A 56731-nucleotide genomic window follows, 5' to 3' on the forward strand; every position below is an offset into this window, starting at 1 on the left:
TAACGCCCTCCGCGTAACCCGCACCGGCGGCATCAACGAGTGGAAGGGCATCGCCTCGTCCAATGCCGCCCGGAACGCCGTCTACGCGGCCCTATTGGCCAGTGACGGGATGGAGGGGCCCAAGAACCTCTTTGAAGGGCAGAAGGGCTGGAAGCAGACTATCAGCGGTGAGTTCGAGGTCGACCTCGATCCAGGCTGCACGCGCGTTCACGACGTCATGACGAAGCGATACGTCGCTGAAACGTACGCCCAGTCTGCCGTTGAAGGCGTTATCGAACTGGCGGAGCAAGAGAATCTCGATGGGAGTGACGTGGAACTCATTGATTTAGAAACGTTCGCCGGCGCGAAGCTCATAATCGGTGGCGGCGAGGGTGATCGCCACACCGTCGAGACGAAGGCCCAGGCCGATCACTCACTCCCGTATATGCTGGCAGCAGCACTCCTCGACCGGGAGATGGGGAACGCCCAGTACGAGCCAGAACGTATTACTCGAGATGATGTCCAGTACCTTCTCCGGCACGTCACCGTCGAGGAGGACGAGGCATTTACCGAGCGGTTTGAATCCGGGGAGATGCCCGCTCGCGTAACCGTCGAACTTGAGGATGGCACTACTCACGTGGTCGAGAAGGACGCCTTCCAAGGCCATCCAACGAAGTCGATGAGCTGGGATCAGGTCGAAACGAAATTCCACGATACGGCCGGCACTCGACTCGACGAGGATCGCCGAGACAAGATCATTGCAACAATTAAAGACTTAGAGTCGACAACCGTCTCCAATCTCGTCACCCTGCTGGCATAGGGTGCGTGGCATTACTCACTAATATAGCATGATTAGTTTTCCTTGGTCTACGGCAGATCCCGCCCCTCAAGCATAGATCGAACTGGTTGCTGCCCCACTCACTAAGGACTCAGAGACCGAAGCCACAATCGAATTATGGTAGACCGTACGTTCGAGTTCCTACACCACAACGAGCGCGAGGAGAAGCCCAGAGAGAAGGGAATCACGGAGATCCGTGGGCCATATTATGACCCAATGGGCCCGCGCGAGCTGCGCGACCTCTTAGAGACGATGGGGCAGTACGTCGACATCTACAAGTTCAGCGGTGGATCGTTCGCGCTGATGCCCGAGGAGGCGGTGACGGAGCTGATCGACGTTTGCCACGAGTTCGACGTCAAGGTGTCCACGGGCGGTTACGTCGAGAACGTCCTGATCCGGGACAACGACAAGGTCGAGCGGTACTTCGAGGAGGCCGAACGGCTCGGCTTCGACATCGTCGAGCTCTCTAGTGGTTTCCTGGCTATCGGGACCGACGATATGGTGCGGATGACGGAGATCGTCGCGGAGGACTACGAGATCGACCCGAAGCCCGAGATCAACGTCCAGTTCGGCGCTGGCGGCGCGACGGACCCGGATGTCCTCGAGGAACAGGGCCAGCAGGACCCCGAGCAGGCCATCGAGGAGGGCAAGCGCCACCTCGAAGCGGGCGCTGACCTCCTAATGGTTGAAGCGGAAGGCATCACCGAGGAGGTTAACGAGTGGCGGACTGACGTGGCCTACCAGATCGCCAACGGGCTCGGCATCGAAAACCTCGTCTTCGAGGCGCCCGGTCCGGAGATGTTTGAGTGGTACATCAAGAACTTCGGCCCAGAGATTAACCTGTTCGTCGATAACTCCCAGATTGTTGAATTGGAATGTATGCGCTCTGGCCTTTGGGGCAAGGCGACGACGTGGGGCCGGACTGTCACCTGGAAGGGTGATGAAGAGTAACTAGACTAAGAATCGTATTACCGGTTCTTAGGGAACTTTCCCGCTGGGAAATGTATGAGATAACGTAACTAATTCCGTTGAGGCCCAGATACGATGAGTGATACACCTATGACAGAGACTGTGGAAGCACTGTTCTCCCAATGAGGAGACTACCATTGATGAACAACCAACTAATCACAGACCAAGGTGATTCAGGGATAGTCTCTCAGATAAGACCATTCCAGAAGCAAGACATCCCCCGATTCTACCCAATGGGTGGATAGGGATGGAACCAATACTTCTCATAGTCGGTATAATCCTGCTTGCCAGTGTTATCGTTGATCTCCTCTGGACGACACTCTGGGTTGAGGGAGGCGCCGGCCCGCTGACCTCCCTGTTGATGGCAAGGACATGGCAAGTGTTACGACGGGTTGGGGAGCGAAATTCACGAGTTCTCACTCTCTCGGGACCGATAATCCTCACTCTTGGCCTAGCGACGTGGATTACACTGCTCTGGGGTGGATGGGCGTTCATCTTTGCGAGTGGTGAGAGCTCAATTATCGATACCGTGAACCGAACCCCTGTTTCCTGGTCAGATTGGATCTATTTCTCTGGATACACAATCTTCACATTAGGAAACGGGGATTTCGCCCCACAGGAGGGTGTCTGGCAGATTATGACGACTCTCGCGACGGCGAGCGGGATGCTTTTTATCACACTCAGTGTTACGTATATTCTCAATGTTCTGAGTGCAGTCACGCAGAAACGATCTTTCGCCAATGGCGTAAGCGGACTTGGTGAACACAGTACCGAGATTCTACTTACGAGCTGGAACGGCGAGGAGTTTGAGGGACTCGAATTACCTCTTAATACTTTTACTTCCCAACTGAACACACTTACGTCGAATCACAAGGCGTACCCGATACTCCATTACTTCCACAGCAGACAAACCGGCCAATCACCGATTGTGAGTGTTGCCATCCTCGACGAGGCATTGTCAATGCTCCAGTTTGGGCTTTCCAAGCGGTCTCATCCAAGCGACACAATTCTCAAAAACGCCCGATCGAGTGTCGAGAGCTATCTAGAAACGCTCCGAGAAGCATACATCGAGCCTGCTGATCGTTCCCCACCGTCACCAAACCTTGATACACTCCGAGAAAAAGACCTTCCGACTGTCTCTGACGAGGAGTTTACTGCAGCACTTGCAGATACAGATAAGCGGCGACGAACCCTGCTCCGTCTCGTAGAATCTGACGAACGTGAATGGCCCTCCCAGGGAAATAAGTGATGGAGTGCTGTCGGTTTTGTATATTGACATAGCATAAAGAGGTAGTCTACCCAATGAGATCCGAATTGCCCACACACCCAACTCCCTGCAGGTTAAACTAGTACCTAAGAAGCCAATCTATGGACGACCACGATCACTCAAAGGACTCTGAGAAGTCGTCGGATCAACCACCTGCTGGCGGTAACCACCACGACCATAATCCTGAAAGTGATGCCGGCTCGGATGAGGAGGTCTCTCGGACCGAGCAGTCACTGCTTGAGGAGGAAGCCGAGGACGCAGATGAGGCCGAACAGGAACTACATGAACGTACCGAGCACCAAGTGGATCACGGAGATGAGGGACACGACCACGGCGACCACGGTGGAATGCACGAAGGGCACGAGCAGATGTTCCGTCGGCGCTTCTTCGTCTCGACACTCCTGTCGATTCCAGTCCTCTTGTACAGCGAAATGCTGCAAGAGTGGCTCGGGTTCTCTGTCCCAACGTTCCCAGGTAGCGAATGGATCAACCCCGTCTTCGCGGTCATCGTCTTCGCGTACGGTGGGATGCCGTTCCTCCAGATGGCGGTACCGGAGCTGAAAGATCGGTCGCCGGGGATGATGACGCTCATCTCGATGGCGATCACCGTCGCGTTCGTCTACAGCCTCGCGAGCGTGGTCTTCCCGACGCAGTCGGCGTTCTTCTGGGAACTCGTCACCCTGATCGACATTATGCTGCTGGGGCACTGGATCGAGATGCGGTCGGTGCGACGGGCCTCGAGTGCGGTCGACGAACTGGCGAAGCTGATGCCGGACACCGCCGAGCGGATTACCGACGGCGGCGACACTGAGGAGGTCCCGGTGAGTGAACTCTCCGAGGGCGACCTCGTACTCATCCGGCCGGGTGCGAGTGTCCCTGCTGACGGCGTCGTCGAAGAGGGAGACTCCGACGTCAACGAGTCCATGATCACGGGCGAATCGAAACCGGTCTCGAAAGACCCCGGCGACGAGGTCATCGGTGGGACGATCAACGGCGACGGCAGCCTCCGCGTGCGCGTCGGTGCGACGGGCGAGGAGACGACGCTCGCGGGAATCATGCGCCTCGTCGAGGAAGCCCAGCAGAGCAAATCCAAGACACAGGTACTGGCCGACAGAGCGGCAGGCTGGCTGTTCTACGTCGCCCTCGCGGCGGCAGTCGTGACAGCAATCGCGTGGACGCTCGCGGTCTCATTCGACGCAACGGTCATCGAGCGCGTCGTCACAGTGCTCGTCATCGCCTGCCCGCACGCACTCGGGCTCGCCATCCCCCTAGTGGTCGCAATCAACACGTCATTGGCGGCTCGCAACGGGATGCTGGTCCGGGACCGTATCGCGATGGAGGAGGCGCGGAACCTGGACGCCATCATCTTCGACAAGACGGGGACGCTCACCGAAGGCGAACACGGCGTCGTCGACATGGCGACCGTCGAGGGCGTGGAAGAAGACGACGCTCTCGCGCTGGCAGCAGCCGTCGAAAGCGACTCCGAACACATGATCGCGCGAGCCATACGCGAGGCCGCCGACGAGCAGGACCTCACCGCACCTGACGCGACCGACTTCGAGGCGATCAAAGGCCGAGGCGTCCGTGCGAACGTCGACGGAAATGAGGTGTACGTCGGCGGGCCAAACCTGTTAACCCAACTCGATAGCGAGATACCCGACCATCTCCGCCGCTTCGCTGACGAGGCGGGACAGAACGCTCAGACGGTGGTATACCTTGTTCGTGAAGGCGAGCTGATTGCCGCGTTCGCGATGGCTGACGTAATCCGTGAGGAGAGTTTCCGTGTCGTCGATACCCTCCACGATCTGGGCATCGAGGTGGCGATGTTGACTGGGGACTCCCAGGATGTCGCCAAAGCTGTCGCCGACGAACTGGGCATCGACACGGTGTTCGCGGAGGTCCTCCCCGAAGACAAGGACAAGAAAGTCCAGGAACTCCAGGACCAGGGGAAGCTCGTGGGGATGGTCGGCGACGGTGTGAACGACGCGCCGGCACTGACGCGGGCCGATGTCGGCATCGCGATCGGGAGCGGCACCGACGTCGCCGTCCAGTCGGCCGACGTCATCCTCGTTCAGAACAACCCGATGGACGTCGTTCGGCTCGTGAAACTCAGTAAGGCGAGCTACCGGAAGATGCAAGAGAACATCGTCTGGGCGGCCGGCTACAACGTGTTCGCGATTCCGCTCGCAGCAGGCGTCTTGGCACCGATCGGGATTCTGCTCTCCCCCGCTGTGGGTGCGCTCCTGATGTCGTTGAGTACGGTCATCGTCGCCATCAACGCTCAGCTGCTCCGCCGCGTGGACCTGTCCATCCCCGAGCTTCCAAGCGGGACACCAGCGACTGACGCACAACCTGCAGACTGAACCGCTCCCGATCGCTTCGGAGCTTCTTTCAATTGAGTTCGGTTGATGGACAGCAAATGGCGACACTGCGTAATTTCGGTGGGTATCGCTATGCGGTCACCGATTCCACAGTTTTCCCGAGGGGTACGTAGTTTGGTATACACAGACGCTTTCTCTGATGGGCTATATTGTTGCGCCAGCACTAGGTTTATACCGTTAGACGGACTTCTTTCCAATATGAGCCTCGAAGAGACGGTTGACTACCTCGCCGAGGAACTCGACCTCGAGCGAAGTGAACACGTCCGTGAGGTTGGTCAGTCGGTCGCCGAGCTTCGCGACTGATCAAAACATTTCTCTGAAGTCTCGTTCGACCAGTCCGTTCTCCAGATACGTGATGAACTCTTGTTTCGTTGGTCCTTGACGGTCAAGTAGATCGTCCCGTCCTGCTCGTTCGAGAACTGCCTGCGCGAAGTCCGTACAGTGAGATTCGTGCTGCCCAGCATACTCTGTGAGGGCTTCTCGCCAGTGCATATCCAGCTCGAACTCGGCTAATCGGATTTGGATCCCATCTTTCCGTTCGACGAGGTCGACGTCCAGCTCTTCGAGTTGCTTGAAACGGAGGTTGTTTCGGCGGACAGTAATGAGCCGCTTGGAATCGACGATGTAGGGATCGACCCACTCTCGCCAGGTATCGTCGTCGACGTGTGTTCGTGGCATCTCAAAATCCGGGTCCACACTCTCAATACAGAACTGCAGCATCGCGATGCCAGTTCGATGATTCGCATTCGGGAGGGAATGTCGGAGAATCAAATTCGACATCACCTCTCCAGCGACGGTCGGAAGTGGTGCTCCCCAGGAGACGTGATCGAGTGCCTGCTGGATCTTTTGCGGTTCGAACTCCTTGTAGAGCCGGAACTCATCCTCATCTCGAACATCGACCGCGGCTTCGAGCAACTCTACTAATCGGAATGCGACAACCTGCCCAGCACGGGGGAGGTCACGAATACGATCGCTCAGCCATTCCTGATCAAAGTCGATATCTTGCGCTGATTCGATCTCTGAATCGCCTTCATAGAGCACATAGACCGGAGCTTCGAAGGGGTACCCGATGAGCTTTGTCGACTCGTCGGATTGCTCTTGCTGAGACCGGATCTCTGCTACCGATGCCGAGCTATATTTGAGTGAGAAATTCTCGGCCTGTGGGTGATGATAGAAGACGAGCCGAGCCATCTCAATGCGTATTCGTGGGAAGTGGGTAAAGCAGTCCCGCTTTGATATTGAGTTCTACTCGCCTGGTTCTACGACGTAGTGGGTGCGTTCACGTCCTCTAAATACTGGCTTTCCCACTCACGTCGCGCCTCGATCTCCCGCACTCCGCGTTGTGTGACCGTGTACACGTTCGTCCGTTTGTCGAGTTCACCTTTCTCCAGGAGGCCTTTGCCGACGAGGTCGTCGAGGTTTGGATAGAGCCGCCCATGATTGATCTCTTGTTCGTAGTAGTCGTCGAGTTCGGCCTTTACTGCGAGCCCGTGTGGTTCCTCGAGCCCGGCGATAACGTACAAGACGTCCCGCTGGAACCCGGTTAGATCGTGCATCCGTCTGCTCCCTATTTTTGAGGGATGGCATATGTTCTCTCTGGTACTCAGAAGCAGAGCTTCGGATCGAGGATATCTACCAGTACACTCGTCTCCAAACAGCGCTTAATACCCATGCCTCTGTATCACCGGTAATGGCGCTTCGGCCGAGGTCGCCGTTGAGGTTCCATGGCTGTGCTCGGTCAGCTGTCAGCCGGTGGTAATCAATTGTGTCTTCATCTCAATCCTCATCTTCCACGTGCGCGCTTTGTGGTAGGGCTGTCCCTGACGATAGAGTCGTGGGTGAGAACGACACCGTCTTCTGCTGTGATGGATGTCGAAACGTCCATCGAGTACTCGGTGGCGATGGAGTCCACAGTCGGATGGACCCGACAGACGACCCCATGCGCGAGTCCGGTGCTGGGGCGGGCGAACGCGATGCGGATACCCCTCGATTAGGGTCTGAGGAACGAGCTTTCTTTCAGGTCGACGGGATGCACTGTGCGACGTGTGAAGCATTTCTTGAATCAGTCGCCGAGGACTGCGAGGGTGTTGTAGACGTGGCAGCAAGCTACGTCACCGAGACGGTTCGTATCACATACGACCCTGATCGCGTCTCGAAGGAAACTCTCTGTGATACCCTGAGTACACTCGGCTATTCGGCAACCCTCCGTGCTGGAGGGAGCGATGACACACCGACTATAATCGGACAGTCGCGCCGGTCGGACGAGCCGAATGAACGAGGGATTGACGAGGTGCTGGGATTCCGTTACGCTGCTGGCGTCATTTTCGGGACGTTCATGCTCCTCCCATATGCGGTCCTCCTCTATCCGGCGCAGCTCTCGTCGTTCTTTGGTGAGGGGACGCTCGATATGTACGCGAGTACGTCCGGGATCGGCGGTGGAGATGGCCTGTTGATCCTCCCGCTCTTTCTCGTTCTGACGGGTGTCGTCCTCGTGTTTACCGGCCTGCCGCTGTTACAGGGTGCGTATGTCAGTCTGAAGATGCGACAGCCGAATACGGACTTTCTCGTCGCGATCACCGTGGTGAGCGCCTACGTGTACAGCACGATTGCCTTTCTCCTCGGTCGACTCGACGTTTTCTACGACCTCACGATCGTGGTTGCCGCGAGTGTGGTGGCCGCCATCTTCTACGAATCACTGAGCAAGCAGCGAGCGATGGATCGCCTGACGAATCTCACTATCTCCCACGTCACCGAAGCCAGGCGGTATGGCGCCGATGGGACGACGATGGTCGACGTACACAGTCTGGAACCCGGGGAACGGGTTCTCGTCCGTGAGGGCGAACGCATCCCAGTCGATGGTGTTCTCGCTGAGAGTGAGTGCACGGTCGATGAAGCGATCGTGACGGGCGAGTCGCTCCCGGTATCGAAACAAGCTGGGGACGAGGTCGTCGGCGGGGCGGTCGTCACAAATGGGGCTGCTGTCCTCACGGTGAGCGATGGGACAACCAGTAGTATCGATCGCCTCGTCACCTCTGTCTGGAATCTCCAGAGTGGGGATCACGGTGTCCAGCGGCAGGCCGATAAGCTCGCGTCAGTCATCATCCCGGTCGTCGTCGGTGGGGCGGTACTCGCTGGATTGGGGTCGCTTCTGGTGGGGACTGGTATTCCCGTCGCCGTCCTGACGGCGCTGGTAGTTCTCTTAGTGGGATGTCCGTGGGCACTTGGCCTGGCAACCCCGCTCTCGGTGGCAACCAGTATCGAACAAGCGGTAGAGCGGGGCATCGTCATCTTCGACGAGACAGTCTTCGAGCGCCTTCGGAACGTCGACGTCGTCGTCTTCGACAAAACAGGGACTCTCACGACCGGCCAGATGGATGTCCTCGAGGTGGATGCACCGTCGGATCTCCTTGAAACCGTCGCGGCCCTCGAACAGCGAGCATCCCACCCAGCGGCCGACGCAATCGTGAATACGTTTGCACAAAGGAATCAGGAGGGCGATCGCTCAAGAGCCGATGGGGGGGTTGCCGATGGCAGTGACCACGAGTACGCAGCGGACATCACCGAATTCACGAGCCACGCGACCGGCGTCGAAGGAGTCGTCGAGGACACGCGCGTTCTCGTCGGGAATCTCGATCTCTTCGCGGAACTTGGGTGGTCGGTGAGCGAGCAGATCGAGACGCGTGCCGCAGAGGCACGAACGGCCGGTCACCTTCCGGTCGTCGTCGGTCGTGACGGTCATGCAGAGGGCGTCGTCGTCGTGGGGGACGAACCACGGGCAGGTTGGGATGACACACTCACGCAGCTGAATGACCGTGATATCGAGATCGTTGTTCTGACCGGTGATGACGAGGCTGCTACTGACTTTCTCGACAGTCATCCTGCCGTCGATCACGTGTTTGCGGGGGTCCCGCCGGCAGGCAAGACCGCGACGATCCGGCGGTTACAGTCCCGGGGACAGGTTACAATGGTTGGTGATGGAACGAACGATGCACCGGCTCTTGCGACCGCAGACCTGGGAATCTCGCTCGGTGGTGGAACGGCACTCGCGTCCGATGCCGCGGATATTTCTATCGTCGATGATGACCTCGCGGCGGTGGAGACGACGTTCGATCTCGCAGATGCAGCTCGTCGGCGTGTCAAACAGAACAACGGGCTAGCGCTGCTCTATAATGGGGTCACGATGCCACTCGCAGCGACGGGGTTGCTGAATCCGGTGTTCGCGATGGGTGCGGTCGTGGCGACCGGCGGTCTCCTCGCAGCGAATTCGTTTCGAGACCTGCTTCACGAGTAGCGGCACCAACCCAGCGAAGCGGCAGATACCTGCTGTAACCGGGTGAAGACGATTCCTATCGCTTCATTCGAGCAATTCAAAGGCACCGAGCCCCGCGTACCCGACCGCAAAGCCCGCAACGATGATGCCTCCGGAGAGGACTTGGTAGAACGGCGTCGACGGGAGGAAGCCGGTTGCGAAGGTGCCGACAACGATCAGTACCGCTGCCAGTTCCAAAAACACGTACTGACGACGTTTTCCCCTCATATATTGAGGCATTTGTCCCCCTAGGTACCGTGAGATCACAGTAGATACCTTACCTCAGTCCGCCGGGATGATGGCAGCCGATTGATCGGGCTGTCGGGCTGCTTGGACCGAGTAGATTAGGCTCCCCGTGAAGAGGACGAAGCTTCCAACGATGAATACTGCACTGAGCGGCGAGGCCGAATCGACGAACACCCAGTAGAGAGGGGCGGCAATCGATGGCCCGGCAGCAAGTACCGCGATCTTCGCGACGAGTGGCCCACAGCATCCACAGGTACACGTCCCGACGATTGCAGCGCTTCCGGCGGTCCCTTCGGTCATGCCGGCTCGTTCCTCGACGCGCCAGTGACGGGCGATGAGAGCGGCGTTTAACCCGATGAGTGCGCTTAGCATCCCGACGACGATGACCTGGCCGGGTGACAGGGCTAGGAAGAACGGGATATGTATGAACGGGAGATGCGGAATCGCGATTTCGAGCGTCGGCCACGATACTAGCTGATAGATTGCGGGTAGAACGACGACCGTCACCTCTTCGGGGAAGCCCTCCTCGGGGAAAAACGAGAGGTATCCTGTTATAGAGACGAAAAAGAGTGCTAACACGACACCGACGCCGATGCCGAAGCGACGCGCAACCGGATCACGCATGACTGCGCGAATGACACTCCCTGCGTCCTTCCAGACAACGTAGCCGACTAGAATTGGTGTTCCGAGGACGATTGCGTACCCAAGTGGGTGTGTATCACTTGCCAGTCCAGGAATGAGGTAGGGGTACGAGATCCACAATCCCATGAGGATGCCGAGGAACGTGTATCGTGGGCGGGATGGCCAGCGGAGCCACCCAACGATGAAGCTCGCGACCATGATGCCCAAGCCACTCAGTAGGGCCAACGGCTGATACCACGACCGGGGGAACGGCATCGAACTCGCAGTATATGTCGGATCTGGGGAGAGCCCTTCGAAGAGAATTGCTCCGAGTGCCGTGATGGAGATCCCGACAAATACGCCGTAAAGGGCGGTTGTTGAGGTGATGCGATCGGTCCGTTTGAGAAGGATGAAGCCGCCGAGAATAACGGCACCAACGAAAGCAAGAAGTACACCGTGTCCTTGCGAGAGTCCACCGCTTCCGGTTGTACCGTGGGCGGACGCGACGGGAACCTGAGTGAGCGTAACAATTGCGGCAAGAAGTACAGAGAGTGGCCGAACAGACCCGATTCGAGTGGTCTGTCCACGGGAGGGATCTCCACGTGGGTGACGCTCTTCCGGTGACATTATTCTGTCTTGGACAGAGAGGCACTTCTACCTGACTGATTTACCTCTGATATCCTGGGCTTGACTGTCGTTAGATCCTGCTGGCTGTGGAAATATCCCCCTCCGAAAGTACGATCGGCACGGTGAATTCACTCGCCGTCCAGAAATACGAGGAACTGTATATGCTTGAAGAACCAGACCGGAAGAACGGCTCCAACCCCTGCAGCGAGTAGGAGACTATTCGATGCTGTCCACACGATCTGTCCAAGTACGGTGCCAATAATCAAGACGCCGTTGTATGCAATCGCATTCACCGCTAAATCGCCTCTTGACTCAGCCCGGGGCCATTTGATGAGACTGGGCCTGATTGCTGACGTCCGGCCGGATACTACTGCGATGAGAAGTCCGAGTAGGCCGGATACAAACCAGCCGAGTACAGCCGGTGGCCAGTTGTATACAACCGTTGCGGTGGCAAGAACAATCAGACACGGACTGGTGATTGTACCGATCTCTACGGAGGCATAGCGGGTCAAAATGTGTTCCTCAGTCCCTTGTTGTGCGGTAGCCATCTGTGAGGGTTATGGGTAGGGCAGTGGATCAGATCGGGGATGCTCCGTCGAGGATTTGAACCTCGGTCCTCGACGTGAGATGCCGAGATGGTTGGCCGAGCTACACCAACGGAGCAGCTTCAACTTGGAGCTTCAGTACTTCAGGTCTGGTCGGTGTCCTATTCAGTGGGAATCCGCCGTTTCCCCTTATGTTGGGGTCTTTGATAATGTGGTATGGAGCGTCGACAGGTTCTCAAGACAGCCGGAATTCTCGCAACAGGTGGCGTAACTGGTCTCGCTGGATGCAGTAGTTCGGGGAACGGAGACGGTGGCGGTGAGCCGACCACGACTGAAACGCAGGAGACAGCTGGTGGGTCTGGAGACTCGAATACTGTTATGATGGTCACTGACGGGAGCGAGTATTATTTCGATCCCATTGGTCTGTTCATCGAATCCGGGGAAACTGTGACATTCGAAATCCAGAGCGGCAGTCACTCGGCAACCGCCTACAAAGAGGGAACGAGCTCAGCATCAGTTACCCGGATTCCCGAAAGCGCAGAAACGTTCAATAGCGAAACGCTGAGTGAACAGGGCGCAACGTTCGAGCACACGTTCGAGACCACGGGGACGTACGATTACTTCTGTATCCCGCACAAGACTCTGGGGATGGTCGGTCGGATCGTCGTTGGCGAACCCGGCGGTCCCGCGGAGGGGAGTATGCCGCCGGACGGAGACGTCCCCGAAAGCCAGACCATCGTTGATCAAGGCAGCGTCTCGTACAGCTCGTTCTCCGGGTAGGCGGCCGCGTATACTGCGAGCTGTGCGCTCCGGAATCGCTTGTACACCATATGGCCGACATTGACTGTGCTTCGGACCGACAGTATGGAGACATACGCTGTCGATGACACTCGCACAAGGCCCGTGGCCGACATACACGGATGCTGCCCTCGATAGTGTTCTACGAGAACGACGTGAGGTTGAGCGCGAATGTCAAGCCTTCCAACGGTTTCGCCAGCGTATCCAGACCGTCGACACACAGACTCCTCGGTTCGAACGGTCCGTTGTTGGAGTGGATCAGAACCTTACATCCGAAGAGAAGTCGGTCCGTAATACCATCGAGCCGTGGTATCATGATACTGTGATGGCGGTCGACCACTACGGCGACGTGTACGGTGATTCGTTCGAGGCGAGCCTCAGTGCCGAATTCGGGGCCGATGTGTTGCTCCTGATCTCAGAAGCGACTACGTTCTCACCGCTCATCAAACAACGGCTCCTCGAGGCCGCACAGCAGTGTATTGACAACCGCCGAGTCTTTCTGGAGAGCCTCCAGGATGAATTCACTACCCTCAAAGACGTGCAATCTACAGTTCAAGAGATTCGAGAGGCGATAGCAGAACTTGATTCTACGAAATTACAGGGGAACTCAGATATTGAACTAACCGACCGATACGAGACGCTTCATACGTTGAATGATGAATGTAAGAGTTGGATCCAGCAACGGCAGGAGGAAATCCACGCTCATCGAATCGATCGGTCGGCAGACGTGGATGCCTACACTGACCTCTGTTCATATCTCTATGAGGGTCTGGAGGTTGATTATCCGGTATTGGCGACGTTTGTCGATATCTTGGAGATCATCTCCCAATATGAGTAGTCCTCTCTTTTACCTCCTACTCTGTCTTGACGTCGTCCTATGGCTGAACAGTAGTTGCTGATTTGGCTGCGATTAGTGCTGGCAAACTCAGCGATGGAATCGAGGAACTCCGTGCACCGGGTGCACGGCTTTCAGAATCGGCGTGAGTGGGCGTCGAACATGTTAGATAATCGACTCCGGCAATGACTGTGAAAGGGTGGGCTTCCGCTCGCACCGTGTCAATACCGGCTTCCAGCAAATCTACTTTGTTAACGGTTTTGTCTATCCGGTCACAACTGTACATATGGAATTCGACTTTGTGCGCTCGGTGGCCCCCCTTGTCGTAATTGTCGCCGTCGCGGCGATTGCGCTCACGACCGTGATGACCTCCTCGACGGTCTTTATGATGGTTCTGCCCTCGATGATTATCTTCTCGGTCATCGCGTTCTTCCTGGGAATGAAACATGGCGAGTTCCGCGCCAGTGCATAATAGGCCGACCCAGTAGCCGGAATCCGCTGTGTTGCGGTCCATGCTAGCCCCCAGCTGTGTTGATTCAGATTATTTCGATGACCGGTTCGCAGTCCTAGCGACGGCTGTTTTAGCGGGGTGATGTCGAACCAACAGGAGTCCACCTGGGTTGGGTAACCCCTATCGTTCAGTTAGATCCTGTCCTGGTCGTGGTGTAGAGGGTCTCTACGTGGAGTAGCCAGCGTACTCCATAAGTTGGTTGAAAATGTCAGTATCCATGACGGACCGATAGACCACGCCGGTGAGCATCCCGCCGGGATAGAACGTGCCGTTCATCACGTGGTTGACCTTGTGGCAGTGCATCAGGTAGATGCCGGGGTCTGCATCGGCAGTAAATTCGATCGTGTGTCGTTCAGCGGGGGCGACGTTCGTGACGTCCATGTCGTGGCGGGCAGCCTCTGGAATCGTCCCGCCGTCCTTTTCGACACGCTGGAAGCGGTGGTTATGGATATGCATCGGGTGCGACATGTATCCACCGTTGACGAGGTGGATGCGAACTGAGTCGCCCTCGTCGACGATGATCGGTGAGCCTTCTTCGGGGTGCAGCGTTCGGGGTGCGCTCTTCCCGTTGACGGTGAACACGTCCGGATTGCGACTGGCCGAATTGTATGTGAAGTCCGCCTCACCGGCCCACTTCCGCGGAACCCGCGAATCCCAGTCCTTGATCGTCATGAAGTATTCGCGGTCCGCCGGTTCGTAGCCTTCGGGATCAACTCGGTAGATCCCGTACATGCCCATGTCGATATGCCGGTGGGTCTGGAAGTGGCAATGGTAGAAATGCGTTCCAGGGACGTTAGCGGGAATCTCGTAGGTGTGTGTCTCCCCTGGCGGGACCTGAATCCCGGTCGTCGTCGGGACGCCGTCGTTCTCCCACGTCTTGCGAATTCCGTGGAAGTGAATCGTGTGGGGACGTCGGCCATCGGTGTTGTCGAGTGTCACCTCCATCGCGTTACCCTCGGTCGTTCTGAGAATTGGGCCTGGGACGCTGGGGTCGTTGTCGTCGGCCTGGAACGCCCAGACGCGTGGGAATTCGACGGGCCCACCCATTGTATCGAGCGGGTGGACGGCGTGGCGGGCCTGTTGAGTCCGCATCGTCACTCCACCACCCTGCTCGTCGACGTTGACGACTGTTGGAGGGCTGGTGTAGGGGAGATTAGGCGAGTCAGTTTGTGTCTGCGTGGCCGTATCGCTCGTTGCTGCTGGCTCGTTAGCTCCGCCCGCCGAACAGCCTGCTAACGAAGCGATACCCGTCGCGCCAGTTGCCGCGAGAAACTCACGCCGGGACAGTCCGGTTCCGGGTGCGCCGAAACGTGTGGTCATGATACACTCGGCATTTTGGTTGGCCTAAACATAGGGCGACTGCGGTGTCCCAATTCACGGGACAGTGCGTGGATATGTTCGGCAAAAGGCGAATGGAGATGGCGGCTTTTTATTTATACTTGTTCGCCGTTAGGAGTCTGAAATTGAGACGACAAAGTGGTCAGATTTTTAGAGTCCGCCCGTCGCCGTCAGATAGGCCCCTGCAAACTGCACCGCGTTATACGTCCCGTGAATCACAGCCGGCACTGTGAGGTTGTCCGTATACTCGTACGCTGCTCCCAGTACTAAGGCCAGGACGAATGCGATACCGATGTACACCAGTTTGCCTTCCCCTGACAACGAGAAGAGATGGATCGATGCGAACAGAGCGCTTGCGAGGATGATTGCACGAGCCGGATGGAGACTTTCACGGAGGGTGCCCTGTACGAGGCCCCGGAACAACAGCTCTTCTCCCGGGCCGACTAACAGGAATTGAAGGGGGATCAGAAGAAGGAATACACTCGGATTTTGTCGCCCGACCTCGACGATCTGATTCTGAGCCGAGTTCAGACCGAGGGCTGTGATTACTGAGGACGCCACAAAGAGCAACCCCAGGATCGCTATACTCCCGCCAACAATCACTGCTCCATCACGCTTGTCAGGTGAACGAACTGGAACGAATCCCAATCCGAGATCACGGCCTTTGAGATAAAGGATGGCGATGCCCCCAAACGTCACTCCTTGGAGGAAGAACGTGCTCACAACCAGTCTGAGGGCTGGGCGCGACGCGAGGTCGACTCCGAACAACCCGACTACCGTCGCGACGGCAAGGATTACGATAGCCCCCGCGACGTATGATCCATACGTGAGACCAATCGCCGAGGCGACAGACCGGAAACGAGATATCGACGACATTAATCAGATGTGAGCGTAGGGCTCCACCCTACAAGCTGGCTTCGATAGGTCGATTCCGGCGCTATTCATTCCAAGACATCCCGCGGTAGTGATTTTGTTCATAGCTGACGTTCAGGTTCGACGAGGTTGGATCCAGCGAGGACTGTAATTATCACGAGCACGAACGCGATGAGTGAGAGATTCGGAATTGTAAGTCCGAGCACCGGAGCCTGCCACTGGACAACTGCACAGGGGCCAGCAAAGGTGCATGAGGCCGTCGTTGCTTGGAGTACGGAGTGATATCCCGCGATTGAAGCTCCCACCACGGATAGTGGCACGACTGTTCGCCAGATTGTGTTGTGGCTCTCGAGGGCGGCAACGCCGAGAACGACGACAAGCGGATACATGAGGATACGTTGGTACCAGCAGAGGGTACACGGAACGAGACCGAGGCCGAGACTGAACCAGAGGCTTCCCAGGGTTGCAATCGCCGCGACGCCTGCCCCGCCTGCAAGCCAGAATCGTCCGTCGGACATCCATGACTCAGTTTGATCCAGCTGCATCTTCGATCAGCTGTCTTACTCGCTCTTCGTTTCCGAGTGGATTGACCGTCATGCCATCGATGAGGAGCGTGGGTGTGGCATCGACACCGACATCGCTCGCAGCCCTGTCAGTCGCCCGCAGCGCGTCGTCATACTGATTTTCTTGGATGGCCGTGCGGACCGACGCTGTCTCGGAGACGCCTGCGGCCTGAGCAAACTCGACCAATCTCTCGGCGGTCGCCCACTGGTCGCTCTCGGGTGGTTGATTCCCGAACACGTATTCGTGAAACGCCCAGTATGAGGCTGGGTCGGTGTTCCAGACGGCTAATCCGGCCTGACCGGCTGCCGGTGCATCGGGGCCCAAAAATGGGTCGCCACCGATATATGCCAGATTGCGGAACTCGAGCGCAATTGTTCCTGGTTCCACGTAGTCCGTCACGAGTTGTGAAAGCATCTCCGTACTGAACTGGGCGCAGTACGGACACTTCCAGCTCCCGAAGTATGTGACCATGACATCGGCATCAGCAGACCCCATCGTCGCATAGCGGAAGTCTCCAGGCGAGTCGGGAATCGGGGCAGTGGTAACGGCACCCGTATCACCTCCAGCAGTCGCGCCGTCATCCGGCTCAGTGCTCGTATTGTTAGAGAGAGCGGTGGCGCCGATCACGAGACCGGCAGTGGCGGCACCACCACCGCCGAGGAGAAGCTGTCGGCGGGTTAGTCCTCCGACAGCAGCTCCAACACCTCCCTCGGAGAGCCGCTCTGAGAACGTGAGTGAATCAACGGCTGTCTCAGCCCGTTTGTAATCCACACCTGAGAGGTCGTCGGGGTGCGCGACGAGCCAGTGTCTGTAGAGCTGCTCGTCAGTCTCGTCACCGAGTTGTTCGCCACAATAATGGCAGGCGCTGTGAACGTTCCATGTGTGGTCACGCGCTGCTCCAGCTGTTTCGAATTGATCTGTACAGATCGGGCAGGTATGGGCAGTCATTCGTGATCACTACTCCAAGTGTAGATTTCATAGGCTCCGTGTTCTGCTCTCATAGTGAGCTGAATCGTCGGTATCTGTGGCATTGTGTTATACGCAAGGGGTCATCAGCGGCGGAGATATGCGACGAGGCAGGTCGTCAGGAGACAGAGGAGAATGAGAATTGCCACGCCCAGATGCGTCGTCACGATGGTCGGTTGGAGATCTTCCGTGACGGTCAATCCTCCGAGGATAACCTGTAACGGAAGGAGGACGAGAGCGGCCGTGGCCGACCATTTGACAATCGGGGTATTACGGTGTGTCACCCACGCTCCAAGGGTCGTGCCGACGATCAGAACCCCGGCCGTCATCGCCAGTCCACGGTGAGCCCACTCAGCGAAGATTTGGAGTGCAGAGTATGGCGAGTTAGCAATGATCTCGGGTTGAAGGAAGGGGACCCACGTCCCGTAGCAGGTCGGCCAATCGGGACAGGAAAGTCCAGCACCGATTGCACTGGTGTAGGCTCCAAGAAGCATCACAATATACGTCACTAGTAGCGTCAAACTGGCGATATGCCTGTACTCGACCGGAATCCTTGAAATCGCGGTTCGTATATCGTGCCTGCGGAGTCGGGCTTGAGACATAATATTGGGTAGGGACGTTGACTTGCGGTGTGACGAGTTGATGTCTTGGAGACAAAGTGTTAAGCCGGATTCCCAGCGAGTGGGACACCGCCTGCTATTCATTGAGGAGCCGTCTCATGATACTGTTAAGAAGACACACGGTTTGTAGGGAAAACCCCTATATGCCAATAGTATGATGGCTCAAGAACATACCCAGGAACGGTCAATAGATGAACGCGACCGCGAGGTGAAGTCTGCCAACGACAACATCTGTCCCGAGTGTCAGGGTCATATTACACGGACTAGCGACAGCGGTGAGGCGACCTGCGAAAGCTGTGGGTTGGTTTTTGAAGATAATCCAATCGACCACGGTCCTGAGTGGCGTGCGTTCACTTCAGAGGAACGCGATGAAAAGAGTCGGGTCGGGGCTCCGACGACGCAGCTGATGCACGATAAGGGTCTGAGTACGACTATCGGCTGGCAGGACAAGGATGCCTACGGACAGGCTGTCTCTGGTCGCAAACGTGCTCAATTACAGCGCCTCCGGACGTGGGACGAGCGGTTCCGTACGAAGGATGCTCACGAGCGGAATCTCAAGCAAGCGCTCGGGGAGATCAGCCGCATGGCGTCCGCTCTGGGACTTCCTGAATCGGTTCGGGAAACTGCAGGCGTCCTGTACCGGCGTGCTGTGGAGCAGAACCTGCTCCCCGGTCGCTCGATCGAGGGTATGTCGACGGCGTCGTTGTATGCGGCTGCTCGACAGCACGGAATGCCACGGCCGCTGACGGAGTTCGCCGATGTCAGCCGTGTCGAGAAAATCCGGATCCAGCGAGCGTACCGATATCTGTCCCGAGAACTTGGGCTGGAGATCGAGCCGGAGGATCCCATGCAATATATTCCACAATTCGCGTCATCGCTCGACGTGAGCGACGAAGCAGAACGGCGCTCTCGAGAACTGCTTGAGGTAGCTACAGATAATGCCGTCCACAGTGGAAAGAGTCCAGCCGGGTTGGCGGCTGCCGCTCTGTATGCTGCGACCCACCTCACGAACGAACAGCTCACACAGGAGACGGTGAGTGAGGTCGCCCACGTCAGTCGAGTCACGATCCGAAATCGATACCAAGAGCTTCTCGAGGTGTACGCGCAGTATGACTGACCGGATAGCCCCTGCCGGGCGAAATCCAGCTACTGAGTGGGTCATGATACGATATTTACCATGAGCGAGTTCTCAATACAGACCGAGGTCGAGATATTGGAGCTGCTCGTTGATGAGTCACCGTGCCATGTGATGGAGATCACTAACGCCGTCGATGGACACCCGATCACCATTGACCAAACGTGTGCTCACCTCCATAGTGAGGGCTGTATTGTTCCACTGGGGAGGGGTCTCTACGAGATCACAGACGCAGGCGAACAACGACTCGAAATTCAGCACGATTCATAATTGTGTCACCATGTCTCCCCTCTTTCGATGGATCGACCGTCATGACTCTGGAACCACGATCCCGACTGAGTTCGTGGGACCAATGGGATGCCTCTCCAGCAATCGGACACCATATCCCGAGGACCACGTATTATCGAATAATGGGAGATGATTCAGTGTCGTCCGAGGACACTCCGGAGGTACAGGATGTCCTTGATGCGCTGGATGATCCCGCGTGTCGGGCTATTCTCCAGGAAACTATCGAACCAATGACTGCGAACGAACTCCTCGACGCATGTGACATCCCCAAGTCGACGCTGTATCGAAAATTAGAACTCCTCAGTTCCGCTTCCCTCGTTCGAGAACAGGAGACGATCAACCCCGGAGGTGGACGGGTTACCTACTACGAGCGGTCGTTCGAGGACGTCACGATCTCTATGGACGACACAGGTACGTTTTCGGTGAGCGTCGATCGGCCGCCGAAATCTACAGACGAACGGCTTGCAGATATCTGGTCGATGATGGGGGACGAAGTATGAACGGCGTCATCACGGCGATTGCAGTCGTCAAGTTCGTAATCCTGCTTCTCGGTGGCGGGATTACCTATATTGCATTTAAAGCCTATCGACGTACGGGTGCGGATTCGCTACGTGTCCTTGGTGTCGGGTTCGGTATCATCACACTCGGGGCAATTCTAACTGGCGTGGCCAACCAGTTCTTTTCTGTCGGATTGGCCCTCGGCGTGCTCATCAACAGCCTGTTCGTCGCCCTTGGCCTCGCGGTCATCATGTACTCGCTGTATATCCAGAAATGAACCCCGTTCCGAATGTTGCCGTTCCTGATCTCCGTCGGGGTAGCTACCTAATCCTTTTCGGCGTTGTTCTGTTCGTTCTCACGCTTGTTAGCAGTGCAATGCTCGCCCCTGCGATTGGGACGGCTTCGGAGACAGACCAGACGTCCCGAACCTTGGTCGGGTCTCAGGGGGGTGGCCCAGGCTGGCACGAATACGGCAGCGTCTATCTTCTCAACGGGACGAACACTACCTGGCGTGAATCGAGTGCTGATAGCTATTTTGACGTCACACAAACGGAGAACGGAACAGTGTTAGCCGGGTTCATGGACAGCGGGTACGCTTCGTGCGGACCGTACGAGTCTCCCTGTACCCGAACGGGATTCCGAGTCATTGACCCCGGGAAAGACCTGCAGGTGGTTTCGGAGTATAGCTTCCCGGTGCGAACGAACAAGAACAGCGAAGTCCACGATGTCGAACGACTCGAATCGGGAGAATACTTGGTCACCGATATGGAGTACGAGCGTATCTTTACTGTCAAGAACGGCGAAGTCACGTGGCAGTGGAATGCGAGTTCGTTCTACGACGCCCCACAAGATCCGACGACGACCGACTGGCTGCACATCAACGACGTGGACGTCATCGGCTCTGGGCGCTATCTCGTCTCAGTACGGAATGCCAACCAGCTACTCGTTATCGAGCGCGGCGAGGGCGTCGTTGAGGTTATCAATGAGGATACGACCGATTCGAACGATGCCAATTGCCGGAAATCCGGCCAGTTGAACGACTATGACAATGATGGCGATATTCGATGCGGTGACCCCGACGTGCTCAACCACCAGCACAACCCCCAGTGGCTCGGGGATGGTGCCGTCCTCGTTGCCGACAGCGAGAACGACCGAGTCGTGGAACTGCATCGAACGGAGGGCGGTAAATGGGAGCCAGCGTGGGCTCTTGATCGGGCAGCGGGTGTCGAGCTCGATTGGCCCCGGGATGCGGATCGCCTCCCGAACGGAAACACGCTTATCACCGACACGCTCAACCGGCGACTCGTAGAGGTCGACGAATCCGGGACTGTCGTCTGGAGCGTTCGAACAGAGCGTATCCCATACGAAGCCGACCGACTGCCCTACGGTGAGTCTGTCGGAGCCCCGAAGTACACGACTAACGGAAGCAGCGTCGACAGCCCTGACGCCGGCGTGCCGGTTCTCTCACTACTGCTGGTCGGGCTTCGGGCAGTCGTTCCGTCAACGCCATTCTGGTTCCGGGAACCACAACTTGGACTGACGCTTGTCTCTACACTCCTCATTGTCGTCGGCGGAGTTGATCGTATTCGTAACTAAATTTCCTCTCGAAGCCAGTCGAGAGCTCGCTCGCGTTTCTTGATGTCGAAATATCGCATTTCGTTGGGGGCGACTGGCCAGATCGGTCGGATTGCATACCACCAGTCGAACAGGAGTTTTGCCCATCGTGTATCGCCGACTGCGGCGTACCGGTCGATATCGAACTCAGGGCCGTACCGGAGATCGGGAACCACCCCGTGGAGGTGTGTGAGAAACGCCCTGAACGTCCAGTTCGGAACTTCCTCGTACACGTGGATGTACCCGTGCTTATCGCTCTTTTCGACGAGGAGTGAGTACAGCTCTTGATAGCCTGTTCGCGTGCCCTTCCCGACGCGAATCGCAATGAGGTTCTCGTTCGTCTCGTCCAACACCTCGAACATTTGATCGGGTGCTGTGTGGGACATCGTTAGTGGGAGTGATTCGTCGTACCGACAGGGTCAGTATCGGGATCGGTACGCCCGACGAGCTCCACGGTTGCGTGGTCGATTCCTCGATTCGTGAGATAGTCGTGAACCCGTGACTGGATTCTCCGTTGCTCCTCGAGTGTGGTCGACGTATCTGTCAGTCGGACGGTTGCGACGGTGAGTTGACTACAGACTTGCCAGACGTGGAGATCCTCAATCTGGTCGACGCCATCGAGTGTCGTCAATTCATCCCGGAGTTCTTCGGACGACACCGGGCTCCGTTCCAACAGGATCGAGGTGCTTTCCCGGAGGACGTTCCCGGCCGACGCGAGCACCAGCAGCCCAATGAGTACGGCCGCCACAGGGTCTGCGATGGGGAGATCGAACACTGCGACGGCGGCGGTCGAGACGATTACCGCAACAGAGCCACCGGCGTCACCGAGCAGGTGGTAGAACGCCCCGCGCTCGTTGAGACTCATCTCACCACCCTGCAACACGTACACGGAGCCGATGTTTACCAGCAGGCCACCCGTAGCGATGATCAGCGTCAACTCGGGATTGATCGCCACTGGCTCAAGGAACCGCTGGTAGGACTCCCAGACGATGTATCCGACCATTGGAAGGAGCAAGACGCCGTTCAGGAAGGCCGCAACCGGCTCCAGTCGGTGGAGACCGTACGACCACGCCTCGCCACCCTCGAACCGTTCGGCGGTGTAGCTCGCGCCGAACGCCATCGCGTACGCCAGCATATCGAACAGCATGTGGAGTGCGTCGCTGATAAGCGCGACCGACCCGAACAGGAGTCCACCAGCCAGTTCGATGACGAATCCAAAGAAATTGACGACCGCGACGAGCGCAAGCCGACGCGTACTGCCACTTGATTTAGACGGGAGGTTGTGCTCTGCGGTCTCCTCATCAGTATGCTCGTGAAGGGTCATAAGTTCACATTAGAGGGGGTTCTATTTCGAATCTGAGGATTCCGGTTGTTCCTGGGTAGATTCCTGGGCCCCGTCTTCACTCGTCACCATCGAATCCTGCGCCGTTGATTCAGTGCTATCCGAAGAGGTAATCTCCTCATCGGCTCCCTCCGGTTCTGGTTTGGACCGCTCCGATTCTTCGGAGAGTGATGTATCTTGGGCGGAGGAGCCCGCGAAATCGAGCGGACGAAGCCAGATGAACCAAACCACAAATACGGTTGTGCCATAGCCGACGATCCACACGAGGTCAGCAACTGCAGAGAGGTTCGCCTGTTCGAAGGTGTATACCAACAAACCGGGCCCGATGAGCCCAATGAGCACAACGAGGACGGCAAACTGCGGAGACGAGAGTCCGAACGGGTATCGTTGCTGATCTGCCTCCGTATGGGATGTTGCGTTTCCCTCATTCTCTGCACCCATCTTACCCCTCCGAAGCGCTGGTTTCGGTGTCTGTCTCCGGCGTGATTCGAGAGAGTCGCATCGCGTTCCCGGTGACGGCCGTCGTCATTCCGGCATCGCCAGCGAGGACGGCGAGCCAGATCGGGACGTATCCGAACGGGACTGCGACTGCCAGCCCGGCTTTGACAGCGAGACTCGACCAGATGTTCTGTCGGATGACCCCGTTCGCATCGTGTGCGAGTTCGTAGAGGTACGGGAGCTTTGCGAGGTCATCACCCATCAAGGCGATGTCGGCGGTCTCCAATGCGGTATCAGTCCCGGCAGCCCCCATCGCCACGCCGACTGTGGCGGTGGCGAGCGCCGGTGCGTCGTTGATGCCGTCACCGACCATCGCAACGCCGTCGTACTCCTCGACGAGCTCCTCGATCGCCGTCACCTTGTCCTCGGGGAGTAATTCGGCCTGGTACTCGTCGACGCCGACCTGTTCGGCGATCGCGCGGGCAGTCCGCTCATTGTCACCCGTCAGCATCACCGTTCGGGAGACGCCGAGTTGCTTGAGTCGCGTCACTGTTCGCTTCGCTTCGGGTCGGATCTCGTCGGCGACTGCGATGACGCCTTCGAGTTCGTCTTCGGTTCCAACGAGGACAACGGTCTTCCCTTCTGCTTGGAGTTCGGGAACGGTCTCGTCGAGAAGGTCGAGGCAGTTGTTCCGGTCGCATATCTGCCGAGCTGTCTGGGTGACGACACCGCCGTCAGTGGTCGCGTGGACGTGTGATAGGTCGAATCCCAGCTCCTCGAACAGCCCCGGCTTGCCAGCGAAGTGGGGCGTCCCGTCGAGGTCGGCCCGGACGCCCTTGCCGGTGATGCTCTCGAAATCATCGATCTCGCGCTCGGCGACTCCCATGCTGCCGGCCTCAGCGACGATCGCCTCGCCGATGGGATGTTCGCTCCGTTGTTCGAGCCCGCGGGCACACCGGAGGACGTCTTCCTCCGAATTTTCGTTTAATGGAACGACGTCAGTGACGGTGAGCTCACCTTTCGTGAGCGTCCCCGTTTTGTCGAAGGCGACGACGTCGACGGCCCCCATCGCTTCGAGGTGGTTGCCGCCCTTGATCAGGACGCCGTTCTTCGCGGCGCTCGTAATTCCCGACACGACGGACACGGGTGTCGAGATGACGAACGCACACGGGCAGGCCAGTACCAGTAACGTCAACCCGTAGACGACGGCCGTGGGCCAGGTCGTGCCGAGAACGTACGGGCTTCCCACCGTCGTCAAAATGGCGAAGGCAACGACGACTGGCGTGTAGTACGTTGAGAAGCGTTCGACGAATTGCTCGCGCTCGGTCTTGTTCGACTGGGCATCCTCGACCATCTCCACGATTCGCGAGAGCGTGTTATCACCGGCTTCAGAGGTAACCTCTACCTCAAGATAGCCCTCTTCGTTGATCGTGCCGGCGTATACCTCATCTCCCATCGTCTTGTCGACGGGTACGCTTTCGCCTGTGATGGGTGCCTGATTGACGGCGCTTTCACCGTCGACGACGGTTCCGTCCATCGGGATCTTCTCCCCCGGTTTGACGACGACCACGTCGCCGACAGCGACCTCGTCGACAGGAACTGTCTCCGTGGTATCGTCCCGTTTGACGGTTGCCTCATCCGGTGAGAGGTCCATCAACTCCCGGAGCGAGTTCCGAGCGCGATCCATCGAGTACCGCTCCAGCAGCTCGGCGATACTGAACAGGAACGCGAGGGTGGCCGCCTCGAAGTAGAGCGCCTCACCGAAGGCGAGGCTCGCAACGAGTGCTCCGAGGATAGCCACCGACATCAGGAAGTCGATATCGAGGTTCAGATTCCGAGCGGAGTAGTAGCCGTTGCGGAAGATCTCCTGACCACCGGACGCGACGGCAACGAGGAACAGTACGTCGGCGACGAGCAGCTCCGTTCCGAGAAGGCTTGCAAGCTGTACATTCTGCCCGGTCAGGAAGAACTCGAAGAGCAAGCCGAGAGCGACGAATCCACCGCTGATCCACGTCTTGAGTGCTCGTGGACTCGTCCAGATGCTCTCGCGTTCCTCAGTCGGGTCCTGCCGTCCTGATTCGTCGCTCGACGTGTCTGTAACCTTGTACCCGGCACGTTCGATAGCGCCGATGATATCGGCTTCTCCAGTCCTCGAAGAATCGTACGTGACGACGACGGTTCCGGTCGTCGGCTGGGTTTCGAATGTTGTAATTCCCTCGACCCTCTCGAGAGCGTTCTCGATTTTGCCAGCACACGACGGGCAATCCATTTCCGGAACCGTGAATTTCGAGGACACTTCGCCGGTGTCCTCCACGGTGTACCCGGCCTTTTCGACCCGATTAGCAATCGCGGTGGCACTCGTTTGTTCGCCGTCGTATGAAACGGTCAGCGTCCCTTTCGTCACTTGCGGGTCGACGCTGCGGATTCCGTCCAGTTTTTCGACGCTGTTCTCTACCTTTCCTGCACAGGATGGACAATCCATCTCCGGGACCGCGAATTGTGCAACGTCCCCTTGGTCTATGGGTGGAGAAACGTCGTCGACGCCCTGTTCTGTGTGTTGGGCGTGTTCGTGATCACTGTGGTCGTGGTCATGCGTGTGACTATGCTCGTGGGACCCTTCTTCGTGTTCGTGGGCGCGATCCGGTGGCTCACCACTCCTGTTGTGGGAATCGTCGTCGGGGGAGGTCATCACTCTCCCCTAGCCACTACACATTTATTAAATCGACTGCTATAAAACACCCATTTTCTGCCAATACCTAATAAATACTTTGCCCTATATTATTAACTCGGCCGTTGTCTCATCTCAAATGCAGACCTAAGTATGGTTTGCTCGATACTCACCGTGTTTGACCTCGAGGAAGAGCGTAAAGACTCCAAACACGACGAGGCCGACGCTCACCATCATGACTGTACTTTTGCTCGTCGGACTCATCATCGTCCCACCAATTATGAGGGTGAGCAGGACCCCGAACGCGATTACCGTTTTCGTGTTATCGAATTCCATCGATAGTTTGTTACTGAAACTCAATCAGATGTTGTTTCCGACGTCTCTGCTGTCGATACCGTTGCGCGGGTCTTCCTTCGAACGAAGCCTACCCAGACAAGTGCACCAACGAGACACAGGATACCAGCGATCGCAATCGATTGACCGCGGATTGTCGTCCCGGTCTGGTTCTGTGTGATCAGCAAGATACCGATGCCGAAGAGGACGAATCCTTGAACACCTGCTGCTTTCGCTGGTTCAGTAATATACTCCGCCTCTGTGAGAATGCCAGCAACAGATCCGACGAACAACAACAGTCCCGCAACAGAGACAGGACGAAGGCCGAGAACGACACCGACCTCCGAGAGAGCAAATCCAATAGCGACAAAGAGTGGCCATGGACTCGCTCCCGTGAAGGTTGAATCCGTGTCTTCGGAATCGCTCATTATCTCGAGTTGAGCTTCACGATATAATAAATCGGCTGTTATTGATACCCCTATAGTTAATAGAAAATGGCTGTAATTCAGCCGTTAGTTAATATTGGTGCGGTATAACCTCACAGTCTGAAGCTGGTAATACTGCTTAGTCCCGATTCTCCGCGCTATCCCATCTTACGGTCAAATGGTTTTATAGAGACGCTCTGCCTACTCTTTTTTATGTGCATCTACTGCGACGCCTACGAAGAAGAGCGAGAAACGGAGAGTCAGTCTCCAGTCGAAGACAACCACTCTGAACAAAAGACTACTTCCACGCTGTCAAAGGGAGCGTTTGGACAACTTCGTTCTTCGCTAGCAGATCTGTTGTAACCGACCATTCTGGCCATTGATGACGCCACGTAGGTCGATACGCGAGCGGAGAAGTTCGAACGTCGAACCAGAACGGTTTCAACGCTGACTGGCCTACGGCCGAATAACAGCTTTCGAGAGTATGTCATACGAAGGCACTACGGTTCCACGGCGTGACTCACCTGCAGGGGAGTGTGATTACTGTGGGCATCCGTTCCCGACGACCGACCGCCTCGTCCTCCACAAAGGCTTAGAACATCCCCAAGAGCTGGATGACGACGAGGAGGACGCATTCCTCTCTGCCCGAGCAGACGAAGAAGACGAGTTGCGTACACTCCGTCTGAAAGCGCTTGGAGCCCTCGTGCTCCTGTACTTCGGTCTTCTATTCATGTATGCTATCTTTGCCTGACTCAGATACGAACACCGGGGCAAGCGAAGAGGTACACATAGAGTCAGGTCCAGGGTCGAGGCTTCGTCATTGGGTCGTCTCGAACACGAAGCTCAGACTCTTCGTACAGTTTGTACTCTGGGTCTCGATACTGACGCTGTTTACCGAAACAGTCGCTGCCGGTAACGGGATGACGCTCTCGAAGCAGCCTCGGGATACCCTTGCCGTTCCCCGATGGCTGTATCTTGCCACTGGCGGCGCCACGATCGGCGCCTCTGCCCTACTTGCGAGCTTCGTTACTGATCGAGCCTTTATCCGCTATCTCCACAACTGGTCACTCCCCGGTCCGACGGTCGACGACTGGTGGACACCGATTCGATGGATCGGACGTAGTTTTGGGATTGTCGTCCTTGGACTGGCAGTGTATCTCGGACTGACCGGACCGCAGCTCCCGACAGCAAGCTTCACCATTCTCGTCACATTTGTCGTCGTTCGAGCGGGCTTGCCGATGCTTACGTATCTTGGAGGGAACGTTTGGCCAGCACTGAACCCCTGGCGAGGGATCGTCTCGCTTCTCCCAGCTGGACACAGAACGTATCCAAGAGAATTAGCCCGATGGCCAGCTGTCGGTGGCCTATTACTCCTTGTGTGGATTGAGGTGATTTTCCCTGTCAGCACGATTCCGTCAATTCTTTCGCTTGCGATCCTCGGCTACAGTGCCGTCACAATCGCAGGCGCAGTACTCTTCGGTCCTGACGCGTGGTTCGAGAACGCAGATCCGTTATCCGTCCTGTTCCGATTTTTCGGGGCTGTCGCCCCTGTAAAACGGCGGGACGGGAAGCTCACTGTAAAACTGCCCGGTAGCGACCTGACTGACTCAGACTTAATCACGGACACCTCCGATGTTGCGTTCGTCATTGCGCTGATTTGGGAGCTCACGTACAGCGGCTTCATCACGACGCAGACGGGCGCAGCAACTACCGAGGCACTCGTCAGCCTCTCCAATATTGGAGTGGGAGCCGTACAGATTCGTGCGATCCTCATCTACACACTCCTTTTCGTCAGTGGCTACGTCGTTTTCTTCGCCGCGTATTGGTATGCGGGCGTACTCTCTCGGCGACGGACCGGGACATACATCACAGCGAAACGTATCGCCTTTCGGTTTGCACCCTCGCTATTGGCCATCGCAGCGGGATATCACCTCGCCCACTACACCGGACTGGCTGTATCCCTCAGTCCGGCTCTAGGCATGGCAATTCTCTCTCCACTGTCGCCCCCAGCGAATCCCCTGACATTGTCTCCACCTGGGTGGTTCGAGGGTTTGAGTATCGCCTACGTGCTCATCGGGCATCTCCTCGCTATCTGGGCAGCGCACGCGACCGCCTACGAACTCTTCTCGAGTCGTCTCGTCGCAATCCGGAGCCAGTACCCGTTCATCGGTGTGATGATCGGGTACACCGTTATTAGCCTCTGGATTCTCTCACTTCCAGGAGCGACGCCCCCATATCTACCCTGATTCTGGTGGTTTCGAGAGAACAACGGATCGCACACTAAGGTCAGAACTCAACCAGAAAGATCACTCGGCAGTGAACTCAATCGGGTCCATGTCGAGAAACGCGGTTTCGTAGCCGTCGTGGCGCGCCAGTTGGGGTGGTGTCTCTACAGTGATTCTGACCGTATCGCCAGTCTTGAGTTCATCAATACCCATCCCATAGAAACTCCCGAGGTCAGGATCAAGGGACGCTTGGAGTGTCCCTTGTGTGATTGTATCCCCTCCACGGTCGAGTGTTGCTGAAAGAGCCATCCTCGGGAGCATCACGCGATTGTAGGGTGTGCGTGGAGAAACGATTAGGAAGGGTCCTTCAGTATCACTAAACCGATGGTCACCGTCAACGAGAGCAACCAGCATCGTTGCGTCACCGGATTGCCCTTCGTGGAGTAGTCGACCGGGAAGCTCGGATTTTGTCGGCACGACCGGTTCAGGAATCATTTCCATATCCATTAGATCGACTGTCCCACGGGTGCCTGCTTTGTCCCCTAACCGGCGAATCTCCAAATTGTACGTCTCATCCGTATCGAACGTGAACTGCATCGTGGCAGACTGTCCCTCTGTAAATCGCCCGTTGAATGGACTCGTACGAGCTGTCTGCAACGGGCCAACCTGGAGCGTCACATCGTACTGTCCTTCCCCCGGGAGAGCGATATTGTCGCCGTAGTGGAACCCCATATTCGGCGAGATCATCGGCCAGAGGTTGGTCGAGGACACTCGACCGTCGCTGTTACTGATTTCGACAGAGACGTCGACCGGGAGGATCGTCTCCGTCTCGGTGTCCCAGACACTCGCCATCAGATGCACCGAATCATCCGACTGAACGACGACTTTCGTCTTTCGTGAGCCAGTGAGGTTCCAGAAACGGTGCGGGAAGGAGTGCATCAGTGCAAATCCGAGACTGCCTGCCGTCGTCGTTCCGTACATTCCCATCCCTTCGATGATTGCCGGATAGTAGACCGCGTCAGGTCGATCCTCCACGATCGGTGGATCACGCCATGCAGACTGCGTCTCGAATCCGAGCCGCCCCAGGCAACCAGACAGTACCAGGCCCCCCGAGAGAGCAGTCCCCTGTTTGAGAAACGTTCTCCGATTCATGTTCTCCTCTGAGATACTATGTTTGGTAGATTCATTGAGTCGACCTCGCTGTCGTCAACCGGGGGTTTCTGTAACTGCCAGCCTCGGCCATTCTGTGACTGTCTACGCTAAGCGAACGACGAATCCGGTGAGTACCAGGAGTGAGACAACGCCAAGTAACGTCGCCAGTAGGAGGTGCTTCTCTTCCATAGATTTGGCTTCGGTTGGAATTCTAAAGACACCTTTGGAACTACAACGTCACCTGCACATCTGGCATATCAACGAAGGCTGTCTCGTATCCTTCATGGCGAGCTGTTTGTGGGGGCGAATCGACCGTGATCGTCAGCTCATCTCCCGTCTGTACATCTGCGACCGTCGCTCCGTAGTGATAGCGGAGCTCTGGATCGATGGTTGCCTGTAGAATTCCGTCGAACACTGACATCCCGTCACGGTGCAGTGTTCCCGAAAGCGACATCATCGGCAGCATCGTTCGATTGTAGGGTGTGCGCGGAGAAACAGCGAGATACCTCTGCTCCTCGTCCCCACCGAAACGTGACGCGTCTTCGAGGATCGTAACCACGAACTTCGCGTCCCCACTCGTCCCCGAGCCACGAACGTCCCCCGGGAGCGCGTCCGGTGTCGGCACTTGCGAACTCGGTAACATCTCCATGTCCATCAGGTCGACAGCACCCTTCGTGCCTTCTCTGTCGTCGGGAATGTCCGTATACGAGATCTCGTTGAGCGTCGATTCGCTGAATTCGAACTCGAACGTGAACGAGGCGTTCCCCTGATTCTCGGCCAGCGACCCCGTCCGTCGCGTCGACGGCCCGCCGATGCTGACCTCGACAGTGTATGTGCCGTCGCCCTGGAGCTGTGCGTTATCGCCGAAGTGAAACCCCATCGGCTGGGAGAGCATCGGCCACGGTGCGAACTGGTCGACCTGCTCGCCGTCCTGTGTAATCGTGAGCTGTGGATTGATATCGGGTGGGATGATCCCCGTCTGTGTCTCCCAAACGACCGGCATCAGGTGAATCGAATCTTCGGATTGAATCTCGACCTTCGTGATCCCATTCGGCTTCATCAGCCAGAACCGGTGCGCATACGAGTACGTGAGCGCACAACTGTACCCGCCCTGTTCCTTCATTCCGGGCATTTTCATGCCCTCGTAGTGGGTCGGATAGTAGACTGCGTCCGGGCGGTTCTCGGGGAGCGGTGGTGCCCGCGCTGACCGCGTCTCAAACAGGCCGGTACACCCCGCGAGCCCCACGAGTGACGTGCCCCCGACCGCCCGAAGCACGTCACGACGATTCATGCGTCACCTCCTGTGCGTTCTCGACCGGTCGCGCAGGCGGCAGCGAACGCAACGACCGTGGGGGGACGAGGAAATTACCGCGACGCTCCGTTCGGATGTACTGCAGGATGCCGTTGTTGTTTCGCTGACCGACGGCCGACTGCTCGGTGACGTCAGTGCCATTCATCGCTTCTCTCGTGTCGACGAAGTCGGTGATCCGTCGCTGGAGCGCAAGGAAGTGGAGGCTGGCGGTTTCACCGTCGGTAGAATCGAAGTCGCGCCGAAGGATGAGAGGCGAGTCATCGTCATCGCGAGCGCGGGCGGATTTCTGGGAGTGACCGACGACGCCCATCTCGCGGGCCGTCTCATCCGTTGGCTGACAGTCGTCGATTTTGCTGCTGGTTCCGAGATTGTCTCCAGCGCCCTCGATTACGTCGTTCTCGGCGTGGTACGGACAGAACATCTTCGCCTCACGCTGCCAGCGATCGTCCTGATTGTACCACTGATTGAGATTGAGCTGGAGCTTGGAGATGTGCTGGGTCGTTCCACCGGCGAACGGCCCCGACTGGATTGTCACGCGATCTTCACTGGCCTGGTTCTTTTTGAATCCCGATTTGAATCCCATAAACAGCGGCGCGTCCTCTGGGACCTTATCTGCCGGAACACCCTCTGCATCGTCAGCATTCTCCGCCGGCAACCCGTCCCCAATAAAGCCCGTCCGCCGGTCGGCGATTGAGAAAACATCGGTCAGTGTAGCGTCAGGCTGATCGACACCGTTGAGGGTTGATTTGTTCCCTTTGAGGGCTTCTTCGGCACCGAGCACCACCTGTGCCGTGTTACTCGCGAGATGGACGACTGCATCGGGCGTATCGAACTCGGGATCCTCAAACGGCGCAAGTGCTTCTGGATCAGGGAGGTCAACGTCTTCGGGAAGCGATTCGTCGAATCGGTCGAAGTATGCCGGAGAATAACTCACCGTGAGCAATAACCCGCCCCCGCTTCGCTCGTAGGCGTGTTCGATCCCACGGAGAGCTGTTTCAACTTGGTCACGGTCGTCTTCGTTCGGGGGCCCGTCTCGTCGGTAATTTAGATAGAGGAGCACACGATGGCTCGGAGCGACGACGTTCCCGTGGTCGTCCCGTGGGAGGGCCTCATTCCAAGCGTGCTGACGTTGTGGATACGACGAGAGATCATCCGGCCCTGTTGGGACGTCAACATCTTCACGGCCTAAACAGGCACTGAATGCCGCTGCGCCTCCGATAGCGACGGCCGACTTGAGGAATTCTCTGCGAGGGATACCTCTCTCATCAGTCATTGACGACAGTTAGGAAGCCAACGGAAAAGGCGGTTCTGGTAGAGTTCTTGAATCCCCGCTCAAGGTCGGTAGTAGACTATCTGGTGATGAGCTTCTTCACCAAGTTCCACCCGATAAATCGGGGGGCCCGCTTGCGGTATTGCTCGTATTCCTGGCCATACTGCTCTCGCAGCCACGGTTCTTCGGCAAACGGGAACAGTGCGTACACGAGGATGGTCAAGATGCCGTGTACAGCCAGTTTCCGGGAGTTCACTGCAATGATCGCGCCGACGATGAACGTAATGAATCCCACGCTCTGAGGGTTGCGCGTGTACTGGTAGATACCGTTCGTCCGAAGTTCCCCTTCTCTTCCACTGCTTTCCATCCACCCAAGTTCGAAGAGTGCTGAGAGGGCAAATCCCATCCCGAGTGCGGCGATACCGCTACCCGTGAGTTTGCTCCAACGTTCGGTGAAAATGAAGGAGTCCCGATCGAGCGCGCCCAGCACGGGAAACCCAGCGAACACGACGGAGAGCGCTGACCAATTGAACCACCACCGCCAAGAGCTGTCACCGATGGGCCACACTCGACGGTCAGGATGAACCGCACTGATGGCGTACCCGAGAATCAGCGTGACATCCGCGACGACCGCCGTCAGGAGCGCACGATCTGAGAACGAGGACATACGTGTATGTCGTGATAGTGAAGGACAAAAAAGTGAGACAATCTTGGGTTCGCATCTGGGTACTGCTCCCTCTGAAGAGGTTTGGAACCACCAACCACTCTCTACAATTCTAACATCCGGAGTAACTCGAATCGACGTTCTCAGGTAACTGCGTTTCAAATTCAGCCCACATGGCGGGATTTGTCCCACTCCATAGCGGGTTTACCGGTTCGCAGTCCCTTCCGTTGCTCGTGGTGATCACCGCCGCGGCTGCGGGTACAGCGGTACTTCTGGGACTTGCGATCGGCGCGTTCGTTCAACGCCAATCCCGTCCATATCTGTTAATCGTCGCTGCATTGGCTGCCCTTCTTGGACGCTCTGCGGTTGCGGGGATCTCCATCGTAGGCCTGTTTTCACAAGCCGAGCATCACCTCCTCGAACACGGGCTTGATGTCATTCTTGTAGCGCTCGTTATTGCTGCAGTCTATCACTCCCGAACCATTTCGAACGAGACCAACTTCGATACATGACACACCAACGTGACCGAATTCACGAGTATATTGCCACCCACCCTGGAGAACACTTCAACGCGCTCACGCGGAGACTCGACCTCGCACCAGGACAGGTACAGTACCATCTCAGGAAACTCCAGAATCAAGAGAGAGTGGTCAACCTACCTCTCTATGGCCGGACCCACTATTACACACCGGAATATGATGCGTGGGAGCGGGGAGCAATCGCTGTCCTTCGCCGGGAAACAGCACGCGACATCTTATTCTGTGTTCTCGAACAGGGAACATCCAGCCCGAACGCTGTCACAGAGTCCCTCGGGATTGCTCGGGGAACCCTTGAGTGGCACTTGGATCATTTGACGGAACAGAATCTCATCGAGAAACACCGAGATGTCAATAATCACGTGACGCTGGTCGCAGCCGAGCGGACTGAGACCGCTCGCCTCCTCGAAGAGATCTCCCCCTCGCTGTCCGATCGGATGATCGACCGGTTCACCCGCCTCGTCGATAACCTATTGGCGGATGGATCGTAACGAGCCCTCGGATGTATTTCGTTGAAACGAGAACTTGATTGTTCGATTACTGCACCCACTTGGATAGAACGCTATGCAGTCCCTGAGTCCACGGTTCCCAGATACTGGGTTTCCCACTCACGACGTGCCTCTATTTCACGCTGACCGCGCTGTGTAACTGTGTATACGTTCGTCCGCCTGTCGAGTTCACCCTTCTCGAGCAGTCCTTTGTCGACGAGGTCGTCGAGATTCGGATAGAGGCGCCCGTGGTTGATCTCCTGTTCGTAGTAGTCGTCGAGTTCGTCTTTGATTGCGAGCCCGTGTGGTTCCTTGAGCCCGGCCGTTACATACAAGATGTCCCGCTGGAACCCAGTTAGATCGTGCATCCGTCTGTTCTCTATTTTGAGGGGTGGCATATGTTCTCTCTGGTACCCCGAGGCGATTTTGGCTTGACTGGGTCGGGATATCGCGTGAAAACTTCGAACCTTTATATAGTGGACAGGTGAATTCCGCGATGGAATGTCTGACCTAATCGTCAAAGCAGCCGTGAAGGACGCACTCTCGGACAACAACGTCTCGGCAGATTTCTACGACACGCTCAACGAGGAGGTCGCCGAACTGCTCGACGACGCCGCAGAGCGTGCCGAGTCCAACGACCGGAAGACGGTCCAGCCCCGCGACCTGTAGGCCTGCGTAACGCAGCCAAGCCCGTCACTCGAACGTAGCTTTTTGAGGTTCCTGTACAGAAGTTAGGAAACGAAGATGGCGGACGCACCGGATACTGAACGGCAGGCGGTCGAGCCTGAGGCAGGAGACGTCCTCAGCGTGTCACAGCTGAACGACCGAATCGCCTCGGTCGTCGAGGATGCGCCTGCCCTCGACGGTGTCCGCTGTATTGGCGAAGTCACGGATCTCCATCAGAACAGTACAGCGCTCTACTTCACGCTTACCGATGGCGACGCCGAGCTCCCCTGTATGATCTGGGCAAACCGCTATCGGAAGATGGACGCCGAGCTCGAGGACGGGACTGAGGTCATCCTGGAAGGCGATATCGACTACTGGACTGAAGGCGGGAAAATCGACCTCAAGCCGTGGGAAGTGATCGTCGTCGGCGACGGCGACCAAGCGGCCGCGGTCGAGCGACTGCGCAGCGAGCTCGAAGAGCGTGGCTGGTTCGACGACGAGCAGAAACAGCGCCCGCCAGCGTTTCCGGAACGGGTCGGTGTTGTGACCTCACTCCGAGGGGATGCTCGGTACGACATCCAGAGCGCGATCCACGAGCAAGACCCTACAGTCGACATCCTGGTGAAGGATGCGACCGTCCAAGGGTCAGAGGCACCGACGTCTATCGCGAACGGGATTCACCATCTGGACCGCTCCGAGGACGTCGATTCAATTATCGTCGGCCGCGGCGGTGGGAGCGATTCGAACCTTCAGGCGTTCAACACCGAGCGGGTCGCGGAAGCGATCTTCACCGCGAACACCCCGATCGTCACGGCAATTGGCCATACTGACGACCGGCTAATCGCGGATCGGGTAGCGGATATGGCCGCGATCACACCGACAGCGGCCGGCGAGTACATCGCGAAGTCTCGGAATGACTTCCTGGCTAGCGACATTGGCCCGCTTGAGCAACAGCTTGAGGCCGCGTACGAGACCTTTGAACAGGAGCACGAACACGAACAGGAACTGGCCGAGGCAGTCGAAGAGGCGACCGCGCCTGAGGGCCTGTCGCCAGTTTACTACAAGGTTGCAATTGTCGTGCTCCTAGTGCTGTTGCTGCTCATTACTGCACTCTGGCTGGGGGTGATCTAATCGATGGCAAAAGACACGGACATCAGGAGTCGGATGAACCGAATCGAAGAGATTATCGACCAACTCGACGCGGATGAGGTGTCACTTGATGAAGGGAGTGAGCTGTACGAGGAAGGGCAGGAGTTACTAACTGAAATCCGCGAGCGACTCCACGAAGGCCAGGGCGAGGTCATCGAGATCAAATGAGGAACGGCAGCGGTATCGACTGTCTCTCCGCGTTAACCAACAGCCTGCCGTTGTTCACGAGCTTGTTGGTTAAGGTCGCTAGCCACGGTTACCCTTCAGGCTTATCTGCGATGTCCTCCCATTTCGAACCGTTCGACGGTAGTTCCAATGTTCCATGAGACGGTTCTGATATTCGGCGTCTACCTACTCGCGTGTGGTGTAGCGTGGATCCTCCATGAGTCCGCACACTACGCCGTCCACAGGCTCTATGCGGAATCAGTCTCGTTCGGTGTCAATCGACGTGGCCCATACGTTGACGCCGTTTACGCCCCGTCTGCTCCGACGGTCGCTATCCGACTCGGTTCGATCGCGCCGACTCTCCTCTATACCCCTATTGTCGTACTCGGAATTGGAGCCTATCTCTCGTCGAATCCGGTTCCACAGTTGGATCCAGTCGGGTGGTCGCTTGTCGCCGTTCCTCTCGTGATTTTGACTTTTCCGACTGGTGCTGATATCCAAGCGTGTCTCAACGCCTCAGAATAGCGTTTCTTAACGTGTATTCGGTCGGCGTCAGACAAACACTTCATTAGTTACATAGTCAGATTTTAAGAAAGTCATTGGCCGTCAGTATTTAGTAGATAAGACGCAAGTATGTGCAAATGTATCATGGCACAAGCCAGTCCCCGCAGTACCCCCCGTGAAACTGATACGGACGAGCGGTCCTCCGTGTCAGTTGAAGCGTGGTTGGAGGCGGTCAGTAGAGAACTGGATCCCGCCGAGTGTGAGGACCTCTCCGAACTCGGCATCTACTCGATCCACGAACACAGCAGCGCCCGCACGATCACCCTTCCTGAGGATGCGGACGAGTTCGAGGACGCGACGACGGTAAAGCAGTACTATTTCGAGGGCGAGGATTGCCCGCTTCTCATCGTTGCTCCGCTGCAGGTCTAAGTCGCCCTGTGGGTCGCAGATCAGCAGTCGGTGTCATCTTCTTTGTGGTCGGAATAGAACTGGATGAGGTACTGGAATCGGCCTGTATCACTCGTGAATGAGTCGAGTTCTTCCTGTAACCACTCGTATTTGTCCTGCGGGATTCGCATATTGATTCGGGCCACATCGTCGCTAACATCCGAGTCGGAGTTGCTGGCGCTGGTTGCTGTGTCCGCGTCTGACATTAGTTCGACCCAGGCTATGCGGTCGCATATATCCCAGTAGAATGAGAACTTCTCTAGAGAACTTGGAGAACTTTGAAGATCTACAAATTCATTCAAATTTTCTGACCTCTTTTGGTCGTGCTATCCTTTCCCACAAACGATGTGTGCTAAGGTCCCCTCCGGCGAGACGCCGGCCAGTACTGAGGAATCGACGTCCGTCATTCGGATCATCCACAGGTCCATCGGCCCGATTCTGCTGGCGCTCCTCCCGCTGATCCTGTTCGTGGGGACGGCGGCCGCACAGTCGGATCCGGGGAGCGCATTCTGCGACTCGAACATGGCCGACACCATCCAGAACATCTTCACCATCATCCAGTTCGGTGGGCCGCTCATCGGCGGCGTCCTCGCGCTCGGCGCGACGGTGGCGATCCCGTTCACCCGTCGCTCGGACTGGAAGAAGGAGATGAAATCTGTCCGGAATCAGGGCCTGCTCTGGGGCGTGATCGTCGCCCCCCTCGGGACGGAGATCGTCCAGTTCATCCTGAACAACATCGTGGTCGGTGGCACGAGTTGTGGATTCTAACCACGCACCAGGATTCGCACTCGTCATGTCCGCCGTCCTCGTCGCATCGACAGCCGCCGTTCCAGTGGGCGCCCATCCCCCGAATAGTACTGACCACGGCGTTCCGGAGGAGACCTTTCACAAACTGTGGTCGGGGGATCAAGACGGTGCGACCGACGGTGCGAATCTGAGTAACGGGTCGGCGGTCGAGCAGCTTGGCGAGGGGACCGATGTCCCGTTCGATTCGCCCCCGCGTGCAGTTGAGCGATGGAACCGTGGCGACCACTCGGAGTTCCCGGCGACCAACAGCTCCGTGTCGATCCATCCACCAGATGCGGACCTCACCAGCGACCAGTTCATCAAGGAAGCCTATACTGAGGTGTTCGCCGTTCAGCCGTCCACCCGAGCGCGCCTCTCGTCGTCTAGACAGCCGCTTTACGTCGCTCCAGACGGGACGCTCCGCGGGACCGTCGATTACCGGGTGGCGGTGCCGCCTGACGACACCTCCGGCGATCGACGTGTCTACTGGAGTCTGGAGAGCCATCAGGTTGAGGAGACGAGACTCCTCGTCGACGGCGACGAGGAGACGACGGCTGGTGGTTCCCACACGCCGGCACTGTCGTACTCCTTGGATGGATACGCCGGCGAGGACCACCAGCTCACGCTCCAGGCGAATATCTCGGTCCGACTTCGGAAGGAGGTCGAAGTTTGTACCGCTCACAACGACGAAGGCGATTGTACCAACTGGGAGAGTTCCGTTTCATACCCGACCGAGACCGTCACGGTAACCGATTCCATCGAGGTCACGAAGTATGACCTCGCGGTATCAGGGTTCATCGCGGAGTATCCGAACGGTGATCTCGGCCTCGTCGTTTACAAGAACCAGCCGTGGCTCGGCTACCAGTTGCCCAACGGTGATGTCCGAGGTGTCTGGCGGTTCTACTCAGCCCGAGACAAGGACTGGGATACGCTGGTCTACAGCTCGGACGACGGACAGCGGACCGCCCACTCACCGCTCCATCCACTCCAGGTGAACGCGTACCCCATCGAGACGGGGCCGACGCCGTCGCCCCGCCGGAACGTGACGATACTGGATGTGTACGGGACGTCGACGTCGCCGCCGACGCTCCCGTCGAACGTTCACCTGGATGTTCTCACGGAGTCGTACACGGCCAGCTACGGCATCGCGACGCGGGCCACGACCGACGAACAGCCCGAGACTGTCCGTGCGTGGGGGCTCGTCAGAGGGGTTGAGGCAGAACGGCCCGCCGATGAGTTCGCTCGAATCCAGATCGACGAGAGCAACCTCTCTCTGGAGGTGGTGAACCAGACCGAAGATACGGTCACCGTCCGGGTGACCCTCCAGAACGCGAACACCGGCGCACCAATCAATACCGACGAACGGGACGGCTACGTCGTCGTCAACGGGCAGCGGGTGAACACGACCGGGAACGGAACCGTCACGACGACGATTGAACGTTCCCCTGGCGGTGTGTCGGCCCGATACGAACCCGGCCACTGGTGGCTCAATCCTCCCGGCTATACCGGCGACTCGGATACTGTCCTGCTGCAAGGCTCAGTGCTCCAGTTGGTGTCGACGCTGTTCCGGATCGGCGTTCCCGTCTCGCTGTTCCTCCTTGCAGTGTTCTTCATCGATCGGATTACAGGGTGGCGTATCTGGCCCCCGTGGAGGTCACTATAATGATCAGAGAACATTCAGAATCCCATGACCGGAATTCGGAACGGTGGATTAGTCGACGCCGTCTTTTGGCTTCGTCTGGAACAGCCCTGCTTGCAGGAGTAGCAGGGTGTTCCGGAACCGATGGTCCCGGCAACCAGACTGAATCCCCAACAGGTTCGTCCTCTACGTCGCCGTCTACAGATTCGGTATTTGAGGAAATCAGCTTCGCGGGACCCAACCTTGTGGTGACGCTGGCTGATGATCACGATGTCGACCAACTCAATCTGATTGGTCCAGATGGTACTACGTTCGAACAGTCAACCGTTGCACAGGGAGCTACAAGAGTCGAAATACAGATTGTCTTCAAGACTGGTGGGACGTACTCTGCCGGCGAGTACGAGTTAGTCGCCGTTTCGGGCGAGACATCTGAGTCGATGTCCCTGGAGCTTCGGCCCGATATCCAGATCGTCGATGTCGAACCGGAGTTCGATGAAGATGATGGCTACAGTAGCGGTCGGCTCTTTGTGACGGTCGAGAACGTCGGTACTGGTCCCTCTTGGGTGTATAATATTGGCTTCCGGAATGCGCCGTATCGGAACGCACCTGAGGTAATCGAAGGAGACGGCGTTGCTGATACCACGTTCGAGCGTCCGGAGGCGAGCGAAGAATTCCTCAGCCCCGGTACTGAACGGGAATTCCTGAAACAACGGGGTGTTCTCGTCATCGATGACAACGACGATGTCTCATGTGAGAGTGATACTGCAGAATTAACCGTTGTTGTTCAGACCCCACACGGAGATATTGAGCAACCGATTCGGGCGGAACTGTCCGGTGGATACCACATCGACGATCAAGGCGCAATCCAACACCCGTGTAAAGACGTCCAGATTGAACTACTGGACGGGGGTGGAGACAATGCGTAGTCCCGTCCGATTCCTAGTTCGCTCTATCTTCGTCTTTTTCGGGCTACTGACTACGGGCACTGCTCCGGTTTTAGCTCAAAGTGACGGAGGCAGCGATGGAGGTGCTCTTGGAGACATTATCATCAGCGCTATCCAAGAACTCCTTGAGATACTCTTCAGCCCTATAGAGACCGTCATAGAGAATCACGGTGATGCAGTCTTGCGGACAGTGGTGGGTACTCCCCATCCAGATTCGGTGTTCAATCAGCCGACGAACGCAGCGTGGCCCGGAATTTATGACTACTACTGGGAGATGATTATCCCGCTTTCGCTATCGCTGTACGGCCTCTCGATTGGAATCGTCATTTTCCTTGAATCGACGAGCCACTTGTTCAACGGATACCATCGCTCGAAGCTCAAGAAACGCGCCTTCGCTGGACTGCTCGGTATCTTGTCGTGGTGGTGGATCTCAGCGCTATCGTTGCGGTTTATGGATGCATTGGCTGGGTTCCTCGTCCCCTCGGTGTCAGAAATCTCGCTATTCCAGACGCTGTCGTTCACTGGGATGGGCGTGCTCGGCACGGTCGTCGCTCTCTCAACGAATTTGCTCCTATTCGTGTTGATCGGCCTGATTTACCTAGCGAGACAACTGGCACTCTACCTATTTGTGTTCCTGATGCCACTACTCATTGTATTCTGGATCCCTGGCGTCGGGCCGTTCGCCCTAGTCTCGAAATTCATGAAGAAGTTGGCCGGGTTCTACGTCCCTTTCCTGTTTATGACGGTTCCAGTTGCTCTCCTGTTCCGTCTCGGGGACATCTTGGGGACGAGCTTCGGCCCCTCAGCCGGTGAGTTCGGGGCTTGGTTGACGGCACTCGTTATCCCGCTTCTCGCCGTTGCCTCTCCGTTTGTTTTGTTCTGGCAGGCCGGGGCGTTGTTCTTCATCGCCGACAGGGCGGCCAGGCATATGTCTGCTGAGAAGGCCCGTAGTCGGTTGTCTAGAGGGCGTGAACAAGTCCAATCGGCCAAACAGGGTGGGAGAAACTTCGTTCGAGGAGTGCGCGATGAGCCCGCAGTCAAGAGCGGTGGCCAATACGTCTTGAACTCTGGTGATTCGAGAGCCCACTCTACCGGCCAACGACTCAATACGACTGGCTCTCGCCTCCGTGAAGCGATCACCGACGGCAGCGGTGGAGGGGGAGGAAACAGCGGAGGCGGAAACCTCGGCGGCGGAAATGATGATTCTACGGCCGGCTCCACCACCAGCGAGGATAGTAGTGGGAACGACGGAGGCGAGGAATTCGATCGAGACGATGCGTTCCGGGACCCCCAGACTCGGAACCGGAATCCAGATTCAGCAGATGACCCGCCACGCTATATCCACTAACAACCCATGAGCTCCGCAACTGACCCCGCGAAACGAATTCCGAAGTCACTCGGTACCGACACCCAGTTCCTCGGGAAGTACTCGCTGACGGACCTCGCCGTCGCCGGTCTTCCCGGTGTACTGGTAGTCCTGGTGACGCAGGTCGTTATCCCACCGTCACTCACCGTTCGTGGCATTCCGGTGTCCGCCCTCACGATCCCCCTCGCAGCGATTGCGATCGCCTTCGGTGGGCTGTTCGTCTACCTCACGCCCGGCTACACCAACAGTCTCGACTGGCTCGGTCTGTTCGTGAACTTCCACCGCAGCGAGACGGAGATCGCCCACGAGGAGGCGAAGGAGTACACTCACGTCGAGCGCGTCTACCCGCGACAAGACGCCATCGAGCGGACGGACCGGGCTCTTGTCGGAGCCGTTCAGGTGTCGCCACCGACGATGGCGCTCGCGACCGACGAGGAGTGGGCCCAGAAGGCGGAGGCCTTCCAGGACTTCGTCAATACGACCGTCGAGTTCCCGATCCAGATTTACTCGACGACGCAGGCGTTCCCCGCCGACGAGTACGTCGGGCGGTACGAAGACCGGTTGAGCGACCCGGACGTCAAATCGAACGAGAAACTCCAGGCGCTCATCGAACACTACGTCGACTGGTACGACCGGGAGCTGGCGCAGCGTCAGATGACCATTCGCGACCACTACGTCCTGATTCCGGTACGACCTGAGGAGGTCCGATACGAACGGGCCAGCCTCCTCGAAAAGCTCGCTAGGATCCCCGTACTGGGCATCCTCATCCAGATTGTCACGGCGCCGCCGGAGGAGGAAGAGCGAGCCGCGATGCTCGAGGAACTGGACGAGCGGCGCCGGCGGGTCGAGCGCGGCCTCCGCGGCATCGAGGGGTGTGACACGCGCCCCGTTGATGCGGCCGAACTCACCCGCCTCATCGCGGAATACTGGACCGGCACGGAAATCGAGTACGGCGACCCCGAACAGGTGCTTCGAACGTCCCCCGTCATCAACAAGTCATGATTGGAAACCTGCTGCCCTTCACCGGCTCGGATAGTTCAGAAACTGACGACGAGGCGACCGCAGACGAGGCCCCCGACGAAGAGGGGGAAGATGCTGAATCACAGTTTACCGTGGACTACGAGGCCGACGGTGAGGCAGTCGACGGCATCCCCGAGATCCATCAGACCGTCGTCTCGCCGTCGAGTATCGAGCGAACGCCCAGCGCCCTCCGGACTGACACCCAGTGGGCGCAGAGTCTGTGGGTCGGTGAGTATCCCGATGCTCCGATGGATGGCTTCCTCGAAAAACTGTACGCGGCCGCCGAGACCCAACAGACAGATGTCAGCATCCACATCGATCCTCGTGATACGCGAGAGACGTTGGATTCGCTGGAGAACAAGATCGAGGACCTCGAAGCCGACTACGAGTACCTGACCGAGAAGCATCGTGCGAGCGCCCGGGGCGTCGAGAAAGACCTCGAGGACCACCAGGAGATGTACGACGTCCTTCGGAACACGACGATGCAGGCGTTCGACGTCTCGATGTATCTCACGGTCAGGGGCAACGATCGCGAGAACATCGACGCCGAGTCGGTGTCGACGACAGCCCGACAAGCGCCTGCGAATCTGACGCCGGTGACGCCCCGGTGGTCACAGCTGAAGACGTTCACCTCAGCGAGCCCGATCGCCCTGGATCAGTTCAACGAGACGCTCGACAGCAAGACGCCGATGCTCGGCGGGGCAGTCGGCGCGATGTTCCCCTTCGTTTCCGGTGCGTTTGCGGAACCCGGTATCGAATACGGGACGTACGCGCTGAATTCGAGTCCACTCATCCTCGACCGATTCAAACGGCAAACCGGCTACTGTATGATGGTTATCGGCCGGCTCGGCGCAGGCAAATCCTTCGCGACGAAGCTCCGGCTCGTGCGGCGGGCGATGTTCGACGAGGATACGGTCGTCATTATGCTCGACCCGATGCGGGGGTTCGCCGGCGTCAACGAGGCGCTCGATGGCGAGCGGATCACGGTCGGTGGCCGGCGGGGGCTGAACCCGCTGGAAATCAAACCGACGCCCGACCACGTCCTGCAGGAGGTCGACGACATCGACCCGTGGGGCGAGCAGATCAACTGGGTGATGACCTTCTTCGCGACGTTCTTCGAGCACGTCGCAGACCATCCACTCGGCGAGCGCAACCAGACGCTCCGGCGGGCCGTCCAAGAAGCCTACGAGAAGCGCGGGATCACCCGCGATCCAGAGACGCACACCCGGGACTCGCCCACCATCCACGACGTCATCACGGTCCTCGAAGAGATGGTCGAAGACCCCGAGGAGTACGGCTACGTCACGGATGGGGAGCAGGAAGCCGTCCAGTCCGATGCTCAGTCGCTACTCAAGGACCTCCGACCGTCATTCCGCGAGGGCGGTGAACTCGAGAATCTGGCTCGCCCCTCCGAGTTCGACCTCGATTCGAAGGTCATCTACCTCGATCTCCACCAGGAGGAGGGGACCCGTGGCCGGGCGGAGACCAGCCTGATGATGCAGGTGCTGTTCAACAGCGTCTACGAGCGGGTCAAACAGACCGACAAGCGCGTCGTCTTCTGTATCGACGAGGCGCACTACCTGATGAACGACGCCGTCTCGTTGGACTTCCTGGAGACAGCCGTCCGGCACAGCCGCCACTTCGATCTGAGCCTCGAATTCATCACGCAAACGGGGGGTGAATTCGCGCTGACGCCGGAGGCACGCACCATCGCGAACCTCTGTTCGTTGACCGTCCTCCACCGCGTCAATGAGGAGAAAGAGAAGATCGCCAAGTGGTTCGACCTCAGCGAGCGGCAGGTGAACTGGGTTACCTCCGCGAAGGCCGGGGAAGACGAGGACGGCTACTCTGAGGCGCTCGTCGGTATCGACCAGGAGGGATGGTTCCCACTCCGAATTCGGGCAAGTGACTACGAGGCTCACGTTATCGACGGCGGCGCTGCGGACGTGGCCGAGCTTGAACCCGAGCCGACGACGAGCGTGACGAATCCAGATAGCCGACCCGCCGGAACGCGTGCCGACGGCGGTGAACCAACTAGCACTACCACTCAGGAGGATGACTGAACAGACCCCGTCAGAAATCCCGTCAGTGGCTAACGGCGACGAGTACATCCGGATCACTCCCTCCCGGAGCGATCTCGCGCCGGAGACCGTAGTCCGTCAACTGGCCGGCCTCCACGGCCTTGACGCTGGCAACGACGGACTTCTCGCAAGTATCGGTCCCTTCGGCGATCCGCCACCGGTGTTCGAGTTCCTCGCAGTGAGTGAGGGGGCAGACGAGCCGGTCGAGTTCTATTACGGGGCCGACCGCCGGTTAGATGCCTTCGAAGAACGCCTCCGGACGCTGTATCCTCCGACCGTCACGTTCGAGCGGGTCACCCTTGACTTGGAAACGAAGCTACTCCCATCGACAGCAGACCCGTCTCAGGACCACAGTGCCGGAGGTGACGATAGCCACGGAATGAACCCCAGGACAGCTGAGGAATTCTCCGGAGACCCGAATTCGGATTCAGAGCCCGTGACTCTCTTCGATTCGACGGGGCAGGAACCGGTCGGTGATGGCGGAAGTGTGCTGTCGGAGAGCACTATGTCGCAGGACGAGGACGAAGTCTTGTTCGAGGCCGATTCGAGTGACGAGTCCACAGCGGCTGGTCCGTCCGACTCCGAACTCGATGCCGATCACCAGCCGGCTCATACGCAACCGACCGTCGATGAGACGACCCCACTCGGAATCAGTTGGCACGGGCAGGCTACCCGGCGGGAAGACTGGATGACGACACTACCCCAATTCACGAATACGGAAGACGACGATGACGATCACGCTCGGGCCCCGCTCGCGTCACTCATCGATCAGCTGACCCGGGCCGAACACCCGATCGCGTTCCAGGTACTCTTTCAGCGGAAATCGGACTGGACGCACGAGGCACGAGAGCGCCAGCGGAAGCTCCGTGAAGGCGAAGACCGGGTCGTCGACTGGTTCTTCGGAGAACTCCTCGGAAACACAGAGAACGAACCACAGAGTCCGTCGAACACCGGGCGACAGCGTCGGTATCTCGACATCGGTGGGCGAGAGCGGGTCGAGGCTATCGACGAGAAGGAGCCACAGCACACGTTCACGGTGAATATGCGGGCACTTTCGCTCGTGACCTCCGACCGACAACGAGAGCGGGTTGACCATCGTCTCGATGATATCGGGTCGGTATTCGATCACCTGAACGGGCCGCACTATCGGCTCCGACCGAAGCGCATCCGCCGTGGGCTTCGAAAGGGGCGGCGAGCCAAGAAGCACGCCGACCGGGTACTCAACGCTACGTTGGCTACCAAGAGCGACTGGCGGAAGACCCGCCCCGATCTCGTCCTCGGGCCGGCTGAGTTGGCGAACTTCGTGGTCGTTCCGCCGGCAACTGACCTCACGACCGAGGGCGGGCGGGGGTCCGACGCCGAACCCGAGAGCCGGACGCCCCTGCCACTCCCGGCGCAGGACCACATGGATGCGTTCACGGACGCCGGGATGGCGATCGGCCGCGGTCTTGGGGAAGACGGTACGCCCACGTCGGAGCCGATGCGGATTCCCCCGCATCTACTTCCGTTCCACGTCGGCCGGTTCGCGAAGAGCGGCGCCGGCAAATCGGTCGCGCTTGAAAACGACGCCCTCTCGCTGTACGACCAGACGAACGGGCCAGTGTTCATCATCGACTCCAAGGGCGGGAATTTCCCCGAGAACTATATGCGGGCTCACGCGAAGCGCTTCGGCACCGACGACCTCGAGGAGAACGTCCTCCACTTCTCGGTGCCCGACATCCTGCCTGGCTTCGCGTTCTTCGACATCACGCCGGCATTGGAGGACGGCGTCCGACGCGTCGACGCGATTCAGGACAAGGCCGACCACTACGAGGAGCTCATCAAGCTCGTGATGGGGCCGGAGCGGTACGAGGACGCCATCGCCTCGCCGACGCTCATCAAGTACCTCATCAAGGCGATGTACGACGAGGAGTACGGCCTCGAAAACGGACACTTCCGGCAGGATACAAACTACTTCACCCACGACCAGTTTGAGCAGGCGGTGACCCAGTTCCACGCCGCCGGGCCACCAGATTCGACACCCGAAGATGCACCGCGAGCCAGCGACCCGCAGGTCGCCGAGAAACTGGAGCGACACCTGCGCTCGAACCCGGCGACGTTCTCGAACGTCGTGAGCGGCATCAGCAACCGGATGGACTACATCACGCAGGACGCCCATCTCCGGCGGATCTTCAACAATACCGAGTCACAGTTCGACTTCCGCGACCTCCTCGACGAGGACAAAGTAGTCATCTTCGACCTCGGCGATCTCCGCGACGAGGCCGCCCGTGTGATGACCGGCGTCATTCTGACGCAGCTCTACGATGCTGTCAAGCGTCGCGACGGCGACGAGCTGGCCCGCAAGCCAGACGACTACGTGGCGAACCTGCTCATCGACGAAGCGTCGTCGGTCGTCGTCTCTGATACGCTGACGACGCTGCTCGAAAAGGGGCGGGAGTTCCGGCTATCCATCGAACTCGTGACGCAGTTCCCTGAGCAGATGAAGGAGGCCGGCAACCGCGAGGTCTACCTGAACGTCCTGAACAACATCGGCAGTCCGCTCGTCGGGAAGATCGCCGTCGACGCCGACATCGCCGAGGCACTCTCACACGAGGCAATGGATCCCGTCGAGTTCAAGAATCGGATCAGTTCCCTCCCGCGTGGCGAGTGGATCGCACAGCTCCCGAGCCCAGAGTTCGGCGAAACCGGCCCCGACCCGTTCAGTATCGAACCCCTTCCGATTCCACCCGGTCATCCCGATAGCGAGCAGCCACTGACCGGGACGCAAGAAGAGCGATTCCAAGACGCCTTGGACGCCGTCCACGAGCATACCCGCGAGGAGTACGGGGTCGCCGGCGGGACGACCGTGGAGAGCCGTGACGCTGCGACTGACGTCGCTCTGGAGAACGCGGATGACCTACCGTTGGAAGTCGCGATGGCCCGTGCGATTCGCGCCGTCCAGCTGTCGAACGACGTACGTGAGACGAACGGCTGGGTCTCCGTCGAGGACGTCGATGAGGAACTGCTCTCGCGCATCGAGGAAGACACCATCGAGGCGCAGGGCTACGAGACACTACCAGAAGTGAGGGAGGCGTCCTCGCTCATCGAGGTCGATCTCCCGGACGGTGGTTCGTCGGTGCAGTGTCGGCTCACAGACGAGGGTGAGCAAGCAGCCGCGCCCGACACGTCGACATCACCGACCGGCGGGGGCGAGCACCACGATGCAGTCCTTGAAACGGTCGAGCAATCCCTCGCAACTGCGGGGTTCTCCGTGGAGGTCCTCGATCAGAACGGGGAGTCCCGCCCCGATGCCATCGCGACGCATCCGGATCTCGACCGGGAGCTCCAGGTGGAGGTCGAAACCACCACCCACGTCCGGCCGGCGAAGGTCCTCACGAACCTCCGGAAGGCCCAGGAACAGGAGCGAATCCCGCTGTTCGTCGTCGCAGACCACGACGATCAGCCGGCTGACGAGATTGCCGACCGGCTTGCGAAAATCCTCAGCGAGCCGCGAAATCAGCTCTCCTCCGGGGAAACACGGCTGTATACGATGAACCACAACGTCACATTCAACGGTGGTGCGCGAGCCGCGGATGGAGTGACGGCCGTCCGACCGGCCACTGGTGGTAGTCGCCACACCCGCTGGTTCGAGCGGGACGGTGCGTTCGTCCTCGAGGATAGTGCCGGAGACCAGCACGCCCGGATCGACTCCTTCGACGCTGTGTCGAAAGATCAGTTCCCGGCGACGTACAGCTACGACGCCGAGAGCGAGTCATACACCGTCTTTAGGCCGGGAGAACTTCCCGAGTCCTACGAGTCACGTGAGGCGTTCGAAGCGGATTGGGTACCTGTCAAGCGCCCGTTCGTGCCCAGTACCGACCTACCCGTTCCGGAGTACACGGATGATTCGTATGCGATAGGTGTCATCGAGGATGAGCAGAATCTCGAGCTCTACACTCGAGACTCTGACGCGACCAAAGACCTTGCTGGGCTCATTGAGGCGATCGAAAACAATGAACTCCATCTGGCAGGTGTGGAGCCAGACGAACCTGCCGATAAGCAATCTATGAAGCAGGAAGACCACGAGAACGATCCGTTCGGCATCCAAGCATTCGTCCGCGATAGCATCGTTAAATCCGGCGACGGGGTCGTCGCGGTCGCTGAGGTCTACGATGCGTACGAGCAATATGCGACGGCCGAGGAGTACGAGGTGAAGCCAAAAAACCGGTTCACACGTACGCTTCGCGACCACGTTGCGTTCGAGCGTGACAAGAAGTGGTTGGACGGTCAGACGCGACGCTGTTACGTCGGAATCGAGCTGGACGACGCCGGCGACCAGGAGGAACCGAATGATGCCAGTGCGTAGTCGTTTCGCTCCCGCTCAGGAGGTGCAGGAGCACACGAAATGACGCTCTCCGAGGCAGCCATCCGCGAGCACTACCGTCGTGCCAAACCCATCTACGAGGCGCTGGCGACTGTCAAGAACTATCCAACCATCGGGTTGAACGACTTCGTCGGATGGTACATCAAACGCGACCACGACGACGTCGAGGCGATTAAGGCCGGGTATCCGCAGCGCGGACGGGTTGCCCGCCTCGATCGTGACTACGACGAGATTCACGACCGCCTCAACCGGACCCTCTATGCCGTCACCACCTACAAGACACCGACCGCCTTCCAACAGTGGGAACCCTGTCGCTACGACGAGTCTGAGGGGACGACCGTTTGGCAGGATGAGCCCCCAACCCCCGGGTATGCCGACCTCCGGGCAGTTCCCACCTGGGGCGATATTGACCTCGCCGACGACATCAAGCCGCAGCGAGGCGACCTGGATGGCGAGACGCGTGCCCTCGTCGAGCGTACCCTCGACGCCTACATCGACGAGTATGCAACGCTCTACGGCACGCGGAAGGCGGTGTATGCGCTGGACTCCGTCGGGGGCGCGTACGTCTTTGGGGCCCCGGAGGCCACACTACCAATTGCGGACCACTTCAATGACGATCCGGATGCGCTCGAACGGGTGTTCAACGAGTTCCTCGACCGCTCGAACGCATGGCTCCAGAAGGCAGAGGCCCGCGTGAACGAGCGCGTCGACGGCGCCGGCGACGTCATTCAGCCCGATTGGGTGAACAACAAGAACCGCCAGTACAAGCCGCCACTCTCGATCCACGCCGACCACGATGCCGTCGTCACGCCCATCGCGACCGACAACGTCCGCTACGAACTCCGTCCGTTCGAGGGTGTCGACGACGCACTCCTCGAGCAGGCGGTCAGTTGGGCCGATGACCTCACGCGAGTCGAGCACACGGACTGCGTCGACTCGCTTGTCGCGACGCTCTGGCCGGACCTGTACGAGGACCACGGGGGGTGGCAGGCCACGCTGGAGGAATGGGTGGAAGCGGAGCGTGAGCGGGAACGGGAGCGCCAGCGACAGCGTGAGGCAGCGCTCCAGCGACGCGAAGAGCGAATGGCAGAACTCGACGGTACCCTCGAAGGCCGTCCCGTTACGCCGTTCAAAGAGGACGTCTACGAGGCTGTCGAGGATATCGACATCACCGAGATTGCCCGTCACTACGCGAGCGATGCCTACGATACGGATCCGAACCAGCCGCGGCCGCAGTTCGACCCGTGCTGGCGCCACAGTGAGAGCGGGCAATCCTGTTTCGTCGACGAGCAGGCCAATACCTTCGGCGATTCGAAGGTTAACGCCGGGGGCGGGCCGGCGAAGCTGATGGCGCTCGCGACGGGGATTATCTCCGCCGCCGATGCGGACCTCGACGGGGAGGACTACTGGGCTGCCGTCGACGAACTGCGGAGCGCCGGCTACGACATTCCGGTGTGGGTTCCAGAGGCCGGATCGGACCGCGTCGACGGCGGGACCTACGACCAGATGCCGTTCTGGGCCGTTCGGAAAGCGGCTGTCGCGCTCGAGATTTGTCCGGAGAATGCGTTCGTCGATCGTGAGGGCGAGGAAGGAACCTACGAGGGATTCCCCGGGTACGAAACCTACAACGAGACGCTAGAAGCCATCGAAGACACGGACCTGAACCACGGGCGCGAGCGGGTCACGCCCGAGGAGAACGCAGCTGACGATGAATCGAAGTCACCCCCCGAATCTCCTACGAGTGACGATCGACCTGGTGACTTGGACCGGGCTCACCTTCGCGAAAAGAACCGTCTGTTGACAGCGAAAATCAAGCGTCTCGAATCTGAACTGGAGGAGAAATCGGAGCAAATCGAGGGGCTGGAAACAAAGGTCAACCATCTCCAATCGGAGCTCGCTACCGTCCGCTCTGAACGTGATCGGCTAGAGGCTGCTCTCGAAGAACGTGAGTTCGAGCAAGAGCCAAATCAGGGAAACCAGGACGAGAATCGATCCCCACTTGACAGGGCGAGAAGGTTCATTTCATCCAATCGGTAGACATCTCACTCACTCAGCATCAAATCTTAAACTACCTCAACAGTCACGTCTCCGGCGAATCCTCTCTATCAAACGCCCCCTCAGACACTGGGAAGATATCGATAACGTGCTTATCAAAGGTTCCCCACATAGTCTCGTGCCCGAAACGAATCCGATGACTAAACTCCGATTCAGCCTCCTCCCTATCAACCTCCGAACGCTGGAGCTCACCGACCGTCTCCCCATACCCTTCTCGCAGCTTATCAAGTAACTCATCAGGTGTATACTTCGTCGACTCAGGGTGTGTCCAGCGTACTTCCCCAGGAAAACGTTCCATATCATCCGCATCCTGAGATTCGCTCAAACCCATTATAGCACGGAGCTCGCCTAAATCCTCAGCGTGTGCCGGCTCATCCTCATCAACATCTACATCCGAGAAATCACCCTCCCAGACAGCAACACCCACTAATGACCGCCGAACCTTTTCACCTCGCTCCTGAAGCTCAGAAAGAATCTCCTCTGCTGTATCAGAGTCCAAATCGGAATCCTTGTAGTCATCGTACACCTCCCGATGCTTCTCCGTGATAAACTCCGGAAGAGGAATCCGAGTATCCGTCGCCAACCCCACACGTTTCACAAACTCGAGGATATCACGATCCTCGGGCTCAGGTAAATCGATACCTTCGAAAGGCTCCTCAAGCCGCTGCTGATACGTCTTATCCGAATCTGGGAATTCAAATTCTACCCTCCGGATATCATCCTTATCCTGGATTTTGAGCATCTCAAAGTATTGCTCAACACTCAGATCATCAGGATCAACATTAAAATTGAACTGGCCTTCTCCGAATTCGTGGATATCATCGGCAGTCTTCTCCCAATTAATCTCAACGTGGATTGGATGCTCAGGTGTAGGCTCCGAACCAAACTCTACCTCAAACTCCAGCGTGTCGCCGGCAAGAGACCAATTACCGATCCACTCTACTGTTGACTTTTCTGGAACCTGCAAATCCTCAATTACATCCGGCATTACATTTCTCGGCAATAGAATCCGAGAATCAGGATTAGCGATATGTATCAAATCATTCTCATCCTGGCCACCACCACCGGTGGACTTCCAGAAGCTGAGATTAATCTCTTCACCCTCATCTAAAGTCGCCACATCATATGCCTGGGTATAGAGAGTATACACATCTTCGACGACATTCAGAGTCTTCTCTTCCAGAATCGATCGAGGAATAGTCAGCAGATACGGCTCACCATCCTGTGAATCAGCAGAGTACTTACACAGGAACTGAATGACTTCATCATCGAGAACAATTCGATCATCGAGTAACTCGTCATTCCCGAGCTCAAACCCAGTACTGTCACCAACCGTAACCCGATTGCCGTGTTTAACGGCGTTGTACGCCTCTCGGAAATTCAAATAGAAGACAGCAATATTCTTGAGTTTATTTCTCAGATTCTCAATCGAATCCTCGACTAACAACTCCATCTCCATCGACTCAGGGATATCCTCACCCTCACCTTCGTGAATCTCTATATCAGCCAACCCAACATCAACTGGAACATCTTCCAGTTCTTCCTCTGAGAAACTAATCGCTCCCTCTCGCACCGCCTGATACCCAAAGATCAAACTCAGAACCTCATTCGAGTCAGCCTCAACATCTCGTTTATCAAGATACCCATCAAGTTCCTCCTCCAGAATAGCCTCAAAGAGTGGCCGTATATCTCCGCTTGAAGTCCGGATAATCTCATTAATATAGGATTCCTTATTCAAAATGAGATATCTGAAATAGGATCCAAACTCCTCGATATACTGCATCGTTGCTCGGAAAAGATCCACGACCGAGTACACCTTTACAGTATCCCGCTGGTCCTCAGGTACCGCATCCAACCCTGCGTTGATTGTCCCTGCGATTTTACATATGTGAGCGTACGCTATCTCCGGGTCTTGACGATCCTGAATAACCTCTTCGGGATCCTGAGTCTCTGAGTCAGAATAAAACTCGGTATACTCGAAGAAGCTTTTCTCATTTTCAGACATACTATACAGTATATAAAAGAGGGTGAAAAGCGTTTGTCACCAGAATTTCTTTCACTTTCTTCAGAGTTCGACAGGGCCATTTCGGTTAAATCGTCCGAACAGTTAACCTGACACCAGCGACGACCTCCCCTAGACACCAGGTATGCTGAGAGTCGTGCTGAGTCAACAAATCGTAGGACGGCAGCACTAGACACCAGACTCACCGACGAGGGAGTTCCCGGACAGCCCCCGAAATCTGGTGTCAGGTATTGCTGTCTTGCGATTTGGAGGCGAATTGTGCCACTAGACAGCAGGAAAATCAACCGATATGTGGTGGGGGTGGCGGCCCAAAGTTATGTTCGCGGCCACCAGGGCCGAGATGCCAGGCCGCTGGCCAAGCGAGAGTAGGCTGCCACCCGGACGATGGCGTGGGGCGTGGAGGGTGAAGGAGCAGATCGACATCGTGACTGAGAATGGTGACTGTGGCGACTGTTTATTGTGCCCCCGAGTGGGTGCGGGGCGGTTCCTGTGCTGCCCCTGATTTGTATGTCTGGTCCGGATAGATACGACGATACGGCAGACGATCACGAACGGTTCGAAGCGGAATTGCTCGCTCAGGATCGGGATGCGCGGTCACCATCGACGGCGGATCTTGACGACGAGACGGCCCGCCAGCTGGTTCGAGAGCTACTCGATGCCGGGACAGTCACACCGGTCGTCGACCAGCGGCTCCTCGTTCACGAGCCCAGCAACACAGCGTTCGAATCGATGCAGCAGCTCGCCGTCTTCCACACAGGCTGGACGGCCGCCCGGGACGCCGGCGAGGGTGATGGGTGATGCAGCAGACGCTGGCCGGCTGTGCCTTCTGCGAGGCTCCATCCGGGATAGAGACTGGGATCGCCTACACGTGGGGGAAGGAAGAGCGGGTCAACCACCCGATTTGCGTCGACTGTGCGATCCAAGAGACGCCGGATCCCGATGATCGTGATCACTACGCCTGTGACAGCTGTGGCCTCGTCGTCAACGCGCTCGCAGCGCTCACACGGTTTCGAATCGAACTCGGCCATCTCGAAGGCCCGATACAGGTCTGTGCGCGGTGTAGTCCAGGCGGGCCAGCAACGTACTGGACACGCGACCTCGAGGCACACATCGTCTCTGACTGACCCGCCGAGCGGTCGTCGACGCGAGTGGTACGGCGACCACTGCGGGAGGGTCACAGTTGTCCGTAGCTGTCCCACCCCGCGAACTCAGCAGCGCTGGTTGTGTCGCTGTCTCGTTGCTCCGCTATCTTCAACAGACGGGCGCTCCTCGGGATGACTATGGACTGCCCCGCGTGCGGGTCCCCCGTCACCCTCGAGGTCGGACCAGACCGGCCCCTGTCGACGTCGCTGTCCGACGCCGTCCTCGCAGCGGAAGAGGACGAGCAGATCGAGGTGACCCGCGATTGTTGGGACTGTGGCTGGCACGAAACGCGGGCGCTTCGCGTCGCATCGATCGACAGGACCGCCGGCGACGAGACTGCCGTCGAGCGAGCCGCACTCATCGACGAGATTGCCGATGAGCTCGCAGCGATCGGCTGTGTGGGTACGCTTGAGGAGACGCTGGCTGCAATCCGTGAGCAACGAGAAACCGACTCGGCGACGACCGATACGGACGACGCGGCGGAGTGACTCGCAATGCCTGATACAGAGGCCAACTATAATGTTCGTGAGCAAACCGGGAATCCCGAGCACGCATCGGTCGACGATGTGGTTGACCTCGTGATCTACCGGGCGCAGAACCCGCGAACCGAGCACGAGGATGCACATTTCGATACGGCGGTCGCGGCTCTCGTCGACAGATACGGAACGGAGTCGGTCCGGACAGTCATCAACCGCATCCTCGTCGACGACGAGCCGTTCCGGACCGCCACGAACGGCCTTGAGATGCGCAACGTCGACGGCGTTCGGATCGGAACCGCAGCCAGCTGGTTTCTCGAGGAGCTAAACGCACAGGACGACCACTGAGGGACCGGTTGAAAGGCCGCAGCGACAGGCCGTCGAGCCCCCATTTTTAACTCCTGTTCGTCCTATCTACCCGTCGAGGCCATAATGGCACCCTCCACCCCGAGAGACTCAGATCCATCCCCCGATCTACTCGTTGAAATCGTCGAGACACTGGAAGCCCACGGGCTCCCCACCGACTCGTATCAGCTCCACGACGCTGTTGACGTCGAGGCACTCGAGCAGCTTCTCGCATCCTCAGCCGGGGACGTGGAAGTCCGGTTCACCGTGGAGGGGATCCAACTCGCCGTCACCCACGACGGCGTCGATGTCCTTCTCGACGAGCCAGCCGGGGCACCGGATTAGTAGCGCGATCGAATTCGTCGACAGCGACACTCCCTGAAAGCCCTCGGCCGCTCGGCATCCCGCGACCACCGCTGCGCTCCTCGTCCCTGCGGTGCTTGCGGGGTCGGGGGACGACCGAGGCGGCCTCGCCCTTTCTGAGTCCGCCAGGACGGTGAATGACCATCCGAGCGGCGCAGCCGGGTGGACAGGTGTGTCCGTACCGGCCCGCCCCGCTCGCCGCTGCCGCCCTCCGCGTCGCTCGCGACCGACCATTCCGGGCTGCCTGCCTGCGGTAGCGGGCGGGCTGCCGGGCTAAAGTGAATGTGCCCTCGGCGCCAGCGGGAAAGCGCGGGGGGTTGCGCGGCGTGGCTGCTCACCCCCCACGCTTTCTCCGCTGGCCGCTCGCTCCGGGCGGGTCGGCGCGCGGTGCTGGTTGGGGTCGCCGCACTCGGGCGCGCTCTCGCTCGCGCCCGGTAGGGCGCTCGCGAAGGCGCGAGCGAGAGCGCGCAGTCGGTGCTATCGGTCGTCGACGTCGTCGGAAAACCGCGATGTTAGGGGCA

Annotated in this window: 57 protein-coding genes and 1 tRNA gene (1 of these 58 running past the window's edge); 34 read left to right on the forward strand and 24 right to left on the reverse strand. The window is 58.0% G+C overall.

Going from position 1 to position 56731, the window contains the following annotated elements; all coding sequences use genetic code 11:
• The 4 genes from K6T36_RS18250 to K6T36_RS18265 form a co-directional block, all read left to right on the forward strand.
• Window positions 1-799, forward strand: the 3' portion of a protein-coding gene (locus K6T36_RS18250) for an MmgE/PrpD family protein (protein WP_134671645.1). The gene continues 554 nt to the left of window position 1, outside the view; 799 of the gene's 1353 nt are visible here — the last part of the coding sequence; its start codon lies beyond the left edge, outside the window; the stop codon is at window positions 797-799.
• A 135-nt stretch (window positions 800-934) separates the two neighbouring features.
• Complete coding sequence (locus tag K6T36_RS18255; RefSeq protein ID WP_134671646.1) at window positions 935-1768, forward strand: phosphosulfolactate synthase; 834 nt, start codon at window positions 935-937, stop codon at window positions 1766-1768.
• Window positions 1769-2033: 265 nt separating this feature from the next.
• Window positions 2034-3035, forward strand: a complete 1002-nt coding sequence (locus tag K6T36_RS18260; protein ID WP_134671647.1) for a potassium channel family protein — start codon at window positions 2034-2036, stop codon at window positions 3033-3035.
• A gap of 365 nt (window positions 3036-3400) precedes the next feature.
• A complete protein-coding gene (locus tag K6T36_RS18265) occupies window positions 3401-5416 on the forward strand; it encodes a copper-translocating P-type ATPase (RefSeq protein WP_134671677.1) in 2016 nt (671 codons plus the stop codon).
• Window positions 5417-5737: 321 nt separating this feature from the next.
• On the opposite strand, the gene K6T36_RS18270 is transcribed toward K6T36_RS18265, so the two are convergent.
• Both K6T36_RS18270 and K6T36_RS18275 read right to left on the reverse strand, forming a co-directional pair.
• Complete coding sequence (locus K6T36_RS18270) at window positions 5738-6625, reverse strand: DUF8172 family protein (RefSeq protein ID WP_134671648.1); 888 nt, start codon at window positions 6623-6625, stop codon at window positions 5738-5740.
• Between the two features lie 68 nt (window positions 6626-6693).
• A complete protein-coding gene (locus K6T36_RS18275; protein WP_004594579.1) occupies window positions 6694-6990 on the reverse strand; it encodes a PadR family transcriptional regulator in 297 nt (98 codons plus the stop codon).
• 362 nt (window positions 6991-7352) lie between these two features.
• Between K6T36_RS18275 and K6T36_RS18280 the strand changes: the two genes are divergently transcribed.
• Window positions 7353-9725: a heavy metal translocating P-type ATPase gene (locus K6T36_RS18280; RefSeq protein ID WP_004594578.1), complete on the forward strand. Its 2373-nt coding sequence runs from the start codon at window positions 7353-7355 to the stop codon at window positions 9723-9725.
• Between the two features lie 63 nt (window positions 9726-9788).
• On the opposite strand, the gene K6T36_RS18285 is transcribed toward K6T36_RS18280, so the two are convergent.
• From K6T36_RS18285 to K6T36_RS18300, 4 genes are all read right to left on the reverse strand, one after another.
• On the reverse strand, window positions 9789-9971 hold the full coding sequence (locus tag K6T36_RS18285; RefSeq protein WP_225935282.1) for a hypothetical protein: 183 nt from the start codon (window positions 9969-9971) through the stop codon (window positions 9789-9791).
• A gap of 54 nt (window positions 9972-10025) precedes the next feature.
• Window positions 10026-11237 carry a hypothetical protein gene (locus K6T36_RS18290; protein ID WP_011222425.1) on the reverse strand — a complete coding sequence of 404 codons (1212 nt, stop codon included), beginning with the start codon at window positions 11235-11237 and terminating at the stop codon, window positions 10026-10028.
• A 128-nt stretch (window positions 11238-11365) separates the two neighbouring features.
• A complete protein-coding gene (locus K6T36_RS18295; RefSeq protein ID WP_011222426.1) occupies window positions 11366-11785 on the reverse strand; it encodes a DUF8215 family protein in 420 nt (139 codons plus the stop codon).
• 40 nt (window positions 11786-11825) lie between these two features.
• A tRNA-Glu gene (locus K6T36_RS18300) sits at window positions 11826-11900 on the reverse strand.
• 98 nt (window positions 11901-11998) lie between these two features.
• Here K6T36_RS18300 and K6T36_RS18305 point away from each other — a divergent pair.
• The 3 genes from K6T36_RS18305 to K6T36_RS18315 all read left to right on the forward strand — a co-directional run bounded on the left by K6T36_RS18305 (window position 11999) and on the right by K6T36_RS18315 (window position 13887).
• On the forward strand, window positions 11999-12562 hold the full coding sequence (locus tag K6T36_RS18305; protein ID WP_011222427.1) for a plastocyanin/azurin family copper-binding protein: 564 nt from the start codon (window positions 11999-12001) through the stop codon (window positions 12560-12562).
• 103 nt (window positions 12563-12665) lie between these two features.
• Complete coding sequence (locus K6T36_RS18310) at window positions 12666-13418, forward strand: DUF7260 family protein (protein WP_011222428.1); 753 nt, start codon at window positions 12666-12668, stop codon at window positions 13416-13418.
• A 283-nt stretch (window positions 13419-13701) separates the two neighbouring features.
• Entirely contained in the window at window positions 13702-13887 is a 186-nt protein-coding gene (locus tag K6T36_RS18315) for a DUF7333 family protein (RefSeq protein WP_011222429.1), read from the forward strand.
• A gap of 204 nt (window positions 13888-14091) precedes the next feature.
• Here the strand turns inward: K6T36_RS18315 and K6T36_RS18320 are convergent, their stop codons facing one another.
• From K6T36_RS18320 to K6T36_RS19235, 5 genes are all read right to left on the reverse strand, one after another.
• The gene (locus tag K6T36_RS18320) at window positions 14092-15246 is read right to left on the reverse strand and encodes a multicopper oxidase domain-containing protein (protein ID WP_004594571.1); all 1155 of its coding nucleotides are present in this window, start codon (window positions 15244-15246) and stop codon (window positions 14092-14094) included.
• A 168-nt stretch (window positions 15247-15414) separates the two neighbouring features.
• Window positions 15415-15987, reverse strand: coding sequence for a CPBP family intramembrane glutamic endopeptidase (locus K6T36_RS18325; protein WP_225935283.1), 573 nt, complete (start codon window positions 15985-15987; stop codon window positions 15415-15417).
• A gap of 251 nt (window positions 15988-16238) precedes the next feature.
• Complete coding sequence (locus K6T36_RS18330; protein WP_004594569.1) at window positions 16239-16682, reverse strand: disulfide bond formation protein B; 444 nt, start codon at window positions 16680-16682, stop codon at window positions 16239-16241.
• Window positions 16663-17649 (reverse strand): thioredoxin domain-containing protein, encoded by a 987-nt coding sequence (locus tag K6T36_RS18335; RefSeq protein WP_004594568.1) that lies wholly within the window; start codon window positions 17647-17649, stop codon window positions 16663-16665. Before K6T36_RS18335 ends, K6T36_RS18330 begins: the two co-directional genes overlap by 20 nt.
• 104 nt (window positions 17650-17753) lie before the next feature.
• Entirely contained in the window at window positions 17754-18371 is a 618-nt protein-coding gene (locus K6T36_RS19235; RefSeq protein WP_011222430.1) for a COX15/CtaA family protein, read from the reverse strand.
• Window positions 18372-18441: 70 nt separating this feature from the next.
• On the opposite strand from K6T36_RS19235, the gene K6T36_RS18345 reads away from it, so the two are divergent.
• The 5 genes from K6T36_RS18345 (at window position 18442) to K6T36_RS18365 (ending at window position 21804) form a co-directional block, all read left to right on the forward strand.
• Window positions 18442-19404 (forward strand): transcription initiation factor IIB, encoded by a 963-nt coding sequence (locus K6T36_RS18345; protein ID WP_004594566.1) that lies wholly within the window; start codon window positions 18442-18444, stop codon window positions 19402-19404.
• Between the two features lie 60 nt (window positions 19405-19464).
• The gene (locus K6T36_RS18350; protein WP_004594565.1) at window positions 19465-19692 is read left to right on the forward strand and encodes a hypothetical protein; all 228 of its coding nucleotides are present in this window, start codon (window positions 19465-19467) and stop codon (window positions 19690-19692) included.
• Between the two features lie 140 nt (window positions 19693-19832).
• Window positions 19833-20210, forward strand: coding sequence for a winged helix-turn-helix domain-containing protein (locus tag K6T36_RS18355; RefSeq protein WP_004594564.1), 378 nt, complete (start codon window positions 19833-19835; stop codon window positions 20208-20210).
• Complete coding sequence (locus K6T36_RS18360; RefSeq protein WP_004594563.1) at window positions 20207-20485, forward strand: DUF7521 family protein; 279 nt, start codon at window positions 20207-20209, stop codon at window positions 20483-20485. The genes K6T36_RS18355 and K6T36_RS18360 overlap by 4 nt, the downstream gene beginning before the upstream one ends.
• Complete coding sequence (locus K6T36_RS18365; protein ID WP_004594562.1) at window positions 20482-21804, forward strand: arylsulfotransferase family protein; 1323 nt, start codon at window positions 20482-20484, stop codon at window positions 21802-21804. The genes K6T36_RS18360 and K6T36_RS18365 overlap by 4 nt, the downstream gene beginning before the upstream one ends.
• On the opposite strand, the gene K6T36_RS18370 is transcribed toward K6T36_RS18365, so the two are convergent.
• The 6 genes from K6T36_RS18370 to K6T36_RS18390 form a co-directional block, all read right to left on the reverse strand.
• Window positions 21801-22184 (reverse strand): SpoIIAA family protein, encoded by a 384-nt coding sequence (locus tag K6T36_RS18370; RefSeq protein ID WP_004594561.1) that lies wholly within the window; start codon window positions 22182-22184, stop codon window positions 21801-21803. The genes K6T36_RS18365 and K6T36_RS18370 overlap by 4 nt on opposite strands.
• 26 nt (window positions 22185-22210) lie before the next feature.
• Window positions 22211-23146: a cation diffusion facilitator family transporter gene (locus K6T36_RS18375; RefSeq protein ID WP_004594560.1), complete on the reverse strand. Its 936-nt coding sequence runs from the start codon at window positions 23144-23146 to the stop codon at window positions 22211-22213.
• 21 nt (window positions 23147-23167) lie between these two features.
• Window positions 23168-23605: a DUF7996 family protein gene (locus K6T36_RS18380; RefSeq protein WP_004594559.1), complete on the reverse strand. Its 438-nt coding sequence runs from the start codon at window positions 23603-23605 to the stop codon at window positions 23168-23170.
• Window position 23606: 1 nt separating this feature from the next.
• Window positions 23607-26291: a heavy metal translocating P-type ATPase gene (locus K6T36_RS18385; protein WP_004594558.1), complete on the reverse strand. Its 2685-nt coding sequence runs from the start codon at window positions 26289-26291 to the stop codon at window positions 23607-23609.
• 126 nt (window positions 26292-26417) lie between these two features.
• Window positions 26418-26606 carry a DUF7333 family protein gene (locus tag K6T36_RS19020; protein WP_004594557.1) on the reverse strand — a complete coding sequence of 63 codons (189 nt, stop codon included), beginning with the start codon at window positions 26604-26606 and terminating at the stop codon, window positions 26418-26420.
• A gap of 20 nt (window positions 26607-26626) precedes the next feature.
• The gene (locus K6T36_RS18390) at window positions 26627-27031 is read right to left on the reverse strand and encodes a DUF7541 family protein (protein WP_004594556.1); all 405 of its coding nucleotides are present in this window, start codon (window positions 27029-27031) and stop codon (window positions 26627-26629) included.
• Window positions 27032-27512: 481 nt separating this feature from the next.
• Here K6T36_RS18390 and K6T36_RS18395 point away from each other — a divergent pair, with 481 nt between their 5' ends.
• Together K6T36_RS18395 and K6T36_RS18400 are read left to right on the forward strand one after the other, a co-directional pair.
• Entirely contained in the window at window positions 27513-27779 is a 267-nt protein-coding gene (locus K6T36_RS18395) for a hypothetical protein (protein WP_004594555.1), read from the forward strand.
• A complete protein-coding gene (locus K6T36_RS18400; protein ID WP_004594554.1) occupies window positions 27763-29274 on the forward strand; it encodes a hypothetical protein in 1512 nt (503 codons plus the stop codon). Before K6T36_RS18395 ends, K6T36_RS18400 begins: the two co-directional genes overlap by 17 nt.
• Before the next feature lie 60 nt (window positions 29275-29334).
• On the opposite strand, the gene K6T36_RS18405 is transcribed toward K6T36_RS18400, so the two are convergent.
• The 4 genes from K6T36_RS18405 to K6T36_RS18420 all read right to left on the reverse strand — a co-directional run bounded on the left by K6T36_RS18405 (window position 29335) and on the right by K6T36_RS18420 (window position 33654).
• The gene (locus tag K6T36_RS18405) at window positions 29335-30405 is read right to left on the reverse strand and encodes an iron transporter (RefSeq protein ID WP_011222433.1); all 1071 of its coding nucleotides are present in this window, start codon (window positions 30403-30405) and stop codon (window positions 29335-29337) included.
• Window positions 30406-30634: 229 nt separating this feature from the next.
• Window positions 30635-31696, reverse strand: coding sequence for an iron transporter (locus K6T36_RS18410; protein ID WP_004594552.1), 1062 nt, complete (start codon window positions 31694-31696; stop codon window positions 30635-30637).
• Entirely contained in the window at window positions 31683-32990 is a 1308-nt protein-coding gene (locus K6T36_RS18415; protein ID WP_011222434.1) for a twin-arginine translocation signal domain-containing protein, read from the reverse strand. Before K6T36_RS18415 ends, K6T36_RS18410 begins: the two co-directional genes overlap by 14 nt.
• A gap of 76 nt (window positions 32991-33066) precedes the next feature.
• Entirely contained in the window at window positions 33067-33654 is a 588-nt protein-coding gene (locus K6T36_RS18420) for a methyltransferase family protein (protein ID WP_004594550.1), read from the reverse strand.
• A gap of 230 nt (window positions 33655-33884) precedes the next feature.
• Between K6T36_RS18420 and K6T36_RS18425 the strand changes: the two genes are divergently transcribed.
• Together K6T36_RS18425 and K6T36_RS18430 are read left to right on the forward strand one after the other, a co-directional pair.
• A complete protein-coding gene (locus K6T36_RS18425) occupies window positions 33885-34163 on the forward strand; it encodes a DUF7471 family protein (RefSeq protein ID WP_225935279.1) in 279 nt (92 codons plus the stop codon).
• Window positions 34160-34678, forward strand: a complete 519-nt coding sequence (locus K6T36_RS18430) for a winged helix-turn-helix transcriptional regulator (RefSeq protein ID WP_004594548.1) — start codon at window positions 34160-34162, stop codon at window positions 34676-34678. Before K6T36_RS18425 ends, K6T36_RS18430 begins: the two co-directional genes overlap by 4 nt.
• Window positions 34679-34749: 71 nt before the next feature.
• Here K6T36_RS18430 and K6T36_RS18435 read toward each other — a convergent pair whose 3' ends face one another.
• On the reverse strand, window positions 34750-35043 hold the full coding sequence (locus tag K6T36_RS18435; RefSeq protein ID WP_004594547.1) for a PadR family transcriptional regulator: 294 nt from the start codon (window positions 35041-35043) through the stop codon (window positions 34750-34752).
• Window positions 35044-35176: 133 nt separating this feature from the next.
• On the opposite strand from K6T36_RS18435, the gene K6T36_RS18440 reads away from it, so the two are divergent.
• From K6T36_RS18440 to K6T36_RS18455, 4 genes are all read left to right on the forward strand, one after another.
• Window positions 35177-35344 carry a DNA-binding protein gene (locus K6T36_RS18440; protein ID WP_004594546.1) on the forward strand — a complete coding sequence of 56 codons (168 nt, stop codon included), beginning with the start codon at window positions 35177-35179 and terminating at the stop codon, window positions 35342-35344.
• 75 nt (window positions 35345-35419) lie between these two features.
• Window positions 35420-36472 carry an exodeoxyribonuclease VII large subunit gene (gene xseA / locus K6T36_RS18445; RefSeq protein ID WP_004594545.1) on the forward strand — a complete coding sequence of 351 codons (1053 nt, stop codon included), beginning with the start codon at window positions 35420-35422 and terminating at the stop codon, window positions 36470-36472.
• Between the two features lie 3 nt (window positions 36473-36475).
• Window positions 36476-36658, forward strand: a complete 183-nt coding sequence (xseB, locus tag K6T36_RS18450) for an exodeoxyribonuclease VII small subunit (protein WP_011222436.1) — start codon at window positions 36476-36478, stop codon at window positions 36656-36658.
• Between the two features lie 705 nt (window positions 36659-37363).
• Window positions 37364-37588 carry a hypothetical protein gene (locus tag K6T36_RS18455; protein ID WP_199242302.1) on the forward strand — a complete coding sequence of 75 codons (225 nt, stop codon included), beginning with the start codon at window positions 37364-37366 and terminating at the stop codon, window positions 37586-37588.
• A 20-nt stretch (window positions 37589-37608) separates the two neighbouring features.
• Here K6T36_RS18455 and K6T36_RS18460 read toward each other — a convergent pair whose 3' ends face one another.
• Window positions 37609-37812 (reverse strand): hypothetical protein, encoded by a 204-nt coding sequence (locus tag K6T36_RS18460; RefSeq protein WP_004594541.1) that lies wholly within the window; start codon window positions 37810-37812, stop codon window positions 37609-37611.
• A gap of 139 nt (window positions 37813-37951) precedes the next feature.
• Here K6T36_RS18460 and K6T36_RS18465 point away from each other — a divergent pair, with 139 nt between their 5' ends.
• Genes K6T36_RS18465 through K6T36_RS18500 form a run of 8 tightly spaced genes read left to right on the forward strand, consistent with a single transcriptional unit; the run spans window position 37952 to window position 51842 of the window.
• Window positions 37952-38374, forward strand: coding sequence for a hypothetical protein (locus K6T36_RS18465; protein ID WP_004594540.1), 423 nt, complete (start codon window positions 37952-37954; stop codon window positions 38372-38374).
• 25 nt (window positions 38375-38399) lie between these two features.
• Window positions 38400-40055, forward strand: coding sequence for a DUF8186 domain-containing protein (locus tag K6T36_RS18470; protein WP_011222438.1), 1656 nt, complete (start codon window positions 38400-38402; stop codon window positions 40053-40055).
• Window positions 40055-40957, forward strand: a complete 903-nt coding sequence (locus tag K6T36_RS18475) for a hypothetical protein (RefSeq protein ID WP_011222439.1) — start codon at window positions 40055-40057, stop codon at window positions 40955-40957. The genes K6T36_RS18470 and K6T36_RS18475 overlap by 1 nt, the downstream gene beginning before the upstream one ends.
• On the forward strand, window positions 40950-42323 hold the full coding sequence (locus tag K6T36_RS18480; RefSeq protein ID WP_004594537.1) for a TrbL/VirB6 family protein: 1374 nt from the start codon (window positions 40950-40952) through the stop codon (window positions 42321-42323). The genes K6T36_RS18475 and K6T36_RS18480 overlap by 8 nt, the downstream gene beginning before the upstream one ends.
• 6 nt (window positions 42324-42329) lie before the next feature.
• The gene (locus K6T36_RS18485) at window positions 42330-43343 is read left to right on the forward strand and encodes a TraC-like domain-containing protein (RefSeq protein WP_004594536.1); all 1014 of its coding nucleotides are present in this window, start codon (window positions 42330-42332) and stop codon (window positions 43341-43343) included.
• Window positions 43340-45424 (forward strand): VirB4 family type IV secretion system protein, encoded by a 2085-nt coding sequence (locus K6T36_RS18490; protein WP_004594535.1) that lies wholly within the window; start codon window positions 43340-43342, stop codon window positions 45422-45424. The genes K6T36_RS18485 and K6T36_RS18490 overlap by 4 nt, the downstream gene beginning before the upstream one ends.
• The gene (locus K6T36_RS18495) at window positions 45417-49787 is read left to right on the forward strand and encodes a type IV secretory system conjugative DNA transfer family protein (RefSeq protein ID WP_004594534.1); all 4371 of its coding nucleotides are present in this window, start codon (window positions 45417-45419) and stop codon (window positions 49785-49787) included. The genes K6T36_RS18490 and K6T36_RS18495 overlap by 8 nt, the downstream gene beginning before the upstream one ends.
• A 39-nt stretch (window positions 49788-49826) precedes the next feature.
• Window positions 49827-51842 carry a hypothetical protein gene (locus K6T36_RS18500; RefSeq protein ID WP_134671650.1) on the forward strand — a complete coding sequence of 672 codons (2016 nt, stop codon included), beginning with the start codon at window positions 49827-49829 and terminating at the stop codon, window positions 51840-51842.
• A gap of 43 nt (window positions 51843-51885) precedes the next feature.
• On the opposite strand, the gene K6T36_RS18505 is transcribed toward K6T36_RS18500, so the two are convergent.
• Complete coding sequence (locus tag K6T36_RS18505) at window positions 51886-53865, reverse strand: hypothetical protein (protein ID WP_004594522.1); 1980 nt, start codon at window positions 53863-53865, stop codon at window positions 51886-51888.
• A gap of 525 nt (window positions 53866-54390) precedes the next feature.
• On the opposite strand from K6T36_RS18505, the gene K6T36_RS18510 reads away from it, so the two are divergent.
• The 5 genes from K6T36_RS18510 (at window position 54391) to K6T36_RS18530 (ending at window position 56192) form a co-directional block, all read left to right on the forward strand.
• On the forward strand, window positions 54391-54681 hold the full coding sequence (locus tag K6T36_RS18510; RefSeq protein ID WP_004594521.1) for a DUF8069 family protein: 291 nt from the start codon (window positions 54391-54393) through the stop codon (window positions 54679-54681).
• Complete coding sequence (locus tag K6T36_RS18515; protein ID WP_011222441.1) at window positions 54681-55007, forward strand: DUF7558 family protein; 327 nt, start codon at window positions 54681-54683, stop codon at window positions 55005-55007. The genes K6T36_RS18510 and K6T36_RS18515 overlap by 1 nt, the downstream gene beginning before the upstream one ends.
• Window positions 55008-55163: 156 nt before the next feature.
• Window positions 55164-55514: a DUF8105 family protein gene (locus K6T36_RS18520; protein ID WP_004594520.1), complete on the forward strand. Its 351-nt coding sequence runs from the start codon at window positions 55164-55166 to the stop codon at window positions 55512-55514.
• A 6-nt stretch (window positions 55515-55520) separates the two neighbouring features.
• The gene (locus tag K6T36_RS18525) at window positions 55521-55850 is read left to right on the forward strand and encodes a DUF8158 family protein (RefSeq protein ID WP_004594519.1); all 330 of its coding nucleotides are present in this window, start codon (window positions 55521-55523) and stop codon (window positions 55848-55850) included.
• Between the two features lie 84 nt (window positions 55851-55934).
• Entirely contained in the window at window positions 55935-56192 is a 258-nt protein-coding gene (locus K6T36_RS18530) for a HalOD1 output domain-containing protein (RefSeq protein WP_004594518.1), read from the forward strand.
• The last annotated feature ends 539 nt before the right edge of the window (window positions 56193-56731 follow it).

The sequence above is a fragment of the Halobaculum roseum genome, assembly GCF_019880245.1.
In the GTDB taxonomy this organism is placed as follows: Archaea; Halobacteriota; Halobacteria; order Halobacteriales; family Haloferacaceae; genus Halobaculum; species Halobaculum roseum.

Excerpts from the sequence above, each read along its gene's own strand:
- K6T36_RS18405 (WP_011222433.1), bottom strand. The coding sequence starts at position 30,405 with ATGAATCGGAGAACGTTTCTCAAACAGGGGACTGCTCTCTCGGGGGGC.
- K6T36_RS18280 (WP_004594578.1), top strand. The coding sequence starts at position 7,353 with ATGGACCCGACAGACGACCCCATGCGCGAGTCCGGTGCTGGGGCGGGC.
- K6T36_RS18415 (WP_011222434.1), bottom strand. The coding sequence starts at position 32,990 with ATGACTGATGAGAGAGGTATCCCTCGCAGAGAATTCCTCAAGTCGGCC.
- K6T36_RS18515 (WP_011222441.1), top strand. The coding sequence starts at position 54,681 with ATGCAGCAGACGCTGGCCGGCTGTGCCTTCTGCGAGGCTCCATCCGGG.
- K6T36_RS18440 (WP_004594546.1), top strand. The coding sequence starts at position 35,177 with ATGTCTGACCTAATCGTCAAAGCAGCCGTGAAGGACGCACTCTCGGAC.
- K6T36_RS18475 (WP_011222439.1), top strand. The coding sequence starts at position 40,055 with ATGATCAGAGAACATTCAGAATCCCATGACCGGAATTCGGAACGGTGG.
- K6T36_RS18255 (WP_134671646.1), top strand. The coding sequence starts at position 935 with ATGGTAGACCGTACGTTCGAGTTCCTACACCACAACGAGCGCGAGGAG.
- K6T36_RS18505 (WP_004594522.1), bottom strand. The coding sequence starts at position 53,865 with ATGTCTGAAAATGAGAAAAGCTTCTTCGAGTATACCGAGTTTTATTCT.
- K6T36_RS18400 (WP_004594554.1), top strand. The coding sequence starts at position 27,763 with ATGCTATCTTTGCCTGACTCAGATACGAACACCGGGGCAAGCGAAGAG.
- K6T36_RS18350 (WP_004594565.1), top strand. The coding sequence starts at position 19,465 with ATGAGCGAGTTCTCAATACAGACCGAGGTCGAGATATTGGAGCTGCTC.
- K6T36_RS18530 (WP_004594518.1), top strand. The coding sequence starts at position 55,935 with ATGGCACCCTCCACCCCGAGAGACTCAGATCCATCCCCCGATCTACTC.
- K6T36_RS18290 (WP_011222425.1), bottom strand. The coding sequence starts at position 11,237 with ATGTCACCGGAAGAGCGTCACCCACGTGGAGATCCCTCCCGTGGACAG.
- K6T36_RS18320 (WP_004594571.1), bottom strand. The coding sequence starts at position 15,246 with ATGACCACACGTTTCGGCGCACCCGGAACCGGACTGTCCCGGCGTGAG.
- K6T36_RS18265 (WP_134671677.1), top strand. The coding sequence starts at position 3,401 with ATGCACGAAGGGCACGAGCAGATGTTCCGTCGGCGCTTCTTCGTCTCG.
- K6T36_RS18370 (WP_004594561.1), bottom strand. The coding sequence starts at position 22,184 with ATGTTCGAGGTGTTGGACGAGACGAACGAGAACCTCATTGCGATTCGC.
- K6T36_RS18305 (WP_011222427.1), top strand. The coding sequence starts at position 11,999 with ATGGAGCGTCGACAGGTTCTCAAGACAGCCGGAATTCTCGCAACAGGT.
- K6T36_RS18435 (WP_004594547.1), bottom strand. The coding sequence starts at position 35,043 with ATGCACGATCTAACTGGGTTCCAGCGGGACATCTTGTATGTAACGGCC.
- K6T36_RS18495 (WP_004594534.1), top strand. The coding sequence starts at position 45,417 with ATGACTGAACAGACCCCGTCAGAAATCCCGTCAGTGGCTAACGGCGAC.
- K6T36_RS18490 (WP_004594535.1), top strand. The coding sequence starts at position 43,340 with ATGATTGGAAACCTGCTGCCCTTCACCGGCTCGGATAGTTCAGAAACT.
- K6T36_RS18525 (WP_004594519.1), top strand. The coding sequence starts at position 55,521 with ATGCCTGATACAGAGGCCAACTATAATGTTCGTGAGCAAACCGGGAAT.
- K6T36_RS18355 (WP_004594564.1), top strand. The coding sequence starts at position 19,833 with ATGGGAGATGATTCAGTGTCGTCCGAGGACACTCCGGAGGTACAGGAT.
- K6T36_RS18360 (WP_004594563.1), top strand. The coding sequence starts at position 20,207 with ATGAACGGCGTCATCACGGCGATTGCAGTCGTCAAGTTCGTAATCCTG.
- K6T36_RS18420 (WP_004594550.1), bottom strand. The coding sequence starts at position 33,654 with ATGTCCTCGTTCTCAGATCGTGCGCTCCTGACGGCGGTCGTCGCGGAT.
- K6T36_RS18365 (WP_004594562.1), top strand. The coding sequence starts at position 20,482 with ATGAACCCCGTTCCGAATGTTGCCGTTCCTGATCTCCGTCGGGGTAGC.
- K6T36_RS18275 (WP_004594579.1), bottom strand. The coding sequence starts at position 6,990 with ATGCACGATCTAACCGGGTTCCAGCGGGACGTCTTGTACGTTATCGCC.
- xseB (WP_011222436.1), top strand. The coding sequence starts at position 36,476 with ATGGCAAAAGACACGGACATCAGGAGTCGGATGAACCGAATCGAAGAG.
- K6T36_RS18330 (WP_004594569.1), bottom strand. The coding sequence starts at position 16,682 with ATGCAGCTGGATCAAACTGAGTCATGGATGTCCGACGGACGATTCTGG.
- K6T36_RS18485 (WP_004594536.1), top strand. The coding sequence starts at position 42,330 with ATGAGCTCCGCAACTGACCCCGCGAAACGAATTCCGAAGTCACTCGGT.
- K6T36_RS18335 (WP_004594568.1), bottom strand. The coding sequence starts at position 17,649 with ATGACTGCCCATACCTGCCCGATCTGTACAGATCAATTCGAAACAGCT.
- K6T36_RS18470 (WP_011222438.1), top strand. The coding sequence starts at position 38,400 with ATGTCCGCCGTCCTCGTCGCATCGACAGCCGCCGTTCCAGTGGGCGCC.
- K6T36_RS18260 (WP_134671647.1), top strand. The coding sequence starts at position 2,034 with ATGGAACCAATACTTCTCATAGTCGGTATAATCCTGCTTGCCAGTGTT.
- K6T36_RS18480 (WP_004594537.1), top strand. The coding sequence starts at position 40,950 with ATGCGTAGTCCCGTCCGATTCCTAGTTCGCTCTATCTTCGTCTTTTTC.
- K6T36_RS18465 (WP_004594540.1), top strand. The coding sequence starts at position 37,952 with ATGTGTGCTAAGGTCCCCTCCGGCGAGACGCCGGCCAGTACTGAGGAA.
- K6T36_RS18430 (WP_004594548.1), top strand. The coding sequence starts at position 34,160 with ATGACACACCAACGTGACCGAATTCACGAGTATATTGCCACCCACCCT.
- K6T36_RS18390 (WP_004594556.1), bottom strand. The coding sequence starts at position 27,031 with ATGAGCGATTCCGAAGACACGGATTCAACCTTCACGGGAGCGAGTCCA.
- K6T36_RS18395 (WP_004594555.1), top strand. The coding sequence starts at position 27,513 with ATGTCATACGAAGGCACTACGGTTCCACGGCGTGACTCACCTGCAGGG.
- K6T36_RS18285 (WP_225935282.1), bottom strand. The coding sequence starts at position 9,971 with ATGAGGGGAAAACGTCGTCAGTACGTGTTTTTGGAACTGGCAGCGGTA.
- xseA (WP_004594545.1), top strand. The coding sequence starts at position 35,420 with ATGGCGGACGCACCGGATACTGAACGGCAGGCGGTCGAGCCTGAGGCA.
- K6T36_RS18375 (WP_004594560.1), bottom strand. The coding sequence starts at position 23,146 with ATGACCCTTCACGAGCATACTGATGAGGAGACCGCAGAGCACAACCTC.
- K6T36_RS19020 (WP_004594557.1), bottom strand. The coding sequence starts at position 26,606 with ATGGAATTCGATAACACGAAAACGGTAATCGCGTTCGGGGTCCTGCTC.
- K6T36_RS18410 (WP_004594552.1), bottom strand. The coding sequence starts at position 31,696 with ATGAATCGTCGTGACGTGCTTCGGGCGGTCGGGGGCACGTCACTCGTG.
- K6T36_RS18345 (WP_004594566.1), top strand. The coding sequence starts at position 18,442 with ATGATGGCTCAAGAACATACCCAGGAACGGTCAATAGATGAACGCGAC.
- K6T36_RS19235 (WP_011222430.1), bottom strand. The coding sequence starts at position 18,371 with ATGAATAGCAGGCGGTGTCCCACTCGCTGGGAATCCGGCTTAACACTT.
- K6T36_RS18380 (WP_004594559.1), bottom strand. The coding sequence starts at position 23,605 with ATGGGTGCAGAGAATGAGGGAAACGCAACATCCCATACGGAGGCAGAT.
- K6T36_RS18270 (WP_134671648.1), bottom strand. The coding sequence starts at position 6,625 with ATGGCTCGGCTCGTCTTCTATCATCACCCACAGGCCGAGAATTTCTCA.
- K6T36_RS18520 (WP_004594520.1), top strand. The coding sequence starts at position 55,164 with ATGGACTGCCCCGCGTGCGGGTCCCCCGTCACCCTCGAGGTCGGACCA.
- K6T36_RS18385 (WP_004594558.1), bottom strand. The coding sequence starts at position 26,291 with ATGACCTCCCCCGACGACGATTCCCACAACAGGAGTGGTGAGCCACCG.
- K6T36_RS18460 (WP_004594541.1), bottom strand. The coding sequence starts at position 37,812 with ATGTCAGACGCGGACACAGCAACCAGCGCCAGCAACTCCGACTCGGAT.
- K6T36_RS18315 (WP_011222429.1), top strand. The coding sequence starts at position 13,702 with ATGGAATTCGACTTTGTGCGCTCGGTGGCCCCCCTTGTCGTAATTGTC.
- K6T36_RS18310 (WP_011222428.1), top strand. The coding sequence starts at position 12,666 with ATGACACTCGCACAAGGCCCGTGGCCGACATACACGGATGCTGCCCTC.
- K6T36_RS18295 (WP_011222426.1), bottom strand. The coding sequence starts at position 11,785 with ATGGCTACCGCACAACAAGGGACTGAGGAACACATTTTGACCCGCTAT.
- K6T36_RS18500 (WP_134671650.1), top strand. The coding sequence starts at position 49,827 with ATGACGCTCTCCGAGGCAGCCATCCGCGAGCACTACCGTCGTGCCAAA.
- K6T36_RS18510 (WP_004594521.1), top strand. The coding sequence starts at position 54,391 with ATGTCTGGTCCGGATAGATACGACGATACGGCAGACGATCACGAACGG.